The sequence below is a fragment of the Mucilaginibacter sp. 22184 genome, from assembly GCF_052045695.1.
In the GTDB taxonomy this organism is placed as follows: domain Bacteria; phylum Bacteroidota; class Bacteroidia; order Sphingobacteriales; family Sphingobacteriaceae; genus Mucilaginibacter.
In genome coordinates this window covers 519,042-576,712 of sequence record NZ_JBQEPI010000002.1, presented here as the reverse complement: position 1 = coordinate 576,712, position 57,671 = coordinate 519,042, and the positions used below count along the sequence as shown (strand labels likewise).

Sequence of the window (57,671 nt, the reverse complement as noted above, 5' to 3'; positions counted from 1 at the left end):
GGAGCAGTACAGCGGTCGGCTCGATTCGGTTTTGGCGGCCGGTATTTCTATTAACATGTATATGTTTCACGGTGGCACTACCCGCGCATTTATGAACGGGGCCAATTTTAAAGATGAAACGCCTTACGAACCACAGATAAGCAGTTATGATTATGACGCCCCGTTGGATGAAGCCGGTAACGCTACACCAAAGTTTATGGCGTTCAGGAGTGTCATCGAAAAGCATTTGCCAGCGGGGGCGCATTTACCGCAGGTCCCGGTTGCTAAACCAGCCATGCAGATCCCAGCCATAAAGCTTACGCACGCTGGGGGCCTGTTGCAGAATTTACCAATACCTAAGATCAATCTGAAACCACTAACTTTTGAAGATCTGAACCAGGATTATGGCTTTGTGTTATACCGTACCACATTAAAAGGCGGTATAAAAGGTTTGTTGAAACTGAAGGAGTTAAGAGATTATGCTATTATTATGGTTAACGGAAAAACTGCAGGAACGCTTGATCGCCGTTTAAAACAGGATAGCTTGCTGGCTACTTTACCTGCGGGTAATGTTACGCTGGATATACTGGTCGAAAACCTGGGCCGGGTTAATTTTGGCAAATACCTTTTGCAAAACAAAAAAGGTATTACCCAAGAGGTATTGTTTAATCAGAAAGAGCTTACAGGCTGGAAAATGTATGGCTTACCTTTCAATAATTTGAATGGAATAAAATATAAACCCGTAACCTATAGGGGATCAGCGCCGGTTATTAAAAAGAGTTCATTTACGCTGAATAAACTAGCCGATACCTATCTGGATATGCGCAAATGGGGTAAAGGAATAGTGTGGGTAAATGGCCATAACTTAGGCAAATACTGGAGCATTGGCCCACAGCAAACCCTATATCTGCCGGCTGAGTGGCTTAAAAAAGGCCAAAACGAAGTTGTTGTATTAGAAATGCTTAAGCCAGAACAAAATTTGTTACAAACAGCCGAAAAGCCTATTTTAGATCAGCTGCAATAATTTGAATAATACCAATGAAAAATCCCCTGATTGTTTTGATAGCGTTTCTTGCAGGCGGTAGTCTTGCAGGCAAATGTCAGATTAAACAAGCGGATACCGTTGGTAACTATAAACTGGTATGGGCTGATGAATTTAATAAGGAAGGCGCGCCGGATACCACCAACTGGAAATTTGAGCAGGGCTTTGTGCGCAATCATGAGCTGCAATGGTATCAGCCCCAAAATGCGGTTTGCCATCATGGCTTATTGGTGATAGAAGCTAAAAAAGAGCATTTGCCTGCTCCCGGCTATGTAGCTGGAAGCGATAACTGGAAGACCAATCGGGGGTTTATAGAATACACCTCCTCAAGCATGAATACACGCGCGCAGCACAGCTGGCAATATGGGCGTTTTGTAATGCGAGCGAGGATTAATGTTGATGCCGGGATATGGCCCGCCTTTTGGACATTGGGTATAGATAAGCCCTGGCCTTCCAATGGTGAGATCGATATTATGGAATATTACCGTGGTAAACTCCTGGCTAATATAGGCTTTGGAACGGCTGAGCCTTTTAAAGCCAAATGGTATAGAAATACAAAACCGCTCACAAGCTTTGACAAAAACTGGAGCCGGAAATTTCATATCTGGCGTATGGACTGGGACGAAAACGCGATCAGTTTATTTGTAGATGATCAGTTAATGAACCAGGTTGAACTCAAGGATCTGATAAATCGCGACGGCAGTAATTTTAACCCTTTTATGCAGCCGCATTATATTTTGCTTAACCTGGCATTGGGTGGTGATAATGGTGGCGATCCATCCCAAACAAAGTTTCCCCGCCGCTTTGAGGTGGATTACGTAAGAGTTTATCAAAAGAAATAGGATTAAACGATTTTAGATTCCGAATATAAAAACCCCGATACAAATATTGTACCAGGGCTCTTAATGATGAGATATTAGTTGATCGGTTTTGTATTTACCAGAACCTCACATAAAGTGTGGTTAGCAGCAATAAGGTAACTATGATGAGCGCCAATGTGGAAGACTCAATCTTAAACATGGTTTTATCTAACACAAAGGCTTTGGGATTAATCTTAGGTCCGGCGAAGCTTACCATAACTATGGCAATAACGGTAAACAGGAATGACAGGCCCATACAAATGAGGAAGGGGATTTCATAACCCCCATGACCGTTCGGGAAGGCGGTGTAAAGCCAGGTTTCGTGCCCAAACAATTTCGGCGCATAGTTATTAAACAACACCGACATCAGAAAGCCGGTGATGATACCTACGATAGCCGCCGGACCGGTGGTTCGTTTCCAGAAAAATCCCAATATGAATATGGCAAATATCCCCGGGCTGATAAAGCCGGTATATTTTTGAATGAAAGTGAACCCGCCTTCGCCGCCAATGCCTAACAGGTCCTTCCATGTTAACAGAACGGATAGTAACATCGCCAGAGCAATAATGATCTTGCCCATCCTAACCATACTTTTTTCGTCAGCATCTTTTTTGATGTATTTTTTGTAGATATCCATCGTAAAAATGGTGGATATACTGTTGGCCTTACCTGCCAACGAGGCTACAATGGCCGCGGTTAAAGCCGCTATGGAAAGCCCCTTTAAACCACTAGGCAAAAAGCCCAATACTGCCGAGTAAGCATTATCGGCATTTAAATGTCCGCCTGAATTCATCTCATGGTGTAAGCCACCATTCTTGTATAAAACATAGGCTGCTATACCCGGCAGGATCACAATGATAGGCATAGCCAGTTTCATTAAACCTGCAAACAGGATGCCCGTGCGGGCGGTTTTCAGATCAGAACCTAAAGCCCTTTGAGTGATATACTGATTGCAACCCCAGTAATTTAAATTCACTATCCACTGTCCTGCAAAATACATGGCAATACCTGGTAGTAGCAGGTATTTATCGATATCGGCCTGAGATGCATTCGGCCCCGGTTTGGCCAGTATCATTTTAAAATGCTCGGGCGAGTCCTTGAGCATGGCGGTAAAACCTGCTAAGGCATCTTTCCCCAAGCCAAAACGTTCACTTACCAGTGTTAAGGCGATGTAAGTTGTAGCCAGTCCACCGATCACCAGTACCAAAACCTGTATCACATCGGTAAAACCGATAACCTTCATACCGCCCAAGGCAATAACCAGCGCGAAAATAGAAAGTCCGATGATGATCCAGTGAAAAGTAGCAGGATCGCCGCCTGCTAAACTGTTAATGGCTAATGCGCCCAGGAACAGGATGGAAGTAAGGTTGACAAAAACATATAAAAACAGCCAGAAAATAGCCATGATTAAACTCACCGATTGATTATACCGGGTTTCCAGGAACTGAGGCATCGTGAATATCTTGTTTTTGAGATATACCGGGATAAACCACACCGCTACAATAATAAGCGCGATGGCAGCTATCCACTCATACGCGGCTACAGCAATACCCACGGTAAAGCCCTGACCGCTGGCGCCAATGAATTGCTCTGCCGAAATGTTAGAGGCTATCAACGATGCCCCGATAGCCCACCAGGTAAGGGAACCTTCTGCCAAAAAGAAATCGTGACTGCCGGAAATACTGGTTTTTTTCTTACGGCTGTATACCCAGTAACCATATCCGGCAACTACAAAAAAGTAGATGATGAATACGATATAATCAATAGTGGAGAATTTACTCATAATTTGGTTTGAATTTTAATTGGGGGTTGATATAAAGATCCGGCGGCTTATTACCCATCAATAGCCGCCAGATCAGTTTTTAATAGGGGATAATTTATTTATAGGCTACCTCGTTCCACCTGATCTCATTGCGAAACTGGTCTATACGGGTATCTTTTCCGATGCGTAAAAATTCGATACCTGCCATATCAGCAAAATCCTGCAGATGCTCAGCCGTTAAATTCTGGCTGTAGGCGGTATGGTGAGCTCCGCCGGCATAGATCCAGGCAGCGCAGCCTGTTTTCATATCCGGATAGGGCTTCCATAACACCCGGGCAACAGGTAACTTAGGTAAATCGTGCTCTGGCTCTACAGCTTCTACTTCATTAATAAGTAAACGGAAACGGTTTCCCATATCAACCAGGGCAGCGTTAAGCGCAGAGCCACCGGCTACATTAAATACCAGCCTTGCCGGATCGGCTTTACCGCCTATACCCAGTGGATGAACCTCCAATGCTACTTTACCATTGGCTAAAGAGGCATCAACCTCCAACATATGTGAGCCCAGTACCAGCGCGTTGTTTGGATCGAAATGATAGGTATAGTCCTCCATAAAAGCGTTGCCGCCTTTTAGTCCGGCTCCCATTATTTTAAAAGCACGTACCAGGGCAGCGGTTTTCCAGTCGCCTTCGCCTGCAAAGCCATAGCCATCGGCCATCAGGCGCTGGGCGGCAATGCCCGGTAATTGTATCATACCATGCAGGTCTTCAAAGGTGTCTGAAAAGCCTTTAAAGCTGCCGTCGGTCAGAAACTTGCGCAAGCCTAATTCTATCCTTGCCGCCTCATAAACTGATGCATATTTCTGGCCTCCTTTTTTGAGCGAAGCATCCATTGTGTATGTAGCTTCGTACTCATCTGTCAGCGTTTTGATATCAGCTTCCGTTATCGAGTTAATCACCGCTACCAGGTCGCCAATACCATACGTATTTACCGAGAAACCAAATTTTAGTTCGGCTTCTACCTTGTCACCGTCGGTAACTGCAACAAAACGCATGTTATCACCAAAGCGAACAAATTTTGCTCCCTGCCAGTCGTGCCAGCCAGCGGCCGCGCGTGTCCAGGTTTCTATCTGCTCTAAAACTTCTGGGTCCTGCCAATGCCCAACTACTACCTTGCGATTCATGCGCATCCGCGATACTATAAAACCAAATTCCCGGTCGCCATGGGCGCTTTGGTTCAGGTTCATGAAATCCATGTCGATAGAACTCCATGGGATATCGCGGTTGTATTGAGTATGCAGGTGTAATAGCGGTTTTTTCAAGATACTTAACCCCCGTATCCACATCTTAGCAGGAGAGAAAGTGTGCATCCAGGTGATAACGCCTATGCAATTTTCGGCTACATTTGCCTGCCGCAGCGTGGTATATATTTCGTCGGTACTTTTTACTATGGGTTTATAAACCACGCGTACGGGGATTTTACCCGAGCTGTCGAGCCCGGCGGTGATTTGTTGCGAATGTTCGGCAACCAGCCTTAGTGTTTCTTCTCCGTACAGATCCTGGCTCCCGGTAATGAACCAAACTTCAAATGTTTTCAGGTCGATCATTTTTTAATTATTGAATTATTGATTTAGTGAATTAGTGATTCACGACTTTTTTAATTATTTGATATCAGGTGATAATCTGAATAAGGCTGCCCCGTGTGCATTGATACTTTGCTGGTAGTTTGCTTTGTACTGCCCGAGATCTTGCTTCTTCCATAGGTTGCGCACCTTTATTTTGCCCTTTAGCCCCAACGAAGCAAAATCTACAGATATTGATTTTAGATCATCCCCGACGTTGAATAAGGCTACATACAGGTCTTTGCTACCTTGTACATGCGAGTACCAAACCATTGCGCCATCTTTTTTATACAATTGCCTCGGGTTTTCTCCTGTCTGGTTGGCGGCAAGTACTTCATCGTTGGTAAATAGCTTCAGTTCCAGTTCGCGGTTTTCAGGAAGGTTGCCGCCCAGCATCAGGGGCGAACGGTATATGCTCCAGAAAGTCATATGCGTATATAGCTCATCTTCGGTAAAACGGCTATATCGCTCAACACCAACCGGGCCGCGTTTGGATAGTTTACCTATCTGTATCATATCACAATCGGGCCAGTGGCCACGGCCGCCTACGCCTTCCCAACTTTTGGCATAATCAAACATGTGCAGCACTTCTTTCCAGTTATCCCAAAAGTCGTCGGCCATGCGCCACATATTGGCATATTGGGTGGCATGGGCAGCCTGGTTAAGCGGTGTTTCGCCAGGTGACAGGCTTAAAACGATGGGTCTGCCACATTGGTCGATCGCTTTTTTGTAGCCTTCTACTTCGGCCGCGCTGTATGGCCGCGAGAGGTCGTCAACCTTAATAAAATCTACACCCCATGAAGCATATAACTCTAATAGCGAATTCAGGTATTCCTGCGCCCCTGGCTTTTTCATGTCGAGGCCGTACATATGGTTCATCCAGGGGCATTTGGAATTGGTATCTGCTATCATATTCGCCGTGACACCATTAATGCCTTTTACCGGAGATTTTGCCCATACCGCCTGCCGTGGGATACCGCGCATGACATGGATGCCAAATTTTAAACCCCTGGCGTGCACATAATCGGCAAGTGGTTTAAAGCCGTTGCCCCCCAACGCCGATGGGAATTTGTTGGGCTGTGGTGTTAAGCGCCCCCATTTGTCCATAGTTAACCAGGGGATGTATGAACCATCTTCCAGCCGTTTTTGAAAAGGATTGCCAATGTTACTGCCCGGAGGGTTATCATACGACCATAAAAAATCGACTACGATATATTGCCAGCCATATGGTTTTAAGTATTGGGCCATATAATCGGTATTGGCCTTAACCTCATCTTCGTGAACGGCCGAGCCAAAACAGTTATAACTATTCCAGCCCATGGGTGGTGTGGTGGCTATTTTTATTTGGGCAGATGTTTGGATGCATAGTAGAACGCCTGCAGCAAATAGGATTAAACAAGGTAATTTCATGGATTGTATCATTGACCGTAATAAGAATCGGGCCCGTGTTTGCGTTCGTAGTGTTTTTTGATGAGCGAATCTTTTAAACGGGGAGCATAATTGTCTATTTGTTCTGTTAAATGGGCCATGTGCGCGACAGCCTCCAGAACAGCGCTATTGTAAACCGCCTTATCAGCTGTTTTACCCCAGGTAAAGGGTGCATGATTACCCACCAATATCATCTCAACCTCCTTGTAATCCAGATTGTTCTCCTTGAAATAATCGACAATTTGTAGACCTGTTTGGTATTCATAATCGCCGGTTATCATTTGGTCATTCATTGGTGGTGCGCAGGGGACGTCGGTAGTCAGGTGATCCGCATGGGTTGTGCCGAAAATAGGGATACAGCGTTGCGCTTGCGCCCAGGCAGTGGCGTAGGTGGAATGCGTGTGCACAATGCCGTTGATGCCCGCCCAATATTTATACAAAACGGCGTGTGTTTTGGTATCCGATGATGGACGCAGATCGCCCTCTATTGTATGGCCATCAAAATCAACAATCACCATTTTCTCGGGCGTTAGCTCATCGTACGGTACGCCACTGGGTTTGATGGCGAAGACGCCCGAATCTCTATCGGCCGCGCTTACGTTACCAAATGTGAACAGTACCAGCCCAAGTTTTGGTAGTTGCATATTAGCCTCGTAAGCCGTTTGTTTAATATGTTGATACTTACTCATGTAGTTAACTGTTTTGAAGTTCGGCTGCTATGGTTTTACCTGTTTGCCCGGCTACAAACTCCCCGAGATGCTGATACTGCTCATAGCGTTTGTTATAAATTGCGGTGAGGCCGGCGTTGGGGTTGTATTCCTCATTAAAACCGCCTCCCATTGCCGTCATGGCTTCTTCAACCGTGGGGTATATGCCAGCCACTACCGCTGCAAACATAGCCGCACCGAGGGCACAGGTGTGTTTAAATTGATGGATACGGATAGGCATGCCCAGTACATCGGCCATCATCTGCATCACAAAGGGTGATTTTTTGGCCACCCCGCCGATACCTATAATTCCTTTAACCGGGATACCCTCGGCAACAAACCTGTCTACAATACTCTTGGCGCCAAAACAGGTAGCTTCTACCAGGCTGCGAAAAATACGGGGAGCGTTGCTTCCCAAACTCAAACCGGTTATGGCCCCTTTCAGTTCCTGGTTGGCATCGGGTGTACGGCGCCCGTTAAGCCAGTCCACAGCCAATTCATTAGGCTCATCAACCGGGATCAAAGCGGCCTGTGCGCTCAGTTCAGGTATGATCAGATCGCTTAACTCCGCTTTTAGTGCCCTGGCTGTATCCTCATCAATTGTTGTTGATTTGGATAACAGGTGGTTAATTGGCCATGAAATGATGCTTTTAAACCAGGCATAAGTGTCGCCAAAGGCAGATTGCCCCGCTTCTAAGCCCACCATGCCCGGAATAACCGAACCATTTACCTGTCCGCATATACCGCGCACCAATTTGCCTTGCATGTTGGCGGTTGGGGCAACCAGGATATCGCACGTGGATGTACCCATTACCTTGCTTAAATAATAAGGCTCAATTTGTCCGCCTACCGCCCCCATATGCGCGTCAAAAGCACCGGTACCTACTACAACTTCGGTTGACAAGCCGAGGCGCTGTGCCCATTCAGGGCTTAGCGTACCTGCTGGCTGATCGGCAGTATACGTATCTTTATATAGTTTTTGCGTAAAGCCTTTTAAGAGCGGATCAAGTGCAGAGAAGAATTCATCCGGTGGCAAACCATCAAATTCTTCGGCCCATAAGGCTTTATGCCCGGCAGAGCAGCGCCCGCGTTTGATGGCTTTAGCATCGGTACCGCCGGTGAGCAGGAAGGGGATCCAGTCGCAATGCTCCACCCATGAGGCCGTCGCGTTCCTCACGGTTTCGTCAACCCTTAAAACATGCAGCAGTTTGGCCCAAAACCACTCAGATGAGTAGATGCCGCCCACATACTGCAGGTAATTGATATCAAACAAGGCTGCGTGGGCATTGATCTCGGCCGCTTCTTTAACGGCCGTATGATCTTTCCAAAGCACAAACATGGCGTTGGGGTTATTTTCAAAACCCGATGTTAAAGCCAGCGGTGTGCCCGAATCATCAACCGCTACCGGAGTGGAGCCTGTTGTATCAACTGAGATGCCTTTTATGGAATTAACAATGCTGGAACCTCCAGCCTGTACTATACAATCTTTTATGGTAGCTTCCAGGCCATCAATATAATCCTGCGGATGCTGCCTGAATTGGTTGATGCCCGGTTCGCAGAACAGGCCATCGCGCCAGCGCGGATACTCGTATACCGATGAGGCTATTTCCTGTCCATTGGCGGTATTTACAAGAACGGAGCGTACAGAATCTGATCCATAATCAACCCCGATCACTAATTGAGTTTTATTCATATATAATTAGTGTTTTTATAACACTTATTTTAATTGATATGATAATAACGCCTGGCAGATGTATTCTGATGATCATTTAATGATACAACATTGAAAACAAAACGGCAGAACGGTTAATAAAATAGCTATAACTGGTTGTGATATATTAATTGTTAATATAACACTAAAACAAATGTATAAAAAGTTTCACACAAACAAAATTTAAAATAAGGTTATCAAAATGTAGAGACGCATCACATGCGTCTCCAATTGTAAAGGGTGAGCTTATATGTTAGATTTTGTCAAAAGGAGATACATGTGATGTATCTCTACGTTACACCATTGCTTGTTTCCAAAGCACGGATAATGGTATATAAAGTTTCGTTAACAGGGGTGGGCACCTGATATTTCCGGCCAAGTTCTATAACCATACCGGCAAAAAGATCCACCTCGCTTTTACGGCCGGCTTCAATATCCTGTAGCATGGAGGTTTTTCCCTCAGGGCCCAGCCCGTCAACTATCCGGGTAAATTCATCTATATCATCCCGACCCAAAAAAATACCCATTTGCTGAGATAAGGTAATCACCTCTTCGGCTGCCATCAGCATCAATCTGCGGGCCTGTTGATTTTGCTGGAATTGCCCGTATGGAGCCTTCAACACAGCAGATGCCTGGTTAATGCCGCTATTCATCATAAACTTAAACCATAGCGCCTTGTACATATCTGCAGGTACGTGGTGAGGTATGGCTGCCTGCTCAAACAGATCCTTTATGGCCAGTACCCTTGCCGAAAGTATGGTATTGTCTTTTTCGCCGAAAACTATCCGGCCGGGGTTAGTATAAGTGACCTGGCTGCCATCCCGAACAGCATCCATGCCAACACCGTAAGCAAAAAGCAGGTGCTTCATCCCGATCTTTTCGCCTATCTGTTCTTCGCTGGATATGCCGTTGAGCAATGAAATAACAATAGTATCATCGTGTATAAAACCACTCAGATCATCTATAGCCGTCGCTAACTGAGGCGCTTTTACTGCAACGATAATGAGATCGGCAGGAGGGCAGGAACTGTCGCCCGGTTGAACATAATTGAATTGATAGGGCTTCCGGTTAACCTTGATAGCGGAATTCTGATAACTTTTGATGCGTTTGGCCGAGGCGATGATCCTGACCAGACTGGGGTTAATATCCTGCAGTTTGGCCGCGTACATACTACCCATTGCTCCGAGCCCAAGAATATAAACACTATTGATATGATTTTTCACGATAAATAAGCAAAGAATGATGACGGGCCGAAGTTAGAGAACCCCGCAGATGTTTGCGAATTTATAAACGGAATAATCTATTATTTACTGTTTGGTGATCCTGACTTACTAAAAATTAATCCGACAATCCTCCATGAATAAGTGTCTTATAAGTCTTATCGATAGGGTGATTTAGAAATTTACCCCCATTTCCTTAGGATTTTACCCCTTCCTCCGCGGTCAATAACATCAAATTTGTTGAAACCTCTAAAACAAATTATGAAAGAAAAGACATTTCAATAGCCCTCCCGGGTTCGCGGCTTCATGCCATTTTTATTCCCGCCGGTCAGTAATCGGGAACTGAGCATAGGTGCAGACGTACCTTTTTTAAATGATCATACACCAACAAAACTTAAAACTTATTGAATTAAGATGGATAAAATTTACTTATTAAGTTGCCAGGGTGCGCGCATGGTAAAGTGTTTTAAAAACCTCCTCGCCACCCTCATGATACTTACTTTGTTTATAGGCAGTACCTACGCTCAAACGCGTAAGATCACCGGTACTGTAAAAGACAGCAAAGGGGAGACGCTGCCTGGCGTAAGCGTTAAATTAAAAGGCACCGCGAATGGTACGGTTACCGACGCGAAAGGCACTTATACGATCAGCGCGCCTGATAATGCTACGCTGGTGTTTTCCTATATCGGTTTTATAACCCAGGAAAAACCAGCAGGTAACGCGTCGGTACTGGATGTTATCCTGGCAGAACAAAGCACCAGCCTGAACGATGTGGTGGTTGTAGGTTACGGAACCCAGAAAAAAGTTAACCTCATCGGTTCGGTAGCTACCATTGGCGCAAAAGATCTGGAAAACCGGCCGGTAACCAACGTGTCATCTGCTTTAACGGGTTTGAGTGCCGGGGTATCGGTCATGCAAAGTTCGGGCAAGCCCGGTGCCGATGGCGCTACTATCCGTATCAGGGGCCTGGGTACCTTGAATAACAATAATGCTTTGGTAATCATAGATGGTATACAAGGTACGCTGGATGCCGTGAACCCCGATGATGTGGAAAGCATTTCTATATTAAAAGATGCTGCCGCGGCTTCTATATATGGCTCCTTAGCGGCAAACGGTGTTATTTTGGTAACTACCAAAAAAGGGAGCAAAAATAAAACCACTGTAACCTATACGGGTATCACCTCCAAAACCAATCCAAGCAACCTGCCTTCATTTGTGACGGATTATGTGCGGCACATGCAGCTGGTGAACGAGGGTTACCAAAACCTGGGTCAAACACCGGTTTATACCGCTGCTACTATAGCCCAATGGCAAAAAGCCGATGCCGATCCGAACGGGTTAAACTCTATAGGCGTACCCAATTATATCGCCTATCCAAACACCAACTGGGCCAAAGCTATTTTTCAGAATAATATCCTGCAGGATCATAACCTGTCTATCAGCGGAGGGAATGAAACCACGCAGTTCCTGCTGTCGGCAGGGTATACCGGTAACCCGGGCACTATGCAAAATACCGGATCAGACAAATACCAGTTCCGGGTGAATTTGCAGACTAAGCCAACCAAGTTTTTAACCGTAGGTACACAAACATTTGCCTCCTTGCAAACTTTTGGACTGGCCAGTACCAGCACTGCTTTTAACTTTTTAAGGCAAACCACGCCGGGTGTTTATCCTTATTACAATGGTAAATATGGTTTCCCTTCGGCTCCCGAAGAATCATCCACAGCTAATAACATCCTGAGCTATTTAACCTCTACCGGCGGTAGCGACCAGGAATCCAGGATCAATACCACGCTTTTTGCCAACATCGATCTGTACAAGGGTTTAACCCTCGAAACCAAATTCAATTACCAGACCCGTTTCGAGGAGAATAATTCGTACTCCATTCCTTTTGAAAAATGGGATTTCTCGACCAATACGCTAAAGCAGGCCGCTACCGCGCCATCGCAATTGAGCACTTATTATGATTTTAATAAAAATTACCTCATTACGCTCGATGCTGTTTTACGTTACAATACCACCATTGCCAAAGATCATACTATGGGCGCTCTGGTAGGTTATGATCAGTATCAATACAAATACTACTATTTCGACGCCACCAAATTAGGCCTCATCGACCCTGCAATTACTACCTTAAGTTCGGCAACTACACCAACTGCCGCTACCGGCGATGCCTATGATTATACCTTGCGGTCGTTCTTTGGGCGGTTGAACTATGATTATAAATCACGCTACCTGTTGGAGGCCGTGTTCAGGTATGATGGATCTTCCAAGTTCGCGCCGGCTAACCGCTGGGGCTTTTTCCCGGCCTTTGCCGCGGGGTGGCGAATCTCTGAAGAGCCCTTTATGCAAAACGTAAATGAATATGTGGGCAACTTAAAACTGAGGGCTTCCTGGGGACAAACGGGTAATAACGTGCTGAACTCAAACGCGTCATTGGGTAATTATGATTACCTGGCTACTTACAGTCCAACGGCTTACTCCTACAACGGGGCAGCGGTAACTGGTCTGGCTCAAACCAAATTTGCCAACCAAAACCTCAAGTGGGAAACCACAACTACCAGCAATATTGGTTTGGATGGAACCTTGTTTAAAGGCAAAATGAATTTTGAGATCGATGCCTATCGTAAATATACCAGTGGCATCTTATTTACGCCAACCATACCGCTAACCGTAGGTACTGCTACGGCAGCTACACAAAACATTGCCGAGGTATCCAACAAAGGTATCGAGGTAACGTTGGGCTACCGTGGCCAGGCCGGTGGTTTAAGCTATAGCGTGTCCGGTAATTTTGCCTACAACTTTAACCGGGTCGAAAAATACAAAGGCATTCTGCAGGAAGGTTACACCACCGATGCCAGCGGAAACCGCGTGTATTCATCCAACATCGGGCAAATTTCCAGTGGTGGTACCACCAGGGTTATCCAGGGACATGTGATTAATGAATATTATCTAACCCCGGTATACAAGGGCAACGGAGGCTATTATAATGCCGATGGTTCGGTAAATAAGAACGGCGGCCCTAAAGATGGTATGATCCGTACACCACAGGATATGGCCTGGCTGCAGAGCATGATGACTGCCGGGTACCAGTTTCAACCGGCCAATGGTATCGGTAAAACCAAGATCTATTACGGCGACCTCATTTATGGTGATACCAATGGCGACGGCATCTACGGCAACAGCTATGACGCCCAGCTCAGCAATAAATCATCCACACCAAAATATAATGCCGGTTTACAGTTTAATGTATCCTACAAAGGGTTCGACTGTTTTATGATATGGGCCGGAAGCTTTGGGATGTATTACTACTGGAACGACATCGGGTATAATAACTCCATTGTTTCCTTGGGCAACGCGGTGAGCACTTTGGTGGCCGATAATCACTATTATTACAACGATGCTAACCCATCAGATCCGGCCAATAATATCCACGGTTATTATCCGCGCCTTAAAAACACATCAGATGTACAGAACGCCGCGGTAGCCAGCAATTTCTACCTGTATAACGCATCCTACGTGAAACTGAAAAACGTGCAACTGGGCTATACCCTGCCAAAAAGTTTAACCCAGAAATGGTCGTTAAGTAAAGTGCGGATCTACATGGCTGCCGAAAATCTGTTCACCATCACCAAATACCCGGGACTTGATCCGGAGATAGGTCCGAGTGTGGGTTACCCAACCATGCGTCAGTACTCTGTTGGTTTAAATGCTGCCTTTTAAGCTTAAATGAAAAATACGATGAAGAAGATATTTATATTGATATTAACTGTAGCCATAGTAACCGGCTGCAAGAAAAATCTGCTCGATACCACACCATATTCGTCTGTTGCCTCATCCAATATGTGGACAACCGATAATTTAACCGACCTGGGTGTTACAGGTGTATACCAGGCTCTGCGCTTAGGCGAAAATTCCGGCGGCGACTCCGGTCTGGAATTGTACATGCTGGATAGGTTTGGCTTTACCGGCCAAACCCGCAGCCAGGAATCCATGCTGTCTGGTACCATAACTACCGGCAATGGAATTTACAGCAGCATATGGCAAAATTTATACGAGGGTGTGCAGCGCTCCAACGATGCCATCAAAAACATCCCGTTAAAATCGCCATCAGATGCGGCCAAAAAGGCCCGTTATGTGGCCGAGTGTAAGTTTTTGCGGGCTTATTTTTACCTGCGCTTAAACCAGCTGTGGAAAGGTGTACCTATTTACCTGGAGCCATTTTCTGCCGATCAGGCTACCAAAGCAAGATCGTCCGAAGCAGATGTATGGAATCAGGTGGTGGCCGATCTGACAGATGCCATCAACGAAACCAATTTACCCAATATTTATGCCGCTGGTGCTGCCAATTATGGTCACGTTACCAAAGGCGCGGCTTATGCGCTGCGTGGTAAAGCCTATATGTACCTGCAGAAATGGGATCTGGCGGCTGCTGATTTTGCCATGGTAAAGTCGGCCGGATACGCTCTTTTTGCTAACTATACTACCTTGTTTAAAGCTGCTAACGAGCAATGCAGCGAAATGATATTTTCTATCCAGAACGTAGCTGTTGCCGGCGGTGGTACCACCGGCTATGGTTCAACCACACAATGGTTTTGCGGTACGCGCTCGTCTTTTGGTTCCTGCTGGAACGATTACCTGGTATCGCCCAATCTGGTTGATCTTTATCAAAATGCCGATGGTTCACCTTTTAACTGGGATAACGTTTTACCGGGTTACTCCGGCATGACCCCCGCCCAGCGGGAGGTGTTTTTCTTGCGGAATAATCTTACAGATAAAGAAATTGCCGCCGCTACAACCCGTGGCGCGCAAATGAGCCTGTATTTACCAACAGGCAACGAGGCCCGCATATTACAGGCCTACACCAATCGCGACCCACGCCTGGCTGCCAATGTGATCACCCCGTATGCTACTTATAATGGTGTATTTGGCTCCGTAAACGCTACGGTGACATCACGCTGGCCATACCGCGGAGAAGCCGCCCTGGGTGGTGATTTGCGTACCGATACCCAAAGCTATTTTTATTACCTGTACCGGAAATTTGTGTACGAAGGCAATGCCGAGATCATTAATAGGTCATACGGTCCTACCGATTTCCCGCTGATCAGGTATGCCGATGTACTGCTGATGTGGGCCGAAGCTTTGAACGAGCAGGGATCTACTGCTGATGCCATTGCCAAAGTTAACGAGGTGCGGGCCAGGGCAGGAGTGGCGCTATTAAACTCCAACACTGCCACCACCGTTGCCGGGCAGGCCGATCTGCGTGAGCGTATACGCAATGAGCGCCGTGTAGAATTTCCGAATGAAGGCATCAATTATTTTGATGAGTTGCGATGGAAATCATGGAAAGATAAAGTGTTTTACTCAGGCAATGGCGTAAAACAAGTTTGGGGCGCCAACGTGTATACCTATTCTTTCCAGGGCGATTACATCTATACCTGGCCCATTCCGTTGGTAGAAACACAAAGAAACCCCAACTTAAAGCAAAATGCTGGTTGGATAAACTAAAAAGAGAATCAAGAGATAAGAGTCAGGAATCAAGAAAAATAAAAGCTGATATTAAAACAGTGAATGATCTTGACTCTTGCTTCCTGACTCTATCTTCTCTACATCTTATATGAATAAATTACTACCGGGATATTTTTATCTCTTTTTGCTGCTGTTTGTTGGTGTGGGTGTTGAAGCCTCACCTAAATCCTCTCCAAAGGAGAGGACTTTACATAATCATGCTTTTCACTCCCTCTCCTTTGGAGAGGGCCGGGGTGAGGCTTCCCGCCAAACTATCAACTTTAACACCGGCTGGAAATTTCACCTGGCCTACGATGTACGTAAACAACCGGAAACCATCAACGTAACCCTGCCCCACACCTGGAACGCCAAAGACGTACTATCAGGCAACGGTAATTACCAAAGAGAAAGCGGCATCTATGAAAAAGCTTTTTCTGTAAATTCTGCCTGGAAAAATAAACGCCTGTTCTTGCATTTCGATGGCGTAAACTCGGTGGCAACCGTGCTGGTAAACAAGCATTTTGTGACCGAACATAAGGGCGGCTATACCGCTTTTTGTGTAGAGATCACGGATCTGGTGAAGCCCGGTGAAGCAAACCAGGTGGAAGTGCAGGTGAGCAATGCCGCCCGCGCGGATGTACTGCCTTTAAGCGGCGACTTTAACGTGTATGGTGGCATTCACCGGCCGGTTTCCTTATTGGTTACGGCAAAGGATTGTATCTCACCATTGGATCATGCGTCGCCCGGCGTTTATTTAACGCCCCGTTCGGTATCTGCGCAATCGGCTACGGTGAATGTATTAACTAAACTTTCGGTGGCGGAAACAGCCGGGTTACAGCTCAGGTCGGAGCTTGTTGATGCCGGACAGCACGTTGTTGCTTCGGTTACCAACGTAGTAAGCAATAACCGGAATGCGGTGCAAACCATCAGCCTGAAACAACCGCATTTGTGGAACGGTAAAGCCGATCCGTACTTATATAGCGTGCAGGTGAGTTTGCTCAAAAACGGACAGGTGATCGATCAGGTGGTGCAGCCTTTGGGTTTAAGATATTATCATGTAGATGCCAATAAAGGGTTTACCCTGAATGGCAAATACCTCGATTTGCATGGGGTAGGTTTCCACGAGGATGTGGAAGGCAAAGGATCGGCATTGGATACCTCCGATTACGACAAGGATATGCAACTGATCAGGGAGATAGGAGCCAATGCCCTCCGCTTAACCCATTATCCGCATGGCAAATATTTTTATGATCTGTGTGATAGGAACGGCTTAGTAGTATGGTCAGAGATTCCATTGGTTGGTCCCGGCGGCTATACCGGTGCCGGGTATTTAAAGAACCCCGAATTGGAGCAACAGGCCAGGCAGGTGCTTACCGAGATGATCCGCCAAAATTATAACCACCCATCGGTTTGTTTCTGGGGATTATTCAATGAGCTGAAACTGGATCATGATGATCCTGTGCCATTTATCAAAGAGCTGAATGCTTTGGCAAAAAAGGAAGACCCGAACCGCCCAACCACCTGCGCTACTTTTTTAGATAGCGACCGCTTTAACCAGGTATCCGACCTGATTGCCTGGAACAAGTATTACGGCTGGTATGCCGGTGAATTTAAGCAGATAGGTGCCTGGGCCGATAAAACGCACCATAACTATCCGCAAAAGCCATTTGCCGTAAGCGAATACGGGGCAGGGGGCAGCCCGTTTAAGCATACCGAAAATAATGTTAAGCCTGATGCCGACAGCAGGTTTCACCCCGAAGAATGGCAAACCAGCTACCACGAAATGAACTGGCTGGAACTGAGTAAAAGAACATTTATCTGGGGCAAATTTGTATGGGCCCTGGCCGATTTTGGCTCCTCCATCCGCACCGAAGGGGATACCTCGGGCATCAATGATAAAGGCCTGGTTACCTACGACCGGAAAGTGAAAAAAGATGCCTTCTACTTTTACAAAGCCAACTGGAACCCCGAACCCATGCTCTACATCACCGACCGCAGGAATACAATGCGCACCCAACAGGCTATTACTGTAAAAATATACAGCACCTTAGCGCATGTAAAACTAAAAGTAAACGGAAAGGACATAACCAATGGCGAGCCCGACGAGTTTCACATCATCCGCTGGGAAAATGTGCCGCTGCAAAAAGGGAAAAACAAAATTGAGGTAAGCGTTGGCACGGGCGAAAAAACGTTACAGGACTCATGTGAGTGGATACTGGAAGATGGAAACGGCATAACAAAAAGCAATTAATGGATAAGGATTCAAACCCCATGTCATTGCGAGGAGGAACCACGAAGCAATCTCGTAGCTATTCCCTTAAGCACATTTTAACGGCCCAATCGCTTTTTAATGCCCCAAAATTTCGGTATATTTGTATATATAACGGCCCGGTTACCTTCTTGAAAAAAGGTAACCGGGCCGTTTTGGTTAAGGAAAACAGGGCAAAAAATCGATCGATTTATATTTAGTTATTTGAATATCAATAAATTAATACTTTTTAAACCTTGCAAAACCCCTCAAAAATTTGTTAAAAAGTGTTAAAATGGCGTTAAAATTTAGTTAAACAAGCCAAAAGTGATGCGTTTTTACCCTGTTTTTGACTAAAAAAGTGTTAAAATATAAGGTTTAAAAAGTTTTTGAACCACAAGTAAGCACACCGGCGGCTGTCATCATCAACAAAACATATGAAAAAAATATTACTATTATTAATTGCAAGTTGTGCCGCATTATACACGTATGCCGGCACCTACTATATCAACAACAAAACAGGTAACGATGCCTCCGACGGATTGAGCCCTGCCAAAGCCTGGCGGTCATTGGCTACGGTAAATCAACATACGTTTATGCCTGGCGATAGTATGCTATTTGCCCGTAACGGTGTTTGGGAAGGGCAGTTGGCCCCCTTGGGTTCGGGGGATGCAAAGGCTCCCATCGTGTTTAGTGCCTATGGCTCTGGCGCCCTGCCCGAAATAAAAGCAGGCGGCCATTTCCGGGATGCCATACTGCTACGCAACCTGCAATATATTGTGGTAGAGTATCTGGCGGCCTCTAACCTGGATAGCAGTGTAGAGTTCCAGAAAACGGGTCCTACCGGTGTTCGCGTGATGGCTGAAAATATTGGCACCCTGCACCATATCCGGCTGGCTAATTTGTATATCCATGATATCAATGGCGATAACAAAAAGGGTACCGCCGAGGGCTGCGGCATCTTTTGGGATTGCCGGGGCCCCAAGCCAAGCAATATTGAACATCTGATCATCGAAAATTGCAAGGTGGAGCGGGTTGATCGTAACGGCATCCGTGGTAATGGTACTTTCTCCTTCCGCACCAACTGGTTCCCGAACAAGTACCTGCTGATCCGCAATTGTCAGCTCGAAGATATCGGCGGTGATGGTATTGTAGTAAAAGCCTTTGATACGGCCATGGTGGAGCATAATAAACTATTCCATATCCGCAGCCGGGCAAAGGATAATGCCGTTGCCGTGTGGCCGCATAGCAGTGATCATACCACCATTCAGTACAATGAGGTTGGCTATACCCAAAACGATAACTGGGCTAACGACGGCCAATCCTTTGATATCGATGGTAACTCCCGCAATACTATTATCCAATACAACTACAGCCATGATAACGAAGGTGGTTTTATGCTGGTGATATCAGACCTCATTAATAAAGACAATGTGAAAACCAACGGAAATATCATCCAATACAACCTCAGCGTAAATGATGGCATCAACCGTAAACGGCTTTTCAATTTCGCGGGAGTAACCGACAGTACGCTGGTTAAAGGCAATATATTTTATAACAACGCGCCAAAATCATTCACCATGGAAGCAGTTGATATTGAGGGCGGGATACCTGAGCATGTTGTTTTTGAGGATAATTATTTTGTGTACACAGGAAAGACTCCAGTGGTATTTAGCAAATCGCCCAAACAATATGGTCATGTAAATTTTATCAATAACGCTTTCAGCGGAAATATTGTCGGACTGGATAATTTACCCAACCGGAAAGATGCTGTAGCCGCCAATGGGCAAAAGCAGTATCCTAAAAAGCCACAGTTCCCCTGGAATTTTATGCCGGTAAAGCTAAAGAGTACAACGCAACAATTTCCGAAGGATTTATACCGGTCAGTTACAGCGCAATAAATACAGGTCATTATTTTAAAACGGATCTGCGGAATAAAAGCTATTAACCTAACCGGAATTTTGTTAGTTTTATTTGACCGGTCGATCAAATGAAATTAGCTATTACCATATTCCTGTTCTCCATAGTTTGCTATTCGGCTGCCTATAGTCAGCGTATCGCGTTTGAGAACTTGACGGTTGATAATGGCTTATCGCAAAATTCGGTACTGGCCATAGTTCAGGATGGCCGGGGATTTATGTGGTATGGTACCCAGCACGGGCTTAATAAGTACAATACACGGAGCTTTAAGATCTACAAAAATGATCCGGCAGATAAGTCGAGTCTTTCCTCAGATTATATTACCTGCCTGCTGCTTGATGCGAATAAAACGCTTTGGATTGGCACCCGCAACGGGCTAAACAGGTACAATCCCGAAAAGGATAATTTCGAGCGGGTTCAGCTAAACCCTCTATCAAAGGGTAGCCAGATTATCAGCTCGGTTTACCAGGATCGGCAACAAAACATCTGGATATGGTCATCAAATGGCTTGCATATGCTGCCTGGCAAAACAACTGGTAAGTTCAGTCAGGTTGCTGTTCCTGATTCGGTTGCGGGTTTGTATGGCACCAACGTGCATACTATATACCAGGATCATGAGGGCGTTTATTGGATAGGCTCGTCGGCCGGACTTACTAAAATGCAAAAGCAAGGTAATCGGTATCGATACCGAATGTACAAGCATGTAGAAGGAAATTTCAATAGTTTAAGCGATAATTCCGTGACCACTATTACCGAAGACCTGAAGGATAACTTATGGGTAGGTACCCTACACGGAGGTATCAACCTGTATAATAAAAACACCAATACCTATACCCGGTTTTTAAGCAATAGTGGCACAAGCGGACCGGTTAATAACAATATACGGATATTGCAAACGGCAAGCTCCGGTAAAATATGGATCGGTACACAGGGAGGCTTGAGCATTCTTGATCCTGCAACAAAACAATTTGCATCCTATAAGCATGATCCGGAGGATAAAAGCAGTCTGAGTCAGAATTCCATCTACAGTGTGTTTATAGATAATACCAGCACGGTATGGATAGGTACTTATTGGGGCGGCATCAACATGGTATCGGGTCACAATACCACGTTTTTAACTTTTCAAACAGCGCGGTACCACTCCAATATCAATAACAACGTGGTGAGCGCAGTATGGGAAGATAAGAGGCATAACTTATGGATAGGTACGGAAGGAGGAGGGTTAAATTATTTCGATCGTAAAGCCGATGTGGTAACCACTTACCAAAACAAAGTAGGCGATCCCTCATCCCTGGGATCTGATCTGGTTAAGATGATATATATCGACCGGAGCGGTAATGTTTGGACTGGAACCCATGGCGGAGGCTTAAATCTGTTCAATCCCGCTACCCGCAACTTTAAACGATATCTATACAAAGAAAATGACCCGGTGACATTAGGTTCAGAAGTGCTGACTGTTTTGGAAGACTCCCAGGGTAATTTCTGGGTAGGTACCCAAAATGGCCTGCTTGTTTTTAAGCGCAATAATACTGTTTTACAGGCAACTGATAAGCCGGTTATTAATAAAATTGGTAAACAATCGGTAAAGGCTTTACTTGAAGATAAGGATAAGCACATCTGGATAGCTACAGCCAATGGTTTGTATCTGTTAGATCATGGACATGGCATTTTAAAGCTGTTTACTACTAATGATGGTTTAAGATCCAACGACATCAATTGTATTTATCAGGATACCAATGGGCATATATGGGTAGGGTCGTACTACGGTGGCTTGGCCCGATATAATAGTAATGGGAAGAGATTTATAACCTATTCAGAAAAAGAAGGCCTGGCAAACAATAACGTACAAAGTATTTTAGAAGATGCCAGCCATAACCTTTGGATGGGTACGGGTAATGGCTTATCCAAATTTAATATTGCCTCCCAAACCTTTAAAAATTATAATAAAAGCGATGGCTTAGGCGGCAATACTTTTAATATCAATTCCTGCTATAAAACTTTTGATGGTGAAATGCTTTTTGGTGGATATAACGGATTGAGCAGTTTTTTTCCATCCAAAATTGAAGACAATAATATCGCTCCGCCGGTTATCATAACTGGTCTAAAATTATTTAATCAGCCATTAGGAATTGGTCAATCTGATGGATTATTAAAGAAGGATATCAGTTTAACCCCTAAAATAACCTTTACACATGCGCAAAATGTGTTCACAGTTGATTTCGCGGTGTTAAACTATATCAAGTCCGAAAAAAATAAGTATGCTTATAAACTGGAAGGCTTTGATAACGATTGGGTTCATACCGATATACCATCAGCTCCATATACCAATCTTTCTGCCGGTAGTTATACATTTTTGGCCAAGGGGGCTAATAACGATGGTGTATGGGGAAAGGCCGCGGTTTTGCATATACAGGTGCTGCCGCCATTTTGGGAAACCATATGGGCCTATTGTTTATATGTGCTGTTTATAGGTGGTCTGGTATTTTTAATAGCCCGCTTTTTTATTCTCCGGTCATTGTTACGCAAGGATAAAGAACTCACGCAGTTAAAGCTGAATTTCTTTACCAACATATCGCATGAGATCCGTACGCATCTTTCTTTGATATTGGGACCCTTGGAAAAATTAGTATTGTTTGGTAAGGGAGATACCGAAAATACCAAACAATTGCAGATCGTCAAGAAGAATTCGGATAGTTTGCTTCAACTGGTAAACGAACTAATGGATTTCCGCAAAGCCGAAAGCGGTAATCTTAAACTTCATGTAGCTGAATACAATATCGTAAACATCCTGAGGGAGATACTGATCTCATTTGATGATCACTCCATATCACGTAACATCACTACTGATCTGATACCTTCTTCAGATGATATCAGGGTTTATTTTGACAAAGAACAGTTAGAAAAGGTGTTTTACAATTTAATCTATAATGCCTTTAAGTTTACCAATTATGGGGGACACATTGGGGTTTTTATAGAAGAAAAGAAGGATGAAGTTACTATTACTGTGGCCGATAATGGCAAAGGCATAGCTCCCGAAAACCTCAATAACTTATTTGAAAACTATTTTCAGGAAAATGACCAGGGAAAGCAAAATACGGGTTATGGCATTGGTTTAGCCTTAGCGAAAAGTATTGTAGAGTTACACGGGGGAGGTATTACAGTGGATAGCAGATTATCGCCTGAAGGCAACAAGACGGCTTTTTCGGTTAGCTTAGGTAAAGGAGCCGGCCACTTTAACCCGGCAGACCTGAGCACGCAACAACTGGAGGATCAATCAGAAACTGTAAAATTTGCCATAAATACTGATGTTATTATAACCGATGTTCCGGTTGATAGGCAATCAACAGGAAACAAAAAATATCTTGTTTTATTGGTGGAGGATAACCCGGATGTGCGTTTATTTATAAGTGGCTTTTTGCAGGATCACTATGAAGTGGTTACGGGTGATAACGGGCTTAAAGGTTGGGAATTGGCAAAAGAACATATCCCGGATATGATCATTAGCGACGTGATGATGCCCGTAATGGATGGTTTTACGTTATGTAATAAACTAAAATCAGACGACAGAACAAATCATATCCCGGTTATTTTGTTAACGGCCCGGGCTTCTGATTCAAGTCATGTGGAAGGATTAAAGATGGGGGCGGATATTTACCTGTCCAAACCATTCAGTATTGAGATATTGCTATTGCAGGTAAATAATCTTTTGGCTGCCAGTGAAAGGATCCGCCAAAGCTTTAACCGCCAGTTTAAACCCGTCCCAGAAATCGAACAAAGTGATACTATCCTGCACCCGAACAATGATCAAAAGGTAAAGAAACTGGTTGATTCAATTGATAATGAGTTTCTGAGCAAAGTGATCAGGATAATCGAGGCCGACATCGATAATCTGGAATTTGGTGTGCCCGAATTAGCAAAAGCGGTAGCGATGAGTCAGCCGATATTGTATAAAAAGTTAAACGCGCTTACAGGTATGTCTGTCAATGAGTTTATCAAATCCGTTAAAATGAACAACGCTACCATTCTTTTGCAAAGTAAACGATATACTATCAATGAGATAGCCTACATGGTTGGGTTTAGCGACCGTAAGTATTTTAGTAAAGAATTTAAAAAACAGTACGGAAAAACGCCGAGCGAGTTTATGGAAATGCTTTGATTTGCTTAGTGAAATAAAATAAAAATGCCCTGGGTTTATTCCAGGGCACACTTACTGAGTTGGTTGCTCAATATGATAATAATAAGAAATTATTCTTCAACAGTTGGAGCATCAGGCGCGTTCTTTTTAACAGATTCAATTCCGTTATCTCGGCTGGCCACACTTTCATACATTTGGCTTTTACCTATCACCTGGCCATTGGCCGCTTTTAGGTTAAAATAAAACTTTCCGTTTTTAGAGTCCGCTCTTTCATAATGTTTATCGTCAGGAGCATTCTTTTTTACAGATTCGATACCATTGTGCAGGGCTGCTGAAGTTGTATACCCTTCGCTGGAAAGAATAACCTGTCCATTAGTAGCTAAAAGGTTAAAATAACGCTGTCCGTCTTTACCTGTTTTAGTTGCAAATTTTCCCATGGTTGTAGATTTTTGATTTACACGAATATACATTTTTTTGAATAAATGAAATAAATCATAAGGCTTGTATTTAATAACAAACGAACTAATTACGTTTGTTAATGAGGTAATAATGTTAAGGTTTCAGGATGATTTATTTAAAACGTTATGCAAGATTCAGCTTGTTGAAATAATAAAATAGAAACAATTAATTCTTTATTTATTTTTTTTAAATTTAGATAATCATTACTGAACCTAAAATCTATTATTATGGAAGAACTCACTCAAGAGGTATCAACAAAAACGCAACCATTTCCACAGACCTGACAAAAGGAGAGACCTGAATTATTATATCTCATCTTATAAGTAAATTATCTATGGGATCGCGACAAAATAATTAATCATCTGTTCGGGGAGTTTGTTCATAGATTAAAGAATATTTTAATATCGTGGAAAATAAACTGAATGGTTGGTTTAAACCTATTGATATAGTACCAAGTCAAAACCGTTAAACTTCTAAACCAATTTTCAATTCGATCGTTACAACTAAAATTATTTTAACATGAAAAAATTACTTGTATTATTATTGTCATTCTCGGTATTATTGGTAGGTACCAATACGTTTGCACAGACAACTGATGCTGCCGTGAAAAAAGCTAAAAAGAAAGCTGCCGATAAAACCGAGAAAGCAGCCGATAAAGCGAAAGCAACAGCCGACGACAAAGCCGATAAAGCCGCTGCAAAGGCAAAAGCCAAGGCCGATGCAAAAGCCGACAAGGCCGCCGCAAATGCAAAAGAGGCGAAATCTAAAGCTGATGATAAAGTAGCAGCCGCAAAAGACACCAAAGCGAAGGCAGAAGATAAAGCTGACAAAGCAATTGCAAAAGCAAAAGACACTAAGTCTAAAGCCGATGATAAAGTAGCAGCAGCAAAAGATACTAAGGCAAAAGCAGAAGATAAAGCGGATAAAACCGCGGCCAAAGCAAAAGATGCTAAAGATGAGGCTACTGCAGCTGTTAGTACTAAAAAAGCGAAAGTCACTAAAACCGTTACCGAAGCCGCAAATAAGTCTGAAGATAAGGCCATTGGCAAAGACGACAAAGGCAGAACTATTTATTTAGGCCCAAGAGGCGGTAAATATACTTTGTCTCCAAGTGGCAACAAACAGTATATCAAAAAAACAGAGTAAGTTTTCTTAAATAGAAAGGTTCATTAGCAAGCCCTGTAAATCAAAGAATTTACAGGGCTTGCTTTTGCTGTTTGTAATTTTTAATTAAGTTTAATTTAAGCTAAATTCGTCGTAGATATTAAATTAAGTACAAAAATCAACCTATGATAAAAAAGATACCTTCTTTGTTTGTTTGTTTAGCGTTTGTAATTCCTCTTCATGCACAGGAAATAGCGCCATCCTCGTGGCAAAAATTCCCAGATAGTACTGTTGTTAAAATTCACCCTTCTTACAATGATGTGACTGGCGTACATCGCTGGCTGTTTGGAACCAATTTTCGTAAAGAATGGGCCATACCTGTTAAATTACCCGTGATCAGGTTGTCAAAGGTTAATGGAGGCTTAACAACGCTAAAGCAGGGTGGAGGTATGCAGTCAAAATCATTGCGACTTGAAGATAAAACGGGCAGGGAATGGGTATTAAGGAGCGTAGAGAAAGTACCTGATAAATTATTACCGGAGGGTTTACAAGGCACGTTTGCAGTTGATTGGGTGGCAGATGAATTTAGCGCGCAGCATCCATATTCCGCGCTTATCGTCCCGCCATTGGCTGCAGCTGCAAAAGTACCTCATGCTAACCCGGTTATTGGTGTGGTTGCTGATGATCCGGCCTTGGGCGAGTATAGCAAAATATTCACAAATATGGTATGCTTACTGGAAGAACGCGAACCCATAGGTGAATCTGATAATACGTTCAAAATGCAGCGGGAGCTAACCAAAAATTATGATAACCGGCTTGATGGGGAGGCGTTTTTACGGGCTCGTATGCTTGACCTGTTAATAGGCGATTGGGACAGACACGAGGATCAATGGCGTTGGGCAGTAACCAAGGACGATAAAGCAAGGCATTATGTGGCCGTACCTCGTGACCGTGACCAAGTATTCCATGTTAATCAGGGTTTGTTTCCCTCTATAGCAGCATTGCCATGGATAGATCCTTTGTTGGGGAATTTTAAGGGTGATCTCTCTGGCGCGAAATATTCCTTATTTAAAACAAGGTTTATGAAACAATTTCCTGATGCGCAGATAAGTTATGATGATTGGATGCGGATTGCCAACGACTTTGTTAAGGTCGAAACGGATGAGGTTTTAGAAGCCGGTTTAAAACGTTTGCCTAAAGAAACTTATGATCTTAGGCATCAGGAATTATTATCTATACTAAAAAAGCGCAGAGATAATATACCGGCTGCCATGGCCGAGTATTACCGTTTTATAAACAGGATAGTTGACTTGCACACTACCGATAAGGATGAACAAATTACTATTAGTGATGCACCTAACAAGGCTTTGCATGTAACGGTTGAAAGCCTTAACAAAAAAGGGGAAGCTAAAAATAAGATATGGGACATGACTTATCAACCAGATATAACCCATGAACTAAGGTTATACACTGCTGCGGGTAATGATCATATTGTGGTCAATAATGCCTCGTCACCAATTAAGCTGCGTATTATTGATAGCGTTGATGATAAAACCTTTGATATAAAACAGGCCAACAGCAGCATAAAAGTTTACGGGCCAAAAGACAGTACAAGTTTTACAGGAGATGTGAACAGGGTAAGTAAACATTTTTCAACCGATACATTAAACAGCCGGTTTGTCCAGGCCAACCCCTACAATGTTTGGATGCCACTGGCAACAGCAGCTATAAATGCCGATGACGGTTTTTTATTGGGTCTTGGTTTTAGATATAAAGGAGTGGATGGCTTTAGGAAGTTACCTTATTCCACGATACAACAGGTAATGATCACGCATTCGTTTGCTACTGATGCCTTCCGGATCAAATATAACGGGGAATGGATTCAGGCTATAGGTAAGGCCGATTTTACGCTGCAGGCTTTTATCCAGGCACCAGATAATACGATGAACTTTTTTGGCAGGGGTAATGAAACCAAGCTTACCAAATTTCCGGGATATCGCCGGTTTTACCGTGCCCGTTTTGATACTTACCAGTTTGACCCTGCGTTACGCTGGCATACCGGTAAGGGGAGCACATTTAGCGCAGGACCGTCTTTACAATATTATCATATGAATCCAGAGGATAATATTGGAAAGTTTATCAGTTTGCCAACAACACATACTAATTCATACGATAGCACTACTTTAAATAAAAATAAAGCGCATGTGGGCCTGATTTTGAATTATGTCAGCAACCAGCGCAACAATTATATATTGCCATCAGCTGGTTTTTACTTCAATGTGTTGGTTCAGGGATATACAGGGCTTAACAGCTATTCAAAATCATTTATGCAGATCAAGCCAGAGTTTACCTATTATCAAAAGTTAAACTCCAAGGGCACGATTGTATTATCAGATCGTGTTGGTGGTGGCGTAACCATAGGTGACCCTGCATTTTATCAATCCCTGTTCCTGGGTGGGCAAGGGAATTTGCTAGGCTTTCTTCAAAACAGGTTTGCCGGTCAGCAAATGGTGTTCAACAATTTGCAGGGTAGGGTAAAGGTGGCTAAGATAGCCAGTTATATATTACCAGGTGAGTTGGGCTTAACCGGATTTTATGACGCAGGCAGGGTATGGATAAAAGACGAGCACTCAACCACCTGGCATCAGGGCGTTGGTGGCGGCTTGTATTTTTCGCCAGCTGGTTTAACTATTGTACAGTTACTTGCCGGGCACTCTAATGAAGGCTGGTATCCTTATTTTTCTTTAAATTTTAGAATATAACTTAACCAGACATTCTACTAGCTAAGAAAAAAAAAGCCTGTGATTTTGAAAATAAATTACAGGCTTTTTCCTTTAAATACATGTTGTTAATATAAATTTAACGTGGATGTTTTGTTATATAAACATGCCCGGGCTTAATTTGCAATCCAATGATGGAAACAGTAAATATGCCCCTATTACATACATTGGATGGATTTGAACGCATATTTAGAGAGAATTATGCTCCTTTGTTCGGCTATGTAAATTCCATGATCAATGATGAAGACTTGGCTAAAGATGTGCTCTCCGACCTCTTCCTCAATCTATGGCAGCACAAAGATAAGTTGCAAATTAATGATCTGAAGCCCTATTTATTCCGCTCCGCGAAAAATGGCGCTTTAAAGGCTTTGTCGTCCCGCTATCAGATTTCAGAATTACCCAACGATGCTTTTAATATCCCCGAGAATACCTACAATCCATTTGAAAAGTTTGTAGCCAAACAGTCTATCAAAATTGTTGAGGAGCTGATCAATAAGTTGCCTACGCATCGGAAAGAGATGATCGAGTTGAGACTGCTTGGCCTTAAGAATGCGGAAATAGCCCAGGTGCTTGATATTACGGAGAGGAAGGTTGAATATCACATGCGTGAAGCTATTGAGCAGCTTGGCCATGCTATCCACAACGGTAATTTTGATAAAGCTACCATTGCTGGTGGATTGATGCTGATCAACCTGATACTTACAGTAACTGTCAGTTAGTTTTAATACTAAAATGTAAAAGTAAGCCGGTTTTAGATCCGGCTTTTTTTGTTTTATGGTATTTAACGAAAACTTAACAAACAGGTAATTATTTCTTTAGGTGGAAACTGCCCCTGCCGCGCTCTTTAAATAAAATTAAAAAGCGTGAACTGGGAAACGATACTCAATTATGTAAACGGCGAATGCGGGCCTGATGAAGCTCAGGATGTTATTGACTGGGCCAATGAGCAAACAGAACATCGCTATCTGCTTACTTATCTGGAGCGCAGGAAACAGCAACTGGAGCAGCCTCTAAAACAAAGCGACATTGATGAACAATGGCTGCACTTGCTCGATCGGATATTTGAACTGTCAAAGTCCGATAATAAGAAGGGCAAGCAACGGCCTTATTGGTTTTCTGGTATTGCAGCCAGCTTACTGTTGTTTTGCTTTTTAGGCTGGTTTTACGTGCAAAAAGTTAAACAAGGGTTTGGCAATGATTTGCAAACTCTGCAAAGCGCACAGAATGTAGGCGGCCGGCTTACTTTACCCGATAGTACCCTGGTATTTATGGCTCCGAATTCAAAAATTAGCTATATAAATACATTTGGTACTGATAAACGGGAGATTCAGTTAGCAGGAGAAGCCTTTTTTGATGTAAAACATGATGCTCGCAAGCCATTTATTATTCGTACAGCAAATCATTTGGCGGTAACCGTATTGGGTACATCTTTTAATGTTTACTCGCGTCCCAAAACAAATATCGAAGTTAAGGTAGCCACTGGTTTGGTGGGTGTTACTGCAAATAATAAAACCAGCTATTTAAAGGCGGGTCAACAGCTTACTTATGAGATAAAAAGCCGCCAGGTAGCCATCGCGAAAGTAGATGCACACGATGCTTCATCCCTGCAAAATCAAACCCTGTTTTTTGATAATAATAATGCCGATGAGATAGCCGAAAAATTGCAACGTTGGTATAATATCAAAATCGAAGTACAAGCATCAGCCCGTAAGCGAGCCCGTTTTAGCGGCGAAATGAAAGATAATGGTATTGGCAATCTTTTACCAGGTCTGAGCTATGCCACCGGCCTTAAATACCGATATAAAAACCCTCACACTATTATAATATTCTGATTAAGCATGAAACAACTAAAACGCTCATTTTTTGTCCGGAAAAAACTCTGTCTGTTTTTGCTTTTGTTACTTTTTTCAGTAGCAATACAGGCACAGACAAGTACTTCAGGTCAGTACAGTTTTGAAAAAAAACGTATTAGCGTACAAGCCATTGTAAACACACTCAAAGCTAAATATGGCTATAAGATATCTTTTGATGCCAATGTAAGTATGGGCATTATGGTAACACTGCCCGATGAAAATTTACCTTTTGACAGGCTCGCACAAGTATTGCAACAACAGGCAGGTATTGGTTTAAAAAATATCGATGGCAACCTGGTGATCAAAAAGTTGGATATGGTTATTGTAAGCGGCGTCGTAATATCTGTTGAAGATAAACTGCCCCTTGCCGGCGTTAGCGTAACCGACGAAAACAAAAAGTTGTTGACCTTTACCAATAATGATGGTAAGTTTTCTGCATTGGTATCGAGCGGCGGCTCTTTAAATTTCTCTACCGTGGGTTTTGCCACACAGAGCCAGGTTTTTAGTAAGGCCACAGCAGGCATAACCATTACCATGGATAAATCAAACGCTACGCTGAACGAAGTAGTAGTTACCGCATTGGGTATTAAGCGTGATGAAAAGGCACTTGGTTATGCAGCCACGGTTGTACAGGGAAAACAGCTTACGGATGCGCTTTCCAGTAATTGGAGTGACGCGCTTTCGGGCAAAGTGGCTGGTTTGAATATGGTGAGATCAAATTCAGGCCCAACTGGATCAAATAAGATCATATTACGTGGAGAAAACAACCTTACCGGCGATAATGAAGCTCTGATTGTGGTTGATGGTGTGGTGATCAATAATGGTAGCGGCCGGCGTACAGGTATTTCCGGAGAAACTGTTTATGGTACTGGAAGCGACAATATGCCTGCCGATTATGGTAGCAGTATCAATGATATAAATCCTGAGGATATTGAAAGCGTGTCTGTGCTGAAAGGGCCGGGCGCCGCAGCCTTGTACGGCCAGCGCGGTGCCAATGGCGCGGTTATTATCACTACCAAATCTGGCAGCGCCAAAAAGCATGGTTTGGGTATAACGGTTAACTCAAATGCATCTATAGAAAAAGTAAACCGCTGGCCCGATCTTCAGTTTGAATATGGGCAGGGCTTAGCCGGCGCATCCTATTATTCATATGGAGCCGGGCCAGATGGCGCAAGTACCAGTGGAACGAGTTCTGCTTATGGCCCCCGGTTTGACGGCCAAATGTTTTACCAGTTTGATCCGGTAACCCAAAAGCAATCAACCGTCAGAACACCATGGGTGCCTTACACAGATAAGCTTCACCAGTTTTTTAATACAGGGCAAACCTTTACCAACTCGGTAAGCATTGACGGCGGGTCGGATAAAACCACAGCCCGGTTTTCGGCTACTAATGTTAAGAACAATTGGATTGTTCCAAATACAGGTTATGGCCGTAATACAGTGGCCTTATCTGTCAATTCCAAGATCAATGATAAGCTGACCATCAGCTCAAAAGTAAATTATCAGAACAAATTCAGCGATAACTTACCTGGAGCAGGTTATGGTAACCAATCGCTTATGTATTGGTTTATCTTCTGGCAACCCAGTGCCGACATTGATTGGCTCAAAAACTACTGGAAACTGGGACAAAAAGACCTCGCTATTGAGTATCCTTTCAGTTCATATCCAGAAAATCCATACGCGGTAGCCTATGAGTTTATTAATAAATCAAACCGTAATGCGGTAACCGGGAATGTTCAGGCCACCTATAATATTACCAAGGCACTGAGTTTGCAGGTCAGAACTTCTCTGGACATGGGCTATGAGCAGCGTGCGCAGGAGCGTCCGTATGATGCCGGAACTAAATATCCTAAAGGCTCTTATCGCACCCAAAACATTTTTTCGCAGGAGGTAAGCGGCGATTTCCTGTTGCGATATAATAAAGCCATAAATAAAGACATCACCTTAACCGGTACAGCCGGTGGCAGTATGCTACGTAATACTTACCGTGTAGATGAGGTAAGGGCCGACTCACTTAATATAGCTGGGATATATACCATGGCCAATTCCGCTGGTACGCTTATCACTTTACCTTATAGTAGTAAGTATGCTATCAATAGCTTTTATGGTTTATTATCGGCCAGTTATAAAAACTTCCTATATGTAGATCTTACCGGCAGGCAGGATTGGAACAGCGTTTTAGCTACTCCGCAAAGAACAGATAAGGTTGGGTTCTTTTATCCGTCGGCAAGTGCCAGTTTTATTTTATCTGATGCCTTTAAGCTGCCTACAGCCATCAGCTTTGCTAAAGTCAGGGTATCAGCATCAAGTGTTGGTAGTGGTAGTACAGTGCCCTACAGAACTTCATACTCCTATGGTTCAGCCGGGAGTACCTATTCTGGCGGAGCACAAAACCCGACAACATTGCCCGACGTAAACCTTGAACCTTTGCGTACCAATACTTATGAAGTTGGTTCAAACGTACAATTGTTCAAAAATCGCTTGGGGTTTGACCTGGCCTTGTATTCGGGCGTTACTAAAAATCAAATATTAAACCGCGTTGTAGATGCTTCATCGGGCTACAGCCGTGCGGTTATTAATATTGGTAAGGTTGCCAATAAAGGTATTGAAGTAGCCCTGAACGGAACGCCGATATCGAATCCTAAAGGCGGTTTTGTTTGGACAACCAACCTTATTTTCTCGGCTAACCGCAACAAGATAAAAGAACTTTCAGATAGTTCCGTTGTATTGCAAAACGGCCCCACAGGGGGCGGACAAATAGTAGCCAAAGTAGGCGGCAGCATGGGCGACCTGTATGGAAGGGGTTATCAACGGTCTCCGGATGGGCAGGTTGTTTTTGATCCTAAAACAGGTTTCGCGCTTATCTCTCCCAATCTGGTATATCTCGGTAATACCTCACCCAAATGGAAAATGGGTTTGAGTAACGATTTCAGGTATAAACAATTTCATTTCAGCATTTTGTTTGATGCTCAATATGGTGCTGTGGCGTACTCGCTTACATCGTATAAACTGGCCGAACAAGGTAAAACAACCAATACCCTTCCAGGCCGATATAATGGTATCATTGGTAATGGTGTGGTACAAAACCCTGATGGAAGCTACCGTAAAAACGATGTAGTGGCTCTCGATATTGACCAGTATTATCAATCCAATTTTGGAGCCAACAATGCCGAAGGAGCCACCTATAGCACCAATTTTATCAAACTCAGGGAAGCCAGGTTTGACTATACATTGCCAGCCCGGCTTTCTTCCAGGTTGGGTATACAGCGGGCTACAATTGGCGTGTACGGTCGTGACCTGTTCATTTGGACAAAATGGCCGGGTTTTGATCCAGAGTTTGGTACGCTCAGCGGCTCAGATATTACACAGGGTTTTGAAATTGGCCAGTTCCCCTCAACCAGAACAATGGGCGTAAACCTCGTTATCTCACTTTAATTAGCAGAACAATGAAAAAGAATATTTATAAAGTTATTTGTGCGGTGGTGCTTTTTGCAGCGGTTCAGCCATCATGTAAAAAGGATTTTGAATCCATCAATACCGACCCGAATACATCGCCAACAACTACGCCTAAGCAATTACTGGCCCCTGCATTGGTAAATGTGTTAACTACCAATATGCTACGCAGCCGTACTTATAATAACGAACTGATGCAGGTCACCGTAAATCAAAGTGACTCTGAAGGCCAGGTTTTCCGGTACGATATCAAAAATACCTGGGGCGATTATACCTGGAACAACTGGTATTTGCAGTTAACCAACTTTAAATCAATATATGACATAGCCGGGCAAACCGTTACCTTAAATAAAGGCTACCAGGGTATATCGCTCATCTGCCAGGCCTGGATCTATTCCATGCTTACTGATACTTTCGGGGATGTGCCTTATTCACAGTCAAACCAAGGCCGTAACCTGAATTTTCAGCCTGCATTTGACAAACAGAAGGATATATACTTAGGTATATTTAAACAGCTGGAAGACGCCAATACCCTATTAAATGGTGCGGCAAATGTGGCATCTTCAAGTGACCCGGTTTTTAACGGCAATACCACCCTGTGGCGTAAATTTGGCAATTCATTATACCTGCGCTTATTGCTGCGTATTTCGGGTAAGGCCGAGGTTGCTGCGGACTGTATTGCGAAAATTAAAGATATTGTGGATAATAACCCCGGCACTTATCCCATCATGGCCAGTAATGCCGAATCGGCTGTTTTGAAGTGGACAGGTTCAGGCTACTTAACTTCGCCGTTTATTGCGGGGGTTCGGGCGCAGGACTTTACAGCGCCGTCTTTATGCTCATTCTTTATTGATAATTTAACCAAATGGTCTGATCCCCGTTTATTTCAGAATAGCTGGGCAATCGCTACTTATGGTGGCGGATATGTGGGTGTACCCAGTGGCTATGCACCTGGTAATGCGCCAATCAAGAAATCATATTTCTATTCTACCACCTCTGCCAAAACGCTCATGAATGAACCTTTAATGGGTAATATCATGAATTATGCCGAGCTGCAGTTTATACTGGCCGAGGCCGCTGCCAAAGGTTGGATATCCAAATCTGCGCAAACCTATTATGATAGCGGCGTTATTAATGCCATTACTTTCTGGATACCTACTTTTAACATACCTATAGCAACCTATGAAGCTACCGCAGATATCACCTGGAACGATTCGGCATCACTTGACGATAAAATGGAGATGATACATGTTCAAAAGTATTACACCCTGTTCTGGACCGATTTTGAGCAATGGTTTGAATATCGCCGCACTGGTCACCCGGTATTGCCAAAGGGATCGGGTTTGCTAAATGGTGGTGTAATGCCTGCCCGTATCGTTTATCCGGTTTATGTACAATCGGCCAATCCAACAAATTATAAAGCAGCAGTGGCGTCACAGGGACCAGACTTACTGAATACGCAAGTTTGGTGGCAAAAGCCCTAATTGTTTTAACTGAATGATTTATCACGATATCCATTGAAAATGAAAAAGATATTATTTTACACTTTGTTGCTGCTTTGCTCAGCTATACTAATGCAGGGCTGTACCAAGGCAAATAATTACCCTGGCGGGGTACTGGCCTCGGTTATAGCTGTAGCCGACATCAGAACTATATATAAAGGGGCTGATGTTACCCTCGATACCAAAAATATGTTCGGCGCGCACCAAATGACTGGTATTGTAATTTCGGATGCGGCAGGAGGTAATATGCCCACAGGTTTACTGGTGGTACAAAACAACCGCAGGGCAAAGCTAAGAGGCATATCCATACCTTTAGGCGCCGCGGCTTCCAGCTATGCACCCGGCGACTCGGTGCTGATAGATATAACCGGAGGGGTACTAAAGCGGGTTAACGGCACTTTGCAGATAACGGGTATACAGCCTGCTGCGGTTACAAAGGTTTCTTCAAACAACACAATAGCCAGCCAGAAGGTGGCAACCAATACACTGAGGGCAAGTCTGGATAATTATGAAAGCACCCTGGTTACTATATCTAAAGCCGGTTTTGATCCATTGCCCACATCAACAGATACTTATGCCGGAGATAAGGTGATAAGCGATGGTTATGGTAAAGTTACCCTGCATACAGAAGCTTCGGCTGCATTTGCTGGTAAAAACTTACCACTAAGTGCCAACTTCGCGGCTATTGTATTTGGTGCAGATAGCAGCAGCAGTACAGTAATTCCACAGCTGCGTATGCGTACCATTGACGACGCATTTATACTGGCAACAGATATTGCTCCCATGGTGATCAGCGGTTTCCTGAACGATCCGGCGGGTACCGATGCCAATTATGAGTACATACAGTTATTGGCTACCCGCGATATTGATTTTTCGACGGAGAACTTTACCCTGGTAACTACCAATAATGCAGGCGCATCAACACCTTCGGGTTACCCGGTGAATGGCTGGGCCATGGGCGATCTGAGAACTTACAAAATTGAGCTCAAGTCTGGTAAAGTAACAAAGGGTACTTATTTTTATGTTGGCGGAACAGGTAAAAAAATAGATGGTTCAGCGTCAACTGATATAAGCTCATCCAACTGGATAGGAGCGTTCAATTACTCAACGGCCAACAGCCCTAATTTTAATAGCGATCCATCCTCGGCTTTTGGTACAAAAACCAGCAACCTGCTGGCTAATAGCGGTAATGCGGCAGGTGTTGCCGTATTTACCGGTACCAATATTACGGCAGCCAGTAAACCTGTTGACGTGATATTTTACGGAACAGGTGGTAATTTATATGATGCCAGCGCGAATGTAGGCTACCGCATTACCAACAACGATTTTTATGATGTAAAGAACCCGGTAACGCAAGCAGATCAGCCATTTAACAGGCAAGGTACCAATACCGCGGCATGTACGCTCCCGGTATCGGGTAGTTTTGCCCAGTTGGGCGGTGAATATAACCCGGCTATAGGCCGGTGGACGCTTAGCCGAAGCACTACCAATTTACCACTATCCAATAGTTCGGTGATTACAGATATTGAAGGCGACAAAGCTACCAAGCTCAAATAGCGGAGTTACTTCATTTGTGTTAGAGGCTGTATCATCATCATGATCAGCCTCTTTTTTATTTGATTTATCCGGATACTCCATCATGAACTGATGTATAGCCCGGCTTAACTTAATTAACAAAAAGTGGGTTTACATGGTTTACATTATTTAGGGTTTGAGTTGATTTAATTATTTGATAATCAATTAATTAAATATTTTTTACTAAAAAAAGTGTAAACCCACTTTTGTATACATATTCATCAATGATACATCACCTTTTGTTACCACCATTTCAGCGGGAACTCGATCTTATCAACCGAACCCACAACCAGGTCGGGTTTAAAGGCGTAGTGGCTGAGTTGGTCTTTGGATGATATTCCGGAAAGCACCAGTATAGTTTTATAACCCATTTGCACGCCGCCTTGTATATCGGTTTCCATGGTATCGCCAACTACGGTGGTTTCGGCGGTTTCGAGCCCCAGGAATTTACGGGCCGAGCGCATCATTACCGGGCTTGGCTTGCCGGTTACAAATGCCTTACGGCCGGTTGCTTCTTCTATCATAGCTGTTGTTGCCGCTATACCCAGGTTGTTCCAGCCGGGTTTTTTTGGTGATGGATCACGGTTGGTGGTGATGAATTTGGCACCCGCCAGTATCATATCTACCGCGCGCTGAACCATTTCCAGGGTAAAATTGCGACCCTCGCCCAGAACCACAAATTCGGGGTCGGTATCAACCAGGGTTATGCCGTTTTCATGCAGGCTGGTGAGCAAACCGCCTTCGCCAAGTACGTAAGCAGTACCATTCGGACTTTGATCGCCCAGGAATTTGCCCGTAGCCATAGCACTGGTATACACATGTTTAGCCTCAACGGTTATACCCAGCCTCTTCAGCTTACGAACCACTTCCAGACTGGTTCGCTGGCTGTTGTTGGTCATAAAGGCAAAGGGGATGCCCTTTTCAAGCAGGTGGTTTATAAATTTATCGGCACCATATATCAGCTCTTCACCGCTGTATATTACACCATCCATATCAATAAGCAGTCCTTGTTTCATTTTTTTAAGATTATAGGCTTGTTAGGTTTATCCAACAAAATCAAATGTAATATTAACATGTTTAATGATCGAATAAAAATTGCAGAACATATTCTAAGAGCGGGGCCTGGCTCAAAAACTTTTTAAACCTTGAATTTTAACATTTTTTGAGCCAAAAAAACACCGAAAATGATTTAAAAGCATTCGAAAAATATCGATTCTAATACTTTTAACAAATTTCCGCCTGATTTTAACGGGTTTTAAAAGTTTAAAAAGTTTTACTGTATTAATGATTACCGGTACATAAAAACCGTAAAATCCTCATTGCTGTAATCATTTTTTAGTACCACGTGTTGGCTTAGCTGCCGGCAATGGGCCATGATCACATCGGGGTTATAGGCCGCTAACAAGCCGTTGGGAATAATATGTTTCAGCAGGTTAAAGGCAAGGCCTTTTCTGCAATGGTCATACAAACGGGTAATGGCCTTGAAAATAAAATCAGGGTCGGCATTGTAGTAATTGAGCGATCCGCTGGCCATTACATAATCGGCAACAGGCATATCATCGGTCATAAAATCGCCGCGGATAAAAGCGGTGGCTTCCCAGTCCTGAAATCTGCGCGTAGCTTCGTCAAACAGCTCCGGGATCTGTTCCATGCCATAATAAACAACATCGGGATACAATTCGTGCAGGTAGGAGCGGAGGTCGCCATGGCCACACCCGGCATCCAGTACAGAATGGCCGTTCAGATCGGTCATATGAGCCAGTACATCAAAACGGATAATCTGGCTTTCGGTATCGCGCCAGCCCAGGGCCTCGGGGCCTCGGTTGCCATGCAGGGCAATCATATACCGGTGGTAGCCAAACACAGCTGCAGAATCGGGCGAAATACTCATGAACTTTACTTAATTATATCGAAAACTCTTTTTACTTTTACTCAAACATTACCTATGAAGATCACACGCCTTTACCTCACGCTCTTATTGCCGCTTTGCCTGTTTTTTGGCTGCAGTTCAACCATATCAACCTTTGATCAAACCGCTTATACCCAGGTTACTTCCTTAAAAGTGGATGCGCTTGATCTGATGGATAAAGCTACCGAAAATTATACAAGTCATGAAAGCGAAGTAAAAGCGCTTCAGCTGAATATTGACAAGGCCATTGAATACGATAAGCACCGCCCGCATAACGAGATCACTACACAAATGTGGACTATCCTAAACGACCCCCAGGGGCACCTTTTTGGCGGTTTCCTGGTAAAATGGAAAAAGGATGGCAAATGCAACGCGGCTTACATCGTTGATAAAAAGAAACAGATCAGTAACTCCTTTGACCAGATAGCCGAACTGGAAAGTAAAAAGATAAAACCTGCGCAGGTAACCCAATAAATTGAATTATGGCAATAAATTTTAAAAACGTATTGGCTACGCTTAAGCAGGGTATAGCCGACCTGGCGAGCAACAGTTTAAAGGAATTTATCACCCAGGCAACAGCCGATGGGCAGGCGATCCTGAACGATCTGAAAGACGACTTGAAGACCTGGACAAAACAGTTAGCCAATGGCGACATCAGCAAAGACGATTTCAGCGACCTGGTACTGGGCCAGGCCGATGAAATAAAAATGATAGCCTTGAAGCAAGCCGGCCTTGCCGAAGTTACTGTTGACCAGTTTAAAAGCGATGTATTTAATTTGATTATTAATACGGTTGTAGGATTGATACCGTGATAGATTCTCAAATCTATTGCAGTTCTTCAAAAAACATGTCATTGCGAGCGCAGCGTGGCAATCGCATACTATACAGAGCGAATAATGCCTATCGTAGACCGCATTATTTCCACGCGTCATTTTACGAGCGCAGTGTGGCAATCGCATATTGTACAGAGCGTAAATGTATGGCGTATATCCGCTCTTGGCCGCGGGAGGGCCAGTCACGTTTTTCGTTGTGGTTTGTTTTTTTTGGTACTCAAGAAGGCTTCGCCGTATGTCGCCACAAAAGTAACCAAAAAGGCTTCAGCAGAAATGCTTCTTTGCCGCACATAGCCTTTACCCGGCAAATAGGGCAGAACCAGGGCTGCAATTATTTTGCCCAACTTCGTTCGTACATTTCCCCACGCTTCAGCAAAAACTTGCTATGCCCCGCAGCTGCACCGCCCACCATCGTTCTACCCGCTTTCGCCCGAAGCTTATCTGCTGACGGGGAAGGGCTTCAATCACTAATTCAATAATTAAAAATACCCGCATTTTTGTCATGCTGAACGGAGTGAAGCATCTATTGTACTTCGTGTATATTGAAGAAGATCCTTCGTTCCTCAGGATGACAAACTTGTAAGATGGTATGACAATAGATCAAGCTAATCTTTAAATCCATTAATCATGGTTCAGATTTTCTCCCAAAGCTTATCTGCTGAACGGGAAAAGAAATCAATAATTCACTAAATCACTAATTCAATAATTAAAACCCCTCATAAATCCATTTACAAATACTTAATTTTCATGGGTTTTAAACACTTTAGAACATGATTTTTGCCATGTTTTTTGTAAAAACACTACGAAATTCATAAAAATGTATAGTTTATACATAAATTCTATAGAATTAGTAGTTATTTAAAAAACAATTATATACATTTGCCGGAGAGATAAAAAAATACAACGTAAAACTGTTTTAAAAGCTCCAGAAAATGCAACCCGACCCAACCACCAATTCCGGCTTTGCTGCTTATCAAATGCAAACTGCTATTTTCCGTCGTTTTTGTTGTTGCTGTTGATCCAGGCGTTAGAGGATCTGTCTTTCTCTGCGATTGTTGCCTGCCGGTAATGATCTGATTTCTACAAATTATTCTTATACCATTTTATATACGGCATGACCATCTGTGCATGATTGGCTTTGCCCTTTTTACCTGCTTTTTAAATAACCATATATAAAAAAATACTACTATTATGACCCTTAACGACGTTTCCTTGCTGGGAAAAAAGATACTGGTAGGGGTGATCATCACCCTGATTCCCTTTGTGATCATTTTTGGCGGATTATGGCTTACGCAAAAGCTGCTGTCTGATAATCATAAATCTGTCCCGGCATCCACAACACAAACTAAATCAACCGCATCATGAAACTGGAAGAAGCCAAAAAGACACGCATTATTAAAAATGCCCTGCTGAGCCTGGCACTGTACGCATTGCCTTTAGTGCTCATGTTTGTTACTTTTTACTTTACCGGGCAGCGCCCATGGGAAAAGAAAAAACAGGTGCAAAAAACAGCCCAGCCTGCCGAAAAAACTAAATCTGAAAATCCTTAAACATAAATACCATGATTGAACTGATAAAAAAAGTAATTGATAACCTGAACGGATACGGTTTTTCCGTTCTGGTGCTGGTGCTCGGGGTGTTGGAGTTTTCGTTTGGCCTGTATAAAAAACGCTGGAACAAGAACGAACGCTGGGTAGATATTGCCTGCTTTACCATCCCCAAACTGATTGTTAAACCGGTAGTAGCTTATTACGGATTGAAAGTTTTGCCGTTTCTGCTACCTGGTTTCAAAAACGCTTTTGACTGGGTTCCCTTTTTCTGGGGTTTCATCATTATAGCCGTTGCCGACGACCTGACCCAATACTGGTACCACCGGCTACATCATGAAGTGCCATGGTTGTGGCGTTTTCACCGTACGCACCACTCGGCATCGTATATGGGGATGGCTATGGCCAGCAGGCAAAATGTGATCTATACCTTGTTTTTTTCGCAAACTTATTTAACTACCGCGCTGGTTTATCTGGGCCTGGGCATTCCGGCTATCGTAGTAAAAGGCATCAAGGGTACTATTACCACGCTGGCACATTCCAGTATTCCATGGGATAAGCCTTTTTATCAGTACAAAGTGCTGCACCCGCTGGCCTGGGTGTTGGAGCGTACCATATCTACGCCGGCAACGCACCATGCGCACCATGCCGCTACTACCGATGATGGCGTGGGCTATTACAAAGGCAACTTTGGCAATATGTTTTTTTTATGGGATGTGATATTTGGTACGGCGCATATTTCGCGTCAGTATCCAAAAGCTTATGGTATATCGCACTATGAAGGCGATCAATGGTATGCGCAGCTGTTATGGCCTATTTTTAAATCAAAAGTAGCCGGAAGCGAGTTGGCAGCCGATGGCCAAATGGTTAGGGAAGATGTGCCCTTACAGGAACATCAGTTATATCGTCCCGAAAAACGAGAGAACGTGGAGCAGGAAATTTCTGAAGAAACATATAACTTACAGCCGGTAAAAGCTTAGCGGGAATCAAGATATAAGGATCAGGAATCGAGACAAAAATAATTGTTGTAGGTTAATTTCTCATCTTGACTCTTGATTCTTATATCTCGACTCTATAATAAATATGAATCTTAAAAGAATTTCCCAGGTACTGATAGTTGTGATTGCTGGTTCGATTTTGTTTTCTGCCTGTAAGCAAAAAGACAAGGCTAAAGCTGTTGTTACAACCGACAGCGCGGCGTCGAATAAAAAGAAGGCGATATGCTGCGAATCGAACATTCCCAGCCGGTTTAAACCAACCCCTTTAGCGGGGGCGGCTGTGATGAACGGGCCCGATACCAGTCACAGTGGGATGGTTTGGATACCGGCAGGTACTTTCAGGATGGGGGCGGACAACAGCCAGGCCGAAAAGGACGAATATCCAAAACATAAAGTTACTGTGGATGGCTTTTGGATGGATAGGACGGAAGTAACCAACGCGCAATTTGAACAATTTGTAAAAGCTACCGGCTACATAACCACGGCCGAACAAAAACCGGATTGGAACGTGCTTAAAAAACAATTGCCCCCCGGTACCGAAAAACCGGCGGATAGTTTGCTGGTGGCTGCATCGTTGGTATTTGTGCCCTCGAAACAACCCGTATCACTAAGTGATTACAGCCAGTGGTGGACCTGGAAAAAAGGCGCCAGCTGGAAACATCCGCATGGCCCGGGCAGCGATATCAAGGGCAAAGGCAATTACCCGGTAACACAGGTGTCATACTATGATGCCGTAGCCTATAGCAAGTGGGCTGGCAAACGCTTGCCGACAGAAGCGGAATGGGAACACGCCGCCAGGGGTGGGTTGAATGATAACATATATCCATGGGGAAACGAGAAAGTGACCGATGGTAAGCCTAAGGCCAATATTTGGGAGGGCGATTTTCCATACCGGAATACCCAGCGCGACAAGTTCTATTATACAGCGCCGGTAAGTTCATTTGCCGCCAACGGCTATGGTTTGTACGATATGGCCGGCAATGTTTGGGAATGGTGCGCCGATCTGTATGATTACCGGTATTACAATACCATCAACAAACCCGAGGGGGTGAAAAATCCCGAAGGTCCATCAAAATCATACGATCCAGATGAGCCTTACGCAATAAAAAGGGTAGTAAGAGGTGGTTCGTTTTTATGTAACGATAGCTATTGCTCGGGTTTCAGGGTAGCCCGGAGGATGAAAACCACCGAAGACAGTGGGATGGAGCACCTGGGTTTCAGGTGCGTGAAAAATTAGTAATAAAAAGTGAGGGTGTCACCCTGAGCTCCGTCGAAGGGTAGAGCGCAGAGGCCTGCCCACCATGCTTCGACGGAGCTCAGCATGACACCCTGCCCTCTCAAGAGGGAATTGATAAACATTAAAGAACAAAGGCATATGAAAAAATAATAACATAACATAAATAAGGGAAAAGCAATCGCTTTTCCCTCCAGAATTAAAACAACGAAACAGGGATCGATTGGCGTTGAGCCTGCTTCAATGGTGTCATTTTAAACTATTCAAATTTATGCAAAATATTGCAAAAGTTGGGCAGGGCTTTCTATTGCCCCAACCCCGGCTTGTTCACCTGGTCACGGCCATAGCCGCAGGTATTTACTACCGGTACGCCGGTGGCGGGCTTATATCAAAAGCCGCTTTATCGTCTGGTTTATTCACCAACTTAAACTACCAGGCGATATGAAAAAACTCTTATTTATTTCAGCATTAGCTTTACTGCTCCCCATTATTGTTTTTGCCCAGGAAACACAGCCTATCATCAATTCAAAACTGGTAGGCAGGGTAATTGATGGTTCCACCAAAGAGCCATTGCCCGGCGCGGTAGTACGTATAGAGGGGACAACACACGTTGTTTCGACAGATGTTCAGGGGAAATTTAGTTTTGTTACCGGTCAGAAGTTTCCATACAAACTTATTATAACCTTTATAGGTTACGAAACACAGTCGTTTATTGCCGATGGCAGTCCCGTAGAGATCCGGATGAAAGACGCGCAAAGCCTGCTGAACCAGGTAGTTGTGGTGGGCTACGGCTCTCAAAAACGTAAGGACATCACCGGTTCGGTGGCATCAGTACCACAACTGGCGCTCAAACAGCCCATTCCTTCGTTGGATAGGGCCCTGCAGGGTACCATCTCGGGCATACAGGTAACCCAGGCCACCGGGCAACCCGGAGCAGGGGTAACGGTACAGATCCGCGGTGTGAACTCCATTAACGCGGTGGCTGAACCACTGTATATTATTGACGGTTTCCCAACCTCAAACAGTAATTCCCTTACCGATGCCGGTGTAACCAATGGCCCTAAGATCAATCCTTTGGCTTCATTGAGTACTTCTGATATTGAAAACATCGAGGTGCTGAAAGATGCCTCGGCGACAGCCATATACGGAACACGTGGTGCTAATGGTGTGATCATCATCACCACCAAAAAAGGTAAATCGGGTGTATCGTCCATCAATTACGATGGCAGCTACGGCTGGCAAAGCGTGATCAAGACTATCCCATTACTTAACTCCGATCAATGGGGGGCCTTGCGTAACGACGCCCTGGTTAATTCAAACAAATCACCACAAACTGCCGCCCAACTCAATCCTTTTAATGTGAATACCGACTGGCAAAAGGCTGCCTTCCGGGAAGGGAATACGCAAAACCATAACCTGTCTATCCTTTCGGGGACAGACCGTACCCGCCTGGCGTTCTCGGGCAATTACATGAAGCAGGACGGTATACTGCAAAATACCAATTTTGAGCGTTTTGCCGGTCGTGTGAATGTGGAGCATGATTATAACGACAGGTTTAAAATATCATCCTATATCACCGGCAGCCGTATCAGCGCGCAGGTAGCGCCGGCAGGAGTTGTCCCGGCCATATTGCTGATGACGCCCACCACGCCGGTATACAATGCGGATGGATCTTTCTTTATGAAAAACATATTTGAGGGTACTTATGGCAATCCCATCAATACGCTGTATAATCAACTCAATACAACTACTACCAGCAGGGTTTTAGGTAATATCGCGGGTGATTACAAGATCACTACCGACCTTACTGCGCGTGTTTTAGCCGGTATCGACCTGATCGACAACAAACAGAACCGCTACCTGCCCTCCACGGTGTACGAAGGTTCAGGCTACTCAGGCATCGGCGAAGTAGGTACGCTGAATTCCTTTAACTGGCTTAACGAAAACACGCTGACCTATACCAAAAAGCTGGATCGTCATAATCTGACCGTATTAGCAGGTTTTACTCAGCAAAAATTTAAAGCCGAAGGTGCCATTACCGGTTCATCTGGCTTTGTGAGCGATTATGATGCCTACAACAACCTGGGTTCGGGGAGTATCACCTCCATTTCGGCAGGTGGTTTTGCTATTGCGCCATCATCATCGTCCAATATATGGGCTTTAAAATCATACCTGGCCCGTGTTAACTATGGTTTTGACAGCAAATACCTGTTAACATTAACCTTACGTGCCGATGGTTCTTCCAAATTTGCACCGGGGCATCAATGGGCATCGTTCCCGTCGGCCGCCATCGCCTGGAATGCTTCCAGCGAAAATTTCCTGAAAAATGTGGAGCAGATCAGTCAGCTTAAATTCAGGTTGAGTGCCGGGCAAACCGGTAACAGTGATATCCCGGCATACCAGTCATTCTCACAACTGGGTTATTACCGCTACAACTTTGGTAACACCACCGTAGCTGGTTTTGCGCCCAACAGTTTGGCCAATCCCAACCTTACCTGGGAAAAAACAAGCCAATATGATTTTGGCTTCGACCTGGGCCTGCTGAAAGACAGGATCACCGTTACCGCCGATGTCTATTACAAAAAGACAACCAACCTGCTGTTATACCTGCCGCTGCCAGCTACCAGCGGACTAACCATTATTACCAATACCGCTATCACCAATCCGCAGCAGTATGAAAACGTGGGTTCGGTGCAAAATAAAGGCTTTGAGTTGAGTGTCAACTCGCATAACCTTACCGGTTCATTTGTATGGAACACCAGCCTGGTATTCGCAGTGAACCGCAATAAAGTGCTGAGTTTGGGTGGTAATGGGGTAAATCAATTCATCCCGGATTCGTCGCTGCCATCTATTTTAAAAGTAGGAGAGCCTATCGGTTCATTCATCGGGTACAAAACCAACGGACTGATCAAGGCGGGTGGCCCGGCATTAACCCCGGCGGCCAATACCTCACCGGGTGGGCAGGCTTATGTGGATATCAATGGCGATGGCAAAATCACGCAATCTGCAGATAGAGTGATCCTGGGTAACGCACAGCCTAAGTTTACCGGCGGCTTAACCAACACCTTTTCCTACAAAGGTATCGACCTGAGTATCTTCCTGCAGGGTTCGTATGGTAACAAGATCTACAACCAACAGCGAAACGTACTGGAACTGGGCACGGGCTATACCAATGCAACCACTGCCTTACTAAACCGCTGGACACCAACCAACACCAATACTGATGTGCATAGCGCGTTCCAGGATCCGGCGCCAACCATTTCTGACCGATTTATCGAAAACGGCTCATACCTGCGCTTAAAAAGCCTGAGTCTGGGTTACACCATCCCAACATCAGTAGTGTCCAAATCGCCTATCAAAAAGATCAGGATATTCCTTACCGCGCAAAACCTGGCCACCTGGACTAAATACACCGGGTATGATCCGGAGGTGAGCAGTAACGAACAGTCGGCCATTACAGCTGGTGTCGATAACGGGGCTTACCCCAACAGCAAATCCATTATTGCCGGGTTAGGTATCACCTTATAATATGATCAAACATGAAACTTCATAACATTAAATATTTCGTTATACTGCTTGCTTTTGGCGCCACATCCTGCGCCAAGCTGAATGAAGATCCGCGATCATTCATTCCGGCAAACCAGTTCTATAAAACACAGGCCGACGCGGTGGCCGCGGTTACTGCCGCGTACTCGTTGTTAAACGCGGGCTCCAACTCCATACAAACACCATACAATACCCTGTTTAATACAGGCATGAACTTTATGGCCGATGACGAAGGACCTGGTCCGGGGGCTACCAATGCCGATGTGCGTTCACAGGCTGTGCTGGGGCATGCATCATCGGGTTTGCGCATCCTGCAGATCTGGCAGCAGCATTACGCGGCTATCAAGAAAGCCAATATTGCTATTGATACTATCCCGCATATTCAGTTTGACGCTACCCTGAACAAACGACTGGTGGCTGAAGCTAAGTTTTTACGTGCCCTGTATTACTTTAACCTGGTGCGTTTATATGGCGATGTACCGCTGGTGCTGCATGATCAAACTTCTATTAATCTGTCTGATCTGCAGGTGCCCAGAACGGCTGTCGCTACAGTTTACAAGCAAATAGAAACCGATCTGACGGCGGCAGCCACCGATCTGCCAAACGCCTACACCGGAGCCGATCTGGGCAGGGCAACCGCCGGAGCCGCTAATGCACTGCTGGCCAAAGTTTATTTAACTGAGCGCCAATGGGCCAAAGCCGTAACGCAGGCCGAAGTGGTGATCAATGGCCCGTATGGTTATGATTTGTTCACCAATTATGCAGATGTGTTTTTGCCGGCTTCCAAAAATGGTAAAGAGCATATATTTTCGGCTCAATTCAAAGCCAACTCGCAGGGACAAGGCAATAACCAGGCGCCGCGGGCTATCCTGAACGCCATACCCGGTATGGTAAGCAGCTACGCCGACCAGGTGGTGTTTTATTCTGTGCCTGATGCTACCAAACCAGGTGGGGTAGATAAATTCTTCAGCATTTATAAATTGTACTCTGCCAATGATAAAAGAAAGCGCATAAGCTTTGTGACCCGTTTCCAGAGCCCCAGCACTAACCTTTGGTATGGTAAGTTGAATGACAATACCATCCCCGGCGATTCCACACCATTCTTTAATAAATATTACGATCCCAATGTGGTGGCCAACGAGGCGGAGTCGGGTGCTAACGTGCCGATTATCCGCTTTTCGGAAGTATTGCTGATCCATGCCGAGGCAGAAAATGAACTAAACGGGCCAACTACCAAAGCATATACCTCTGTTAACCGGGTGCGCAAACGCGCCGGACTTGATGACCTTTCGGGTTTGACACAGGCACAATTCCGTGATGCGGTTTACCTGGAGCGACGCCTTGAATTTGTGTTCGAGTACCAGCGCTGGTTCGACCTGATTCGTGAGCGTGACGCCAACGGCAATGGTATACTGGAAGCCAGCCTGCTTAAAGTGGGCAAAACTAATGTGACTAAAGGGGTAGCAGGCAAATTTTACCTGTTCCCGATACCACAGCAGGAAATTGATAACAGTAACGGTAAGCTTACACAAAACCCGGGCTGGCAGTAAAGTCTCGCCCAACCCTCTCCAAAGGTGAGGGCTTTAAAACAGGATTTCAGAACCCTCTCCTTTGGAGAGGGCAGGGTGAGGCTCTGAATAGTTAAACGATTAAATATCAATGCTATGAAAAAAATAATTGTCGTTTTTGTAATGTTCATCAGCGGATTAACCACGGTCTTCGCACAGTCGCCGGCAACGGGTCAGGGTTCGCACGAGGTTGACCCCAGGGTAAGCGTGGCTGTGTTGCAGGTGCTTGATGAGTACATGACCACTTTTAATGCTAAAGACCTGGCCGGCTGGGAACGTACCTATCAATTCCCGCATTACCGGTTGGCCAGCGGCAAAATGTCGGTACTGGAAAAAGCAGGTCTTCGTGACTCGGCCAAAGTGTTTGGCGAGCTGAAAAAGACCGGCTGGGATCATAGCCAATGGGATCACCGCAACATTATTCAGGCTTCGGCAGATAAGGTGCATGTGGATACAGAGTTTTCAAGGTATCGGGCTGATGGCAGCCTGATAGGTCATTTCGAGTCATTATATATCCTTACCAAAGAAAATGGTAAATGGGGTATCAAGTTCAGATCAAGTTATGCGGAGTAGTATTGAAAAAATAGAATATCAAAAGAGGAACAGCCTATGACAAGACATGGAGCAAGCCTTAAACGCGATGTCGACTCACCCCGACATCGCTACGCTTGTCGACCCTCTCTTCAGCTTCGCTGGAAAGAGGGTTGCGGTAAGCTTTTTTTCTACCCTCTTTCCGCCGGAGGCGAAGAGAGGGTGGTCCAGCGAAGCGTAGACCGGGTGAGTCGATTCTGGAACCAGATGTCTTATTACCCTAAACAAGGGGCCTGTCACCCTGAGCTTGTCGAAGGGGCGTGCGCAGAGGCTTGCCCACCATGCTTCGACGGAGCTCAGCATGACATCCTTTTTAATTGATCACATGAAAAAATATATATGAAAAAGTTAATCATCATCAGCTTATTGCTGTTTTCGGCAAATACCGCTTTACGGGCGCAACAGTTAGCATATGTGCAAAAAAAGTCGGATAAGATTGCGGTAACACCCTCGGTAGAAAGAAAACTGCTCGATGACGTGGCACAAGGCAAAGCCTACCTGATAGATGTGCGTACTCCCGAGGAATACAATCAGAAACATCTGCAATACGCTGCAAATATCAATATCAAATCGGCCGATTTTGCCGACCAGATCAGGAAATTGGATAAAAACAAATCCATCTATCTTTATTGTCATTCGGGGAATCGGAGCGGCCGGGCAGCCGATTCCCTGCAAACACTGGGCTATCATTTGAGCTATAACATCGGGGCGCTTGACAGTTTAACTAAAGCCGGTTTCCCGGTACAATAATTAACATCTAAAAATAAAATCATATCATGATACATTTAAAAGTACTCACCCCAAAGCCACCCCGGTATTTTAAACCGGGTGGCGGTAAAATATGGCCTGTTGCCGTGCTTATCAGCATACTCGGTTTGCAAAGTGTAAAGGCTCAAAATACCCAGCCATTTGGCGGCACTGTAGGGAAAACGCTTAATGATTCAAAGGAGTGGTGGCCCGAGCCTCATAAAGCGCCTGCCGGTGCGCCAAATGTGTTGTGGATATTGCTGGATGACGTAGGCTTTGGCGCTACAAGCACCTTTGGCGGCATCATCAAAACACCCAATTTTGATACGCTGGCCAACAATGGTTTGCGTTATACCAATTTCCATACGGCAGGTATCTGCGCGCCTACACGTTCGGCTCTGCTTACCGGGCGTAATCACCATTATGTGCACGAGGGCGGATTTTCGCATGTGGTTTTATCAGCCGGGTTCCCCGGTTATGATGGCCGCATACCATCTGATAAAGGAACGGTTGCTGAAATATTAAGAGAGAACGGTTACAACACCTTTGCCGTGGGCAAATACGGTTTAACACCTGATGAAGACGCTACCGATGCCGGCCCTTTTGACCGCTGGCCAACGGGCAAAGGTTTTGATCATTTCTTCGGATTCCTGGGTTCGGCAACAGATCAGTACAAACCTGACCTGGTAGAAGATAACGCACACGTAACACCCGATGGCCGCCACCTGAACGAGCAGATCACCGATAAGGCTATCTTTTATCTTACCCGTCAGCATAAAGTAGCGCCTGATAAACCTTTCTTCCTGTATTACGCGCCGGGAGCAACCCATTCGCCGCACCAGGTAGCCAAGGAGTGGAGCGATCTGTACAAAGGTCAGTTTGATTCTGGATGGGATGATTTTCGCGAAAAAGTGATCGCAAGGCAGAAAAAACTGGGCATTATACCTGCTTACGCTAAATTGCCCGAACGCAATACCCGTATCCCTTCCTGGAAATCGCTTCCGCCGGCCGAGCAAAAACTATACGCCCGTTTTATGGAAGTGTATGCCGGTTATTTAACCTATACCGATCACGAGGTTGGTCGTTTGTTGGATTACCTGAAACAAAGCGGTCAGCTGGATAATACCCTGGTATTTGTGATCATTGGTGATAACGGAGCCAGTAAGGAAGGCACACTGCACGGCGAGATCAACCCCAAAAAGAACTCTTCCAGGGTGCTTGCCGAGGCTCCCTACCTCAAAACCAATATCGAGGATATTGATGATATCGGCACGCCGCAGGCTTCTACCAATTATCCGCTGGGATGGGCACAAGCGGCCAATACGCCATTCAAATACTGGAAACAGGATGCCAACTCTGAAGGTGGTACCCGTAACCCGCTTATCGTTTACTATCCAAAAGGTATTAAGGATAAAGGAACCATCCGCACACAGTACGGCCACGTGATCGACGTATTGCCAACTACATTAGAGTACACCGGCATTAAATTGCCGGAGTATATCAGGGGTATTAAGCAGGATACGCTGCAAGGTACATCGCTGGTTTATTCCTTTGATCATCCGGAAGCAGCCAACAAACACAAAATACAGCATTACTACATATTTGGCTCTCGCTCCATTTATAGTGATGGATGGAAAGCTGAGGCGGCGCACCATCCGGATTATGTGGAGTTGAACGATTTTACTGTCGGCAAAGATGTGCCCGATATCAGCTTTGATAATGATGTATGGGAGCTTTATAACCTGAATGATGACTTTAACGAGCGTGTTGACCTGGCCAAGAAGTATCCCGAAAAATTAAAAGAACTGAAAGCGGTATTCGAGGAGCAGGCCCAAAAGAACAACCTGTATCCATTTATCGACTGGTACGATGTGTATCACCGCAGGATTCATCAGAATTATAAGAAATAATTGGGGGAACAAGGATTTTTGGAACAAAGAGCAAGGATAAAAAACAAAAAACACGTCATTGCGAGGTACGAAGCAATCTCTATGCTGTACAGAGCAAATATGCAAAGTTAATCTGCTTGTGTAGAGATTGCTTCGTACCTCGCAATGACGCGTGATAAATTAGATCAGAAGGTATTAATCCAATAATATAAAAGCTATCCATATGAAACAAACACACAAAAAAACGCTCGTGGCGATGGTAATTGCCCTGGGTTTTGCGTTGCCGGCCGCGGCGCAATACGGACCCGTAGCTCCGGCCAATATACCGCCATCAACCCCCGCAACCTATAAAGGAGTTATAGGCAAAACCCTGGCCGAATCAAAAGAATGGTGGCCTAAACCACTTAAGGCTCCTAAAGGCGCACCCAATATTGTCTGGATATTGCTGGACGATGTTGGCTTTGGTGCTTCGGCCACATTTGGCGGATTGATCAATACGCCAAATTTTGATACGCTGGCCAATAACGGCTTGCGTTATACCAATTTCCATACAGCAGGTATTTGTGCGCCTACAAGGTCGTCATTATTAACCGGGCGTAACCATCATTATGTGCATGTAGGTAATTTTTCGCATGCCTCAACCGCGGCAGGTTTTCCAGGTTACGATGGCCGTATCCCGGCTGACAAAGGTACCATTGCCGAAAACCTGCGTGAAAACGGTTACAGCACGTTTGCAGTTGGCAAGTGGGGCATAACACCCGATGAGGATACCACAGCTGTTGGACCGTTTGATCGTTGGCCAACCGGTAAGGGTTTTGATCACCACATCGGTTTTCTGGAATCAGCCACCGACCAGTATAATCCGCCGCATTTGGTGGAGGATAATTTCCACATCAAACCCGATGGCCGTAACCTGAACGAGGTGATCACTGATAAAGCGATTGCCTATATTGATGCCGCCCACAAAGCCGCGCCAGACAAGCCTTTCTTTTTGTATTATGCCCCAGGCGCTACACACGCGCCTCACCAGGTAACCAAGGAATGGAGCGACCTGTACAAAGGTAAATTTGACGAGGGCTGGGACGTATATCGCCAAAAGGTTTTTGAAAACCAGAAGAAGGCAGGTTATATCCCTGCTTATGCCAAGCTGCCCGAGCGTAACGAGCGCATCCAGGCCTGGAAAAGCCTGCCGCCCGATCAGCAGAAACTGTACGCCCGTTTTATGGAAGTTTATGCCGGGTATCTTACCTATATCGACCACCAGGTTGGCCGGGTGATTAGTTATTTGAAAGCATCTGGCCAGTTTGATAATACGTTGGTGTTTGTGATGATAGGGGATAATGGCGCCAGTAAGGAGGGCACTTTCCACGGAGTGATCAATCCTAAAAACTCAGCGCTCACTACACCTGAGGCCGATTATATCCAAAAAAATGAAAGTGATTACGAATCCATTGGCACACCACAGGCTTCAACCAATTATCCGCTGGGTTGGGCGCAGGCTGCCAATACACCATTCAAATACTGGAAATCTGATGCCGATGCCGAAGGTGGTACACATAATCCACTGATTGTTTATTATCCAAAATTGATCAAAGAGAAAGGCGGCATTCGTACACAGTATGGCCACGTTTCGGATATATTCCCAACAACCATTGAGGCCGCGGGTTTAAAACTACCGGAGTACATTAAAGGTATTAAGCAGGATACACTGCAGGGTAAATCATTGTTCAGCTCCTTTAATAACGCGCAGGCTCCAACACTACATACCAAACAATACTATTACATCTTCACTTCCCGATCCATTTATAAAGATGGCTGGAAAGCCGAAGCTGCGCACCGCCCGGACAATATCGATCTGCTCAATTTCCCACAAGGAAAAACACTCCCTGAGCGCAACTACGATAAGGATGTATGGAAACTATACAACCTGAACGAAGATTTTAACGAGCGCATTGACCTGGCCAAAAAATATCCCGAAAAGCTCAAAGAGTTAAAAGATCTGTTTGATGCCGAAGCCAAAAAGAACAATATCTACCCTTTTATAGATCGCGATGACATCAACAATAAAAGGATCCATCATCTGGAAAATAACCAATAAGGTGCTGAGTGGGCAGTAGTGAATGGTGAGTGGTCAGTTTGAGTTTTGTCGCTCGCTTAAAGCCTTACGAAGTTTTAAAAACTTCGTAAGGCTGGCTATTCGCCTTTATAAATTTCTGTCTTGATACATGATACTAATTACTTGATACTAAATAGATACTAAATAGATACTAAACTAAAAATATGAAAAAATTAAAGAGTTTTTTGCTGGCGGTAATCGTAACCGCCACGGGGATTGCTAATGCGCAGGCCCAAACCGATAAACCCCTGTTATCACTGGAGGCCTTTGCCGCCAAACTAAAGCAATCTAAAGATGCACAGGTACTGGATGCTCGCTCGGCTGAGGAATTTGTGCAGAACCACATCAAAGGCGCTGTTAATGTAGATGCCAAAGCCGCCGACTATCAGCAGCGCCTGGATGCGCTTTCCAAAGACAAGCCAACCTTTGTTTACTCCATTGCCAATGGCCGCAGCAAGGTTTTATCCAACGAATTGCGCGCCAAAGGGTTTAAAGATGTAGAAGAGCTGCCGGGTGGATTAGCCAATTGGATCGGTTCTGGTTATCCCATTATTTCAACTACCAAAAAAGGCGTTTCTTTAACCAAAGCACAATTTACCGAGCTTACCGGTTCATCACCATTAGTACTGGTTGATTTTGGTTCGAGATACTGCGGCGCCTGCAAAAAACTGGTGCCTGTACTGGATTCGCTGAAAGCCAAAACAGGTTTTACCCCGAAGATCATCAGCATCGAGGTGTATGATAATACCGCCCTGGCTAAAGAACTGAAAGTAAATGTGCTGCCAACCCTGGTACTATACCAAAATAAAAAAGAAGTCTGGAAAAAACAAGGTTTTTCATCAGTTGCCCAGGTTGAAGCAGCGGTGGCACAGACCACCTCAAGCATCGCGAAAACCAAATAGTCATCACCCTTCCTTCTGTCATTTCGAACGAGGAACGAGGAGAAATCTTTTACGCTATTATATCCCGGTGTATAAGATTTCTCTCTTCGTTCGAAATGACATTTAGTGTAAACAAATAACCACCACCATTGAAACGTTTACTATTCCTTATTTTATGCCTGCTCCCGGGCATTACCTTCGCACAAAAGCAACCCTCCAAACCCAACATCGTCGTGATTTTAGCCGATGACATGGGCTTTGCCGATCTGGGCTGTTTTGGCTCGGAGATTTATACGCCCAATATTGACAGACTGGCCCGCGAGGGTTTAAAAATGACCCAGTTTTATAATGCCGGCAGGTGTTGCCCATCGCGAACAGCCTTGTTAACCGGTTTATACCCGCATCAGGCCGGTGTGGGCGACATGGTGAAATATAAAGGTTCGCCAGCTTACCAGGGTTATCTGAATGATCATTGCGCTACCATTGCCGAGTTATTAAAGAACCAAGCGGGCTATAATACCATTGTATCGGGCAAATGGCACGTAGGATTGCAGCCATCAGCATTAGCTTTTAACCGAGGGTTTGACAGATCATTCACTATGTTGAATAATGGCAGCAGTTATTTTAATTCGGCCCCGTTGTATAACGATGGCAGCAAGATCACCTTTATGCTAAACGATAAGGAGATTACGAGGAATGATACCTCCAAATACCTCACCCAGGCTATTACCGATTTCGCTAAACAGTCATTAGAGCAAATTAAAGAGGATAAGTCGCCGTTCTTTTTATATGTAGCCTACAACGCCCCGCATTGGCCCATCCAGGCGCTGCCTGAAGATATTGCCCGTTACAAAGGCAAATACCTGAAGGGTTGGGACAAGCTGCGCAAACAGCGCTACGGAAAACTGGTGGCCAGCGGTATCATCAAAAAATATTGGAAGCTATCTGATCGCGAAAGCCGGGTGCCCGACTGGGATTCATTATCGCCCGAAGAGAAAGAAAAATGGGATACCCGCATGGCTATCTATGCGGCCATGATCGATAGGATGGACGTCGGTGTGGGCGAGATCATGGCTAAGCTCAAACAGCTGGGGAAAGATAAAAACACCATCGTGCTCTTTGCATCAGACAATGGCGGCAGCGCCGATGAGGTGAAAAGTTTATCGACAGTAATACAAAAGAACGGTACTCCCGGTTCGGTAAATTCTATTGATAGTTATGAAATTCCCTGGGCCAATGTGAGTAATACGCCGTTCAGGCTGTTTAAAAGAAATACGCACGAAGGTGGCATCGCCACTCCCTTTATCGCCTGGTTTCCGGGTGTTATCAAACCTGGCAGTACCAACACGCAGCCCGCTCATTTTATCGATTTGATGCCTACCTGTCTTGATCTGGCGGGCGTTACCTATCCGCAGGAATTTAAAAACAGGCAGTTAACACCGCTGGAAGGATCCAGCCTGAAAAACGTACTGCTCAACAAACCCTGGAATGGTCATGACGCTATTTTTTGGGAACACGAAGGTAGCCGCGCCATCAGAAAAGGAAACTGGAAACTGGTTGCCGAAATTAACCAGCCCTGGGAACTATACGACCTGGATGCCGATCGCTCCGAAACAAACAATCTTGCCGCCAAATATCTCGATAAAGTAAAAGCCCTGGAAGCAGAATACCTGCAATGGGCGCGAAAAGTAGGGGTGGTTGACTGGAACAAGATCCAATCATTGTAGAAATAAACTATCAACCCTGTCATCTCGAACGAGGTACGAGGAGAGATCTTATATAAGCGATAGGTCAATAGTACAAGATTTCTCCTCGTACCTCGTTCGAAATGACAAGTTGTGTGATTTTATTTGAGATTCTCTTTTGTAACAAAATAATAACGGTTATCAGTTTGCAAACATAAGGTGTAACCGGTTACTTTGATAAACATTAAACCAGTATAAATTTTTAATGAAAAAATATTTTAATAGACTAACGCTATTGATCCTGTTATTGGTTTCATTTGGAGCCAAAGCACAGCAACGGCCAAATATCATTTTTGTACTGGCCGATGATATGGGTTATTCCGATCTGAGCTGTTATGGAAGCCCGGTTATCAAAACACCGTTCCTGGATAAAATGGCCCAAAAAGGTGTTCGTGAAACCAACTATGTGGTATCCAGTCCAAGCTGTACGCCGTCAAGAGCATCGTTGTTAACAGGTCGTTATGCTTCGCGGATGAATCTGCCTTACCCCATACCTCCGGGGTCGGAATTAGGTTTGCCTGATCAGGAAGTGACCATTGCCGAAATGTTGAAGGCTGTGGGTTATAAAACCGCCATGATTGGTAAATGGCACCTGGGCGATCATAAACCCTATAACCATCCCATGGCACAAGGTTTCGACTCCTATTACGGTATGTTGTACAGCCATGATTATAAGTATCCTTATGTTAAAACCGATACCACGCTTAAAATATTCAGGGGACATCAACCGGAGGTGATCAAACCTGCAGATTCCTCCCTCATCGATCTGTATAAGAATGAGGCTATCCGGTACATCAAAGAACAAAAGAAAGGCAAACCGTTTTTCCTGTACCTGGCGCATAATGTGCCGCATTTACCGGTTGCCTTTGCTTCATCGCAAAAAAATAAAGGCCGCTCTGATGGTGGTCACCTGGGTGATGTGGTGGAGCAGTTGGACGCGAGCCTGGCCGAGGTTTGGGCACAGCTGGAAAAACAAGGTTTGGCCGATAATACCATATTTATGTTTTCGAGTGATAACGGGCCCTGGATCGAGTTTCCGTCGCGTATGTCGGGCGATGGTGCTACCAAACCCTGGGATGCCGGTACGGCAGGCGTTTTTCGTGGCAGCAAGGGGCAAAGTTATGAGGGCGGCGTACGCGAACCTTTTATCGTTTACTGGAAAGGGCATACTCCGGTTGGCGCATCCATTACCAGCATGGT

39 protein-coding genes (2 of these 39 cut by a window edge) are annotated in these 57,671 nt (G+C 44.7%); 30 read left to right on the top strand and 9 right to left on the bottom strand.

Features of this window, described 5'->3' with window-relative positions:
* Both ACTJKG_RS07375 and ACTJKG_RS07370 read left to right on the top strand, forming a co-directional pair.
* Positions 1-1,003 carry the 3' portion of a beta-galactosidase gene (locus ACTJKG_RS07375; protein WP_440738803.1) on the top strand. It extends 830 nt beyond the left edge of the window, so the window shows 1,003 of its 1,833 coding nt (coding positions 831-1,833); its start codon lies beyond the left edge, outside the window; the stop codon is at positions 1,001-1,003.
* A 14-nt stretch (positions 1,004-1,017) separates the two neighbouring features.
* Positions 1,018-1,863: a glycoside hydrolase family 16 protein gene (locus ACTJKG_RS07370; RefSeq protein WP_440738802.1), complete on the top strand. Its 846-nt coding sequence runs from the start codon at positions 1,018-1,020 to the stop codon at positions 1,861-1,863.
* A 94-nt stretch (positions 1,864-1,957) separates the two neighbouring features.
* Here the strand turns inward: ACTJKG_RS07370 and ACTJKG_RS07365 are convergent, their stop codons facing one another.
* The 6 genes from ACTJKG_RS07365 to ACTJKG_RS07340 form a co-directional block, all read right to left on the bottom strand.
* The gene (locus tag ACTJKG_RS07365) at positions 1,958-3,664 is read right to left on the bottom strand and encodes a sodium:solute symporter family transporter (protein WP_172332987.1); all 1,707 of its coding nucleotides are present in this window, start codon (positions 3,662-3,664) and stop codon (positions 1,958-1,960) included.
* Between the two features lie 94 nt (positions 3,665-3,758).
* On the bottom strand, positions 3,759-5,249 hold the full coding sequence (gene araA, locus ACTJKG_RS07360) for an L-arabinose isomerase (RefSeq protein WP_440738801.1): 1,491 nt from the start codon (positions 5,247-5,249) through the stop codon (positions 3,759-3,761).
* Positions 5,250-5,303: 54 nt separating this feature from the next.
* Positions 5,304-6,674 (bottom strand): glycoside hydrolase family 27 protein, encoded by a 1,371-nt coding sequence (locus ACTJKG_RS07355; RefSeq protein WP_440738800.1) that lies wholly within the window; start codon positions 6,672-6,674, stop codon positions 5,304-5,306.
* Positions 6,675-6,682: 8 nt separating this feature from the next.
* A complete protein-coding gene (locus ACTJKG_RS07350; protein ID WP_172332990.1) occupies positions 6,683-7,381 on the bottom strand; it encodes an L-ribulose-5-phosphate 4-epimerase in 699 nt (232 codons plus the stop codon).
* Positions 7,382-7,385: 4 nt separating this feature from the next.
* Positions 7,386-9,092, bottom strand: a complete 1,707-nt coding sequence (locus ACTJKG_RS07345; RefSeq protein ID WP_440738799.1) for a ribulokinase — start codon at positions 9,090-9,092, stop codon at positions 7,386-7,388.
* A 308-nt stretch (positions 9,093-9,400) separates the two neighbouring features.
* Entirely contained in the window at positions 9,401-10,333 is a 933-nt protein-coding gene (locus tag ACTJKG_RS07340; RefSeq protein WP_216650429.1) for a ketopantoate reductase family protein, read from the bottom strand.
* Between the two features lie 411 nt (positions 10,334-10,744).
* Here ACTJKG_RS07340 and ACTJKG_RS07335 point away from each other — a divergent pair, with 411 nt between their 5' ends.
* The 5 genes from ACTJKG_RS07335 to ACTJKG_RS07315 all read left to right on the top strand — a co-directional run bounded on the left by ACTJKG_RS07335 (position 10,745) and on the right by ACTJKG_RS07315 (position 24,162).
* Entirely contained in the window at positions 10,745-14,053 is a 3,309-nt protein-coding gene (locus ACTJKG_RS07335) for a SusC/RagA family TonB-linked outer membrane protein (protein WP_440738798.1), read from the top strand.
* Between the two features lie 18 nt (positions 14,054-14,071).
* Positions 14,072-15,838: a RagB/SusD family nutrient uptake outer membrane protein gene (locus ACTJKG_RS07330; RefSeq protein WP_440738797.1), complete on the top strand. Its 1,767-nt coding sequence runs from the start codon at positions 14,072-14,074 to the stop codon at positions 15,836-15,838.
* Between the two features lie 109 nt (positions 15,839-15,947).
* Positions 15,948-18,089 (top strand): glycoside hydrolase family 2 protein, encoded by a 2,142-nt coding sequence (locus ACTJKG_RS07325; RefSeq protein WP_440738796.1) that lies wholly within the window; start codon positions 15,948-15,950, stop codon positions 18,087-18,089.
* A gap of 434 nt (positions 18,090-18,523) precedes the next feature.
* Positions 18,524-19,987, top strand: coding sequence for a hypothetical protein (locus ACTJKG_RS07320; protein ID WP_440738795.1), 1,464 nt, complete (start codon positions 18,524-18,526; stop codon positions 19,985-19,987).
* 89 nt (positions 19,988-20,076) lie between these two features.
* Positions 20,077-24,162 (top strand): hybrid sensor histidine kinase/response regulator transcription factor, encoded by a 4,086-nt coding sequence (locus tag ACTJKG_RS07315; protein WP_440738794.1) that lies wholly within the window; start codon positions 20,077-20,079, stop codon positions 24,160-24,162.
* 89 nt (positions 24,163-24,251) lie between these two features.
* On the opposite strand, the gene ACTJKG_RS07310 is transcribed toward ACTJKG_RS07315, so the two are convergent.
* Positions 24,252-24,578, bottom strand: a complete 327-nt coding sequence (locus ACTJKG_RS07310; RefSeq protein WP_440738793.1) for a YegP family protein — start codon at positions 24,576-24,578, stop codon at positions 24,252-24,254.
* 541 nt (positions 24,579-25,119) lie between these two features.
* Between ACTJKG_RS07310 and ACTJKG_RS07305 the strand changes: the two genes are divergently transcribed.
* The 7 genes from ACTJKG_RS07305 to ACTJKG_RS07275 all read left to right on the top strand — a co-directional run bounded on the left by ACTJKG_RS07305 (position 25,120) and on the right by ACTJKG_RS07275 (position 36,849).
* Positions 25,120-25,746, top strand: a complete 627-nt coding sequence (locus ACTJKG_RS07305) for a hypothetical protein (RefSeq protein WP_440738792.1) — start codon at positions 25,120-25,122, stop codon at positions 25,744-25,746.
* 143 nt (positions 25,747-25,889) lie between these two features.
* Positions 25,890-28,466: a BamA/TamA family outer membrane protein gene (locus tag ACTJKG_RS07300; protein WP_440738791.1), complete on the top strand. Its 2,577-nt coding sequence runs from the start codon at positions 25,890-25,892 to the stop codon at positions 28,464-28,466.
* 149 nt (positions 28,467-28,615) lie between these two features.
* Positions 28,616-29,203: a sigma-70 family RNA polymerase sigma factor gene (locus tag ACTJKG_RS07295; protein WP_440738790.1), complete on the top strand. Its 588-nt coding sequence runs from the start codon at positions 28,616-28,618 to the stop codon at positions 29,201-29,203.
* 144 nt (positions 29,204-29,347) lie between these two features.
* Positions 29,348-30,316, top strand: a complete 969-nt coding sequence (locus ACTJKG_RS07290; RefSeq protein WP_440738789.1) for a FecR family protein — start codon at positions 29,348-29,350, stop codon at positions 30,314-30,316.
* A gap of 6 nt (positions 30,317-30,322) precedes the next feature.
* The gene (locus ACTJKG_RS07285; RefSeq protein ID WP_253952120.1) at positions 30,323-33,772 is read left to right on the top strand and encodes a SusC/RagA family TonB-linked outer membrane protein; all 3,450 of its coding nucleotides are present in this window, start codon (positions 30,323-30,325) and stop codon (positions 33,770-33,772) included.
* Positions 33,773-33,783: 11 nt separating this feature from the next.
* Positions 33,784-35,274, top strand: coding sequence for a SusD/RagB family nutrient-binding outer membrane lipoprotein (locus ACTJKG_RS07280; RefSeq protein WP_440738788.1), 1,491 nt, complete (start codon positions 33,784-33,786; stop codon positions 35,272-35,274).
* 39 nt (positions 35,275-35,313) lie between these two features.
* Positions 35,314-36,849 carry a DUF5689 domain-containing protein gene (locus ACTJKG_RS07275; RefSeq protein WP_440738787.1) on the top strand — a complete coding sequence of 512 codons (1,536 nt, stop codon included), beginning with the start codon at positions 35,314-35,316 and terminating at the stop codon, positions 36,847-36,849.
* A 260-nt stretch (positions 36,850-37,109) separates the two neighbouring features.
* On the opposite strand, the gene ACTJKG_RS07270 is transcribed toward ACTJKG_RS07275, so the two are convergent.
* Both ACTJKG_RS07270 and ACTJKG_RS07265 read right to left on the bottom strand, forming a co-directional pair.
* Positions 37,110-37,883: an HAD-IIA family hydrolase gene (locus tag ACTJKG_RS07270; RefSeq protein WP_440738786.1), complete on the bottom strand. Its 774-nt coding sequence runs from the start codon at positions 37,881-37,883 to the stop codon at positions 37,110-37,112.
* 272 nt (positions 37,884-38,155) lie between these two features.
* A complete protein-coding gene (locus ACTJKG_RS07265; RefSeq protein ID WP_440738785.1) occupies positions 38,156-38,758 on the bottom strand; it encodes a class I SAM-dependent methyltransferase in 603 nt (200 codons plus the stop codon).
* Positions 38,759-38,812: 54 nt separating this feature from the next.
* On the opposite strand from ACTJKG_RS07265, the gene ACTJKG_RS07260 reads away from it, so the two are divergent.
* From ACTJKG_RS07260 to ACTJKG_RS07185, 16 genes are all read left to right on the top strand, one after another.
* Positions 38,813-39,250, top strand: a complete 438-nt coding sequence (locus ACTJKG_RS07260; protein WP_440738784.1) for a hypothetical protein — start codon at positions 38,813-38,815, stop codon at positions 39,248-39,250.
* A gap of 8 nt (positions 39,251-39,258) precedes the next feature.
* Entirely contained in the window at positions 39,259-39,588 is a 330-nt protein-coding gene (locus tag ACTJKG_RS07255; RefSeq protein ID WP_172333007.1) for a hypothetical protein, read from the top strand.
* Positions 39,589-40,800: 1,212 nt separating this feature from the next.
* Positions 40,801-40,974, top strand: coding sequence for a hypothetical protein (locus ACTJKG_RS07250; RefSeq protein ID WP_172333008.1), 174 nt, complete (start codon positions 40,801-40,803; stop codon positions 40,972-40,974).
* Complete coding sequence (locus ACTJKG_RS07245) at positions 40,971-41,159, top strand: hypothetical protein (RefSeq protein ID WP_172333009.1); 189 nt, start codon at positions 40,971-40,973, stop codon at positions 41,157-41,159. The genes ACTJKG_RS07250 and ACTJKG_RS07245 overlap by 4 nt, the downstream gene beginning before the upstream one ends.
* Before the next feature lie 11 nt (positions 41,160-41,170).
* Positions 41,171-42,136, top strand: a complete 966-nt coding sequence (locus ACTJKG_RS07240; protein WP_172333010.1) for a sterol desaturase family protein — start codon at positions 41,171-41,173, stop codon at positions 42,134-42,136.
* A gap of 103 nt (positions 42,137-42,239) precedes the next feature.
* A complete protein-coding gene (locus tag ACTJKG_RS07235) occupies positions 42,240-43,391 on the top strand; it encodes a formylglycine-generating enzyme family protein (protein ID WP_172333011.1) in 1,152 nt (383 codons plus the stop codon).
* A 268-nt stretch (positions 43,392-43,659) separates the two neighbouring features.
* On the top strand, positions 43,660-43,833 hold the full coding sequence (locus ACTJKG_RS07230; protein ID WP_172333012.1) for a hypothetical protein: 174 nt from the start codon (positions 43,660-43,662) through the stop codon (positions 43,831-43,833).
* Positions 43,830-46,916: a SusC/RagA family TonB-linked outer membrane protein gene (locus ACTJKG_RS07225; protein WP_440738783.1), complete on the top strand. Its 3,087-nt coding sequence runs from the start codon at positions 43,830-43,832 to the stop codon at positions 46,914-46,916. The genes ACTJKG_RS07230 and ACTJKG_RS07225 overlap by 4 nt, the downstream gene beginning before the upstream one ends.
* A gap of 11 nt (positions 46,917-46,927) precedes the next feature.
* Positions 46,928-48,484 carry a RagB/SusD family nutrient uptake outer membrane protein gene (locus tag ACTJKG_RS07220; RefSeq protein WP_440738782.1) on the top strand — a complete coding sequence of 519 codons (1,557 nt, stop codon included), beginning with the start codon at positions 46,928-46,930 and terminating at the stop codon, positions 48,482-48,484.
* A 114-nt stretch (positions 48,485-48,598) separates the two neighbouring features.
* Positions 48,599-49,075 carry a hypothetical protein gene (locus tag ACTJKG_RS07215; RefSeq protein ID WP_172333015.1) on the top strand — a complete coding sequence of 159 codons (477 nt, stop codon included), beginning with the start codon at positions 48,599-48,601 and terminating at the stop codon, positions 49,073-49,075.
* Between the two features lie 357 nt (positions 49,076-49,432).
* On the top strand, positions 49,433-49,843 hold the full coding sequence (locus ACTJKG_RS07210) for a rhodanese-like domain-containing protein (protein WP_440738781.1): 411 nt from the start codon (positions 49,433-49,435) through the stop codon (positions 49,841-49,843).
* A 26-nt stretch (positions 49,844-49,869) separates the two neighbouring features.
* Positions 49,870-51,750, top strand: a complete 1,881-nt coding sequence (locus ACTJKG_RS07205; RefSeq protein WP_440738780.1) for an arylsulfatase — start codon at positions 49,870-49,872, stop codon at positions 51,748-51,750.
* Between the two features lie 202 nt (positions 51,751-51,952).
* Positions 51,953-53,827 carry an arylsulfatase gene (locus ACTJKG_RS07200; protein ID WP_440738779.1) on the top strand — a complete coding sequence of 625 codons (1,875 nt, stop codon included), beginning with the start codon at positions 51,953-51,955 and terminating at the stop codon, positions 53,825-53,827.
* Between the two features lie 182 nt (positions 53,828-54,009).
* Positions 54,010-54,747 (top strand): thioredoxin domain-containing protein, encoded by a 738-nt coding sequence (locus ACTJKG_RS07195; RefSeq protein WP_172333019.1) that lies wholly within the window; start codon positions 54,010-54,012, stop codon positions 54,745-54,747.
* Positions 54,748-54,875: 128 nt separating this feature from the next.
* Positions 54,876-56,453, top strand: coding sequence for an arylsulfatase (locus ACTJKG_RS07190; protein ID WP_440738778.1), 1,578 nt, complete (start codon positions 54,876-54,878; stop codon positions 56,451-56,453).
* Between the two features lie 223 nt (positions 56,454-56,676).
* Positions 56,677-57,671: the 5' portion of a sulfatase family protein gene (locus ACTJKG_RS07185; protein WP_440738777.1), read on the top strand. The gene runs 373 nt beyond the window's last position; 995 of the gene's 1,368 nt are visible here — the first part of the coding sequence; the start codon lies at positions 56,677-56,679; the stop codon falls past the right edge of the window.

Excerpts from the sequence above, each read along its gene's own strand:
- ACTJKG_RS07370 (WP_440738802.1), top strand. The coding sequence starts at position 1,018 with ATGAAAAATCCCCTGATTGTTTTGATAGCGTTTCTTGCAGGCGGTAGT.
- ACTJKG_RS07365 (WP_172332987.1), bottom strand. The coding sequence starts at position 3,664 with ATGAGTAAATTCTCCACTATTGATTATATCGTATTCATCATCTACTTT.
- araA (WP_440738801.1), bottom strand. The coding sequence starts at position 5,249 with ATGATCGACCTGAAAACATTTGAAGTTTGGTTCATTACCGGGAGCCAG.
- ACTJKG_RS07355 (WP_440738800.1), bottom strand. The coding sequence starts at position 6,674 with ATGAAATTACCTTGTTTAATCCTATTTGCTGCAGGCGTTCTACTATGC.
- ACTJKG_RS07350 (WP_172332990.1), bottom strand. The coding sequence starts at position 7,381 with ATGAGTAAGTATCAACATATTAAACAAACGGCTTACGAGGCTAATATG.
- ACTJKG_RS07345 (WP_440738799.1), bottom strand. The coding sequence starts at position 9,092 with ATGAATAAAACTCAATTAGTGATCGGGGTTGATTATGGATCAGATTCT.
- ACTJKG_RS07335 (WP_440738798.1), top strand. The coding sequence starts at position 10,745 with ATGGATAAAATTTACTTATTAAGTTGCCAGGGTGCGCGCATGGTAAAG.
- ACTJKG_RS07330 (WP_440738797.1), top strand. The coding sequence starts at position 14,072 with ATGAAGAAGATATTTATATTGATATTAACTGTAGCCATAGTAACCGGC.
- ACTJKG_RS07325 (WP_440738796.1), top strand. The coding sequence starts at position 15,948 with ATGAATAAATTACTACCGGGATATTTTTATCTCTTTTTGCTGCTGTTT.
- ACTJKG_RS07320 (WP_440738795.1), top strand. The coding sequence starts at position 18,524 with ATGAAAAAAATATTACTATTATTAATTGCAAGTTGTGCCGCATTATAC.
- ACTJKG_RS07315 (WP_440738794.1), top strand. The coding sequence starts at position 20,077 with ATGAAATTAGCTATTACCATATTCCTGTTCTCCATAGTTTGCTATTCG.
- ACTJKG_RS07310 (WP_440738793.1), bottom strand. The coding sequence starts at position 24,578 with ATGGGAAAATTTGCAACTAAAACAGGTAAAGACGGACAGCGTTATTTT.
- ACTJKG_RS07305 (WP_440738792.1), top strand. The coding sequence starts at position 25,120 with ATGAAAAAATTACTTGTATTATTATTGTCATTCTCGGTATTATTGGTA.
- ACTJKG_RS07300 (WP_440738791.1), top strand. The coding sequence starts at position 25,890 with ATGATAAAAAAGATACCTTCTTTGTTTGTTTGTTTAGCGTTTGTAATT.
- ACTJKG_RS07295 (WP_440738790.1), top strand. The coding sequence starts at position 28,616 with ATGATGGAAACAGTAAATATGCCCCTATTACATACATTGGATGGATTT.
- ACTJKG_RS07285 (WP_253952120.1), top strand. The coding sequence starts at position 30,323 with ATGAAACAACTAAAACGCTCATTTTTTGTCCGGAAAAAACTCTGTCTG.
- ACTJKG_RS07280 (WP_440738788.1), top strand. The coding sequence starts at position 33,784 with ATGAAAAAGAATATTTATAAAGTTATTTGTGCGGTGGTGCTTTTTGCA.
- ACTJKG_RS07275 (WP_440738787.1), top strand. The coding sequence starts at position 35,314 with ATGAAAAAGATATTATTTTACACTTTGTTGCTGCTTTGCTCAGCTATA.
- ACTJKG_RS07270 (WP_440738786.1), bottom strand. The coding sequence starts at position 37,883 with ATGAAACAAGGACTGCTTATTGATATGGATGGTGTAATATACAGCGGT.
- ACTJKG_RS07265 (WP_440738785.1), bottom strand. The coding sequence starts at position 38,758 with ATGAGTATTTCGCCCGATTCTGCAGCTGTGTTTGGCTACCACCGGTAT.
- ACTJKG_RS07260 (WP_440738784.1), top strand. The coding sequence starts at position 38,813 with ATGAAGATCACACGCCTTTACCTCACGCTCTTATTGCCGCTTTGCCTG.
- ACTJKG_RS07255 (WP_172333007.1), top strand. The coding sequence starts at position 39,259 with ATGGCAATAAATTTTAAAAACGTATTGGCTACGCTTAAGCAGGGTATA.
- ACTJKG_RS07250 (WP_172333008.1), top strand. The coding sequence starts at position 40,801 with ATGACCCTTAACGACGTTTCCTTGCTGGGAAAAAAGATACTGGTAGGG.
- ACTJKG_RS07245 (WP_172333009.1), top strand. The coding sequence starts at position 40,971 with ATGAAACTGGAAGAAGCCAAAAAGACACGCATTATTAAAAATGCCCTG.
- ACTJKG_RS07240 (WP_172333010.1), top strand. The coding sequence starts at position 41,171 with ATGATTGAACTGATAAAAAAAGTAATTGATAACCTGAACGGATACGGT.
- ACTJKG_RS07235 (WP_172333011.1), top strand. The coding sequence starts at position 42,240 with ATGAATCTTAAAAGAATTTCCCAGGTACTGATAGTTGTGATTGCTGGT.
- ACTJKG_RS07230 (WP_172333012.1), top strand. The coding sequence starts at position 43,660 with ATGCAAAATATTGCAAAAGTTGGGCAGGGCTTTCTATTGCCCCAACCC.
- ACTJKG_RS07225 (WP_440738783.1), top strand. The coding sequence starts at position 43,830 with ATGAAAAAACTCTTATTTATTTCAGCATTAGCTTTACTGCTCCCCATT.
- ACTJKG_RS07220 (WP_440738782.1), top strand. The coding sequence starts at position 46,928 with ATGAAACTTCATAACATTAAATATTTCGTTATACTGCTTGCTTTTGGC.
- ACTJKG_RS07215 (WP_172333015.1), top strand. The coding sequence starts at position 48,599 with ATGAAAAAAATAATTGTCGTTTTTGTAATGTTCATCAGCGGATTAACC.
- ACTJKG_RS07210 (WP_440738781.1), top strand. The coding sequence starts at position 49,433 with ATGAAAAAGTTAATCATCATCAGCTTATTGCTGTTTTCGGCAAATACC.
- ACTJKG_RS07205 (WP_440738780.1), top strand. The coding sequence starts at position 49,870 with ATGATACATTTAAAAGTACTCACCCCAAAGCCACCCCGGTATTTTAAA.
- ACTJKG_RS07200 (WP_440738779.1), top strand. The coding sequence starts at position 51,953 with ATGAAACAAACACACAAAAAAACGCTCGTGGCGATGGTAATTGCCCTG.
- ACTJKG_RS07195 (WP_172333019.1), top strand. The coding sequence starts at position 54,010 with ATGAAAAAATTAAAGAGTTTTTTGCTGGCGGTAATCGTAACCGCCACG.